Source organism: Enterobacter chuandaensis, from assembly GCF_003594915.1.
In the GTDB taxonomy this organism is placed as follows: Bacteria; Pseudomonadota; Gammaproteobacteria; order Enterobacterales; family Enterobacteriaceae; genus Enterobacter; species Enterobacter chuandaensis.
Genome location: NZ_QZCS01000010.1, coordinates 56,447 through 112,796 on the forward strand (window position 1 = coordinate 56,447; position 56,350 = coordinate 112,796).

General features: G+C 55.4%; 58 protein-coding genes (1 of these 58 only partly in view). 30 read left to right on the forward strand and 28 right to left on the reverse strand.

All coding sequences use genetic code 11. The features are described 5' to 3' along the window. Positions 1-2: 2 nt before the first annotated feature. Positions 3-479: a transcription elongation factor GreA gene (greA, locus tag D5066_RS15770; protein WP_006812122.1), complete on the reverse strand. Its 477-nt coding sequence runs from the start codon at positions 477-479 to the stop codon at positions 3-5. Positions 480-707: 228 nt separating this feature from the next. Between greA and dacB the strand changes: the two genes are divergently transcribed. The 3 genes from dacB to pmrB are packed head-to-tail and all read left to right on the forward strand — an operon-like array spanning position 708 to position 3,846. Further along, a complete protein-coding gene (gene dacB, locus D5066_RS15775; RefSeq protein WP_119916481.1) occupies positions 708-2,141 on the forward strand; it encodes a serine-type D-Ala-D-Ala carboxypeptidase in 1,434 nt (477 codons plus the stop codon). A gap of 2 nt (positions 2,142-2,143) precedes the next feature. Then, positions 2,144-2,806 carry a two-component system response regulator PmrA gene (gene pmrA, locus D5066_RS15780; RefSeq protein ID WP_080328315.1) on the forward strand — a complete coding sequence of 221 codons (663 nt, stop codon included), beginning with the start codon at positions 2,144-2,146 and terminating at the stop codon, positions 2,804-2,806. After that, positions 2,803-3,846, forward strand: a complete 1,044-nt coding sequence (gene pmrB, locus D5066_RS15785) for a two-component system sensor histidine kinase PmrB (RefSeq protein ID WP_080328316.1) — start codon at positions 2,803-2,805, stop codon at positions 3,844-3,846. The genes pmrA and pmrB overlap by 4 nt, the downstream gene beginning before the upstream one ends. Positions 3,847-3,880: 34 nt before the next feature. Here pmrB and cgtA read toward each other — a convergent pair whose 3' ends face one another. The 4 genes from cgtA to rplU all read right to left on the reverse strand — a co-directional run bounded on the left by cgtA (position 3,881) and on the right by rplU (position 6,718). Beyond that, positions 3,881-5,053 carry an Obg family GTPase CgtA gene (gene cgtA, locus D5066_RS15790; protein ID WP_080328317.1) on the reverse strand — a complete coding sequence of 391 codons (1,173 nt, stop codon included), beginning with the start codon at positions 5,051-5,053 and terminating at the stop codon, positions 3,881-3,883. 15 nt (positions 5,054-5,068) lie between these two features. Beyond that, positions 5,069-6,034, reverse strand: coding sequence for a DMT family transporter (locus D5066_RS15795; RefSeq protein ID WP_119916482.1), 966 nt, complete (start codon positions 6,032-6,034; stop codon positions 5,069-5,071). Between the two features lie 95 nt (positions 6,035-6,129). Then, positions 6,130-6,387 (reverse strand): 50S ribosomal protein L27, encoded by a 258-nt coding sequence (rpmA, locus tag D5066_RS15800; RefSeq protein WP_004385076.1) that lies wholly within the window; start codon positions 6,385-6,387, stop codon positions 6,130-6,132. Between the two features lie 19 nt (positions 6,388-6,406). Next, positions 6,407-6,718, reverse strand: a complete 312-nt coding sequence (gene rplU / locus D5066_RS15805) for a 50S ribosomal protein L21 (RefSeq protein WP_003025032.1) — start codon at positions 6,716-6,718, stop codon at positions 6,407-6,409. 261 nt (positions 6,719-6,979) lie between these two features. Here rplU and ispB point away from each other — a divergent pair, with 261 nt between their 5' ends. Both ispB and sfsB read left to right on the forward strand, forming a co-directional pair. Then, positions 6,980-7,951, forward strand: coding sequence for an octaprenyl diphosphate synthase (gene ispB / locus D5066_RS15810; protein WP_080328318.1), 972 nt, complete (start codon positions 6,980-6,982; stop codon positions 7,949-7,951). Between the two features lie 229 nt (positions 7,952-8,180). Further along, on the forward strand, positions 8,181-8,468 hold the full coding sequence (sfsB, locus tag D5066_RS15815) for a DNA-binding transcriptional regulator SfsB (RefSeq protein WP_080328319.1): 288 nt from the start codon (positions 8,181-8,183) through the stop codon (positions 8,466-8,468). A gap of 60 nt (positions 8,469-8,528) precedes the next feature. On the opposite strand, the gene murA is transcribed toward sfsB, so the two are convergent. The 7 genes from murA to mlaF all read right to left on the reverse strand — a co-directional run bounded on the left by murA (position 8,529) and on the right by mlaF (position 13,322). Beyond that, positions 8,529-9,788 carry a UDP-N-acetylglucosamine 1-carboxyvinyltransferase gene (gene murA / locus D5066_RS15820; RefSeq protein ID WP_080328320.1) on the reverse strand — a complete coding sequence of 420 codons (1,260 nt, stop codon included), beginning with the start codon at positions 9,786-9,788 and terminating at the stop codon, positions 8,529-8,531. Positions 9,789-9,838: 50 nt separating this feature from the next. After that, positions 9,839-10,093 carry a BolA family iron metabolism protein IbaG gene (gene ibaG, locus D5066_RS15825; RefSeq protein WP_008501458.1) on the reverse strand — a complete coding sequence of 85 codons (255 nt, stop codon included), beginning with the start codon at positions 10,091-10,093 and terminating at the stop codon, positions 9,839-9,841. A gap of 126 nt (positions 10,094-10,219) precedes the next feature. Beyond that, entirely contained in the window at positions 10,220-10,513 is a 294-nt protein-coding gene (gene mlaB / locus D5066_RS15830) for a lipid asymmetry maintenance protein MlaB (protein WP_119916483.1), read from the reverse strand. After that, the gene (gene mlaC, locus D5066_RS15835; RefSeq protein WP_080328322.1) at positions 10,513-11,148 is read right to left on the reverse strand and encodes a phospholipid-binding protein MlaC; all 636 of its coding nucleotides are present in this window, start codon (positions 11,146-11,148) and stop codon (positions 10,513-10,515) included. The genes mlaB and mlaC overlap by 1 nt, the downstream gene beginning before the upstream one ends. Positions 11,149-11,166: 18 nt before the next feature. Next, positions 11,167-11,715 (reverse strand): outer membrane lipid asymmetry maintenance protein MlaD, encoded by a 549-nt coding sequence (gene mlaD / locus D5066_RS15840; protein WP_080328323.1) that lies wholly within the window; start codon positions 11,713-11,715, stop codon positions 11,167-11,169. 4 nt (positions 11,716-11,719) lie between these two features. Next, positions 11,720-12,502 carry a lipid asymmetry maintenance ABC transporter permease subunit MlaE gene (mlaE, locus tag D5066_RS15845; protein ID WP_010436044.1) on the reverse strand — a complete coding sequence of 261 codons (783 nt, stop codon included), beginning with the start codon at positions 12,500-12,502 and terminating at the stop codon, positions 11,720-11,722. Positions 12,503-12,509: 7 nt separating this feature from the next. Next, complete coding sequence (gene mlaF / locus D5066_RS15850; protein WP_080328324.1) at positions 12,510-13,322, reverse strand: phospholipid ABC transporter ATP-binding protein MlaF; 813 nt, start codon at positions 13,320-13,322, stop codon at positions 12,510-12,512. A gap of 227 nt (positions 13,323-13,549) precedes the next feature. Between mlaF and D5066_RS15855 the strand changes: the two genes are divergently transcribed. The 11 genes from D5066_RS15855 (at position 13,550) to npr (ending at position 21,469) form a co-directional block, all read left to right on the forward strand. Continuing rightward, the gene (locus tag D5066_RS15855; RefSeq protein ID WP_119916484.1) at positions 13,550-14,527 is read left to right on the forward strand and encodes a calcium/sodium antiporter; all 978 of its coding nucleotides are present in this window, start codon (positions 13,550-13,552) and stop codon (positions 14,525-14,527) included. Between the two features lie 13 nt (positions 14,528-14,540). Continuing rightward, positions 14,541-15,527 carry an arabinose-5-phosphate isomerase KdsD gene (gene kdsD / locus D5066_RS15860; protein ID WP_028014567.1) on the forward strand — a complete coding sequence of 329 codons (987 nt, stop codon included), beginning with the start codon at positions 14,541-14,543 and terminating at the stop codon, positions 15,525-15,527. Between the two features lie 14 nt (positions 15,528-15,541). Continuing rightward, positions 15,542-16,108 carry a 3-deoxy-manno-octulosonate-8-phosphatase KdsC gene (gene kdsC, locus D5066_RS15865; protein ID WP_080328326.1) on the forward strand — a complete coding sequence of 189 codons (567 nt, stop codon included), beginning with the start codon at positions 15,542-15,544 and terminating at the stop codon, positions 16,106-16,108. Next, positions 16,105-16,680 carry an LPS export ABC transporter periplasmic protein LptC gene (gene lptC, locus D5066_RS15870; RefSeq protein ID WP_080328327.1) on the forward strand — a complete coding sequence of 192 codons (576 nt, stop codon included), beginning with the start codon at positions 16,105-16,107 and terminating at the stop codon, positions 16,678-16,680. The genes kdsC and lptC overlap by 4 nt, the downstream gene beginning before the upstream one ends. Further along, positions 16,649-17,203 (forward strand): lipopolysaccharide ABC transporter substrate-binding protein LptA, encoded by a 555-nt coding sequence (gene lptA / locus D5066_RS15875; protein ID WP_119916485.1) that lies wholly within the window; start codon positions 16,649-16,651, stop codon positions 17,201-17,203. Before lptC ends, lptA begins: the two co-directional genes overlap by 32 nt. Positions 17,204-17,209: 6 nt before the next feature. Continuing rightward, positions 17,210-17,935, forward strand: a complete 726-nt coding sequence (gene lptB / locus D5066_RS15880) for an LPS export ABC transporter ATP-binding protein (protein WP_080328329.1) — start codon at positions 17,210-17,212, stop codon at positions 17,933-17,935. A gap of 47 nt (positions 17,936-17,982) precedes the next feature. After that, complete coding sequence (rpoN, locus tag D5066_RS15885; protein WP_119916486.1) at positions 17,983-19,416, forward strand: RNA polymerase factor sigma-54; 1,434 nt, start codon at positions 17,983-17,985, stop codon at positions 19,414-19,416. A gap of 22 nt (positions 19,417-19,438) precedes the next feature. Further along, entirely contained in the window at positions 19,439-19,726 is a 288-nt protein-coding gene (hpf, locus tag D5066_RS15890; RefSeq protein ID WP_014171818.1) for a ribosome hibernation promoting factor, read from the forward strand. 82 nt (positions 19,727-19,808) lie between these two features. Next, positions 19,809-20,300: a PTS IIA-like nitrogen regulatory protein PtsN gene (gene ptsN, locus D5066_RS15895; RefSeq protein WP_008501443.1), complete on the forward strand. Its 492-nt coding sequence runs from the start codon at positions 19,809-19,811 to the stop codon at positions 20,298-20,300. 45 nt (positions 20,301-20,345) lie between these two features. Beyond that, on the forward strand, positions 20,346-21,200 hold the full coding sequence (gene rapZ / locus D5066_RS15900; protein WP_119916487.1) for an RNase adapter RapZ: 855 nt from the start codon (positions 20,346-20,348) through the stop codon (positions 21,198-21,200). Next, a complete protein-coding gene (gene npr, locus D5066_RS15905) occupies positions 21,197-21,469 on the forward strand; it encodes a PTS phosphocarrier protein NPr (protein WP_003861872.1) in 273 nt (90 codons plus the stop codon). The genes rapZ and npr overlap by 4 nt, the downstream gene beginning before the upstream one ends. A gap of 38 nt (positions 21,470-21,507) precedes the next feature. Here the strand turns inward: npr and mtgA are convergent, their stop codons facing one another. From mtgA to D5066_RS23130, 6 genes are all read right to left on the reverse strand, one after another. Then, complete coding sequence (gene mtgA / locus D5066_RS15910; protein WP_119916488.1) at positions 21,508-22,233, reverse strand: monofunctional biosynthetic peptidoglycan transglycosylase; 726 nt, start codon at positions 22,231-22,233, stop codon at positions 21,508-21,510. Beyond that, the gene (gene elbB, locus D5066_RS15915; RefSeq protein WP_119916489.1) at positions 22,230-22,883 is read right to left on the reverse strand and encodes an isoprenoid biosynthesis glyoxalase ElbB; all 654 of its coding nucleotides are present in this window, start codon (positions 22,881-22,883) and stop codon (positions 22,230-22,232) included. The genes mtgA and elbB overlap by 4 nt, the downstream gene beginning before the upstream one ends. A 232-nt stretch (positions 22,884-23,115) precedes the next feature. Further along, entirely contained in the window at positions 23,116-25,449 is a 2,334-nt protein-coding gene (gene arcB / locus D5066_RS15920; protein ID WP_080328333.1) for an aerobic respiration two-component sensor histidine kinase ArcB, read from the reverse strand. Between the two features lie 135 nt (positions 25,450-25,584). Continuing rightward, positions 25,585-26,667, reverse strand: a complete 1,083-nt coding sequence (gene lptG, locus D5066_RS15925) for an LPS export ABC transporter permease LptG (protein WP_080328334.1) — start codon at positions 26,665-26,667, stop codon at positions 25,585-25,587. Continuing rightward, a complete protein-coding gene (lptF, locus tag D5066_RS15930; protein ID WP_080328335.1) occupies positions 26,667-27,767 on the reverse strand; it encodes an LPS export ABC transporter permease LptF in 1,101 nt (366 codons plus the stop codon). The genes lptG and lptF overlap by 1 nt, the downstream gene beginning before the upstream one ends. 63 nt (positions 27,768-27,830) lie before the next feature. Beyond that, a complete protein-coding gene (locus D5066_RS23130) occupies positions 27,831-27,875 on the reverse strand; it encodes a hypothetical protein (protein ID WP_217480452.1) in 45 nt (14 codons plus the stop codon). A gap of 158 nt (positions 27,876-28,033) precedes the next feature. Here D5066_RS23130 and pepA point away from each other — a divergent pair, with 158 nt between their 5' ends. From pepA to ahr, 5 genes are all read left to right on the forward strand, one after another. Then, on the forward strand, positions 28,034-29,545 hold the full coding sequence (gene pepA, locus D5066_RS15940; protein WP_119916490.1) for a leucyl aminopeptidase: 1,512 nt from the start codon (positions 28,034-28,036) through the stop codon (positions 29,543-29,545). An 86-nt stretch (positions 29,546-29,631) separates the two neighbouring features. Beyond that, positions 29,632-30,075 (forward strand): DNA polymerase III subunit chi, encoded by a 444-nt coding sequence (gene holC / locus D5066_RS15945; RefSeq protein ID WP_008502815.1) that lies wholly within the window; start codon positions 29,632-29,634, stop codon positions 30,073-30,075. Beyond that, positions 30,075-32,930 (forward strand): valine--tRNA ligase, encoded by a 2,856-nt coding sequence (locus D5066_RS15950; protein ID WP_080328336.1) that lies wholly within the window; start codon positions 30,075-30,077, stop codon positions 32,928-32,930. Before holC ends, D5066_RS15950 begins: the two co-directional genes overlap by 1 nt. Before the next feature lie 123 nt (positions 32,931-33,053). Next, positions 33,054-33,557 (forward strand): GNAT family N-acetyltransferase, encoded by a 504-nt coding sequence (locus D5066_RS15955; protein ID WP_119916491.1) that lies wholly within the window; start codon positions 33,054-33,056, stop codon positions 33,555-33,557. 83 nt (positions 33,558-33,640) lie between these two features. Next, positions 33,641-34,660, forward strand: coding sequence for an NADPH-dependent aldehyde reductase Ahr (ahr, locus tag D5066_RS15960; RefSeq protein ID WP_119916492.1), 1,020 nt, complete (start codon positions 33,641-33,643; stop codon positions 34,658-34,660). Positions 34,661-34,706: 46 nt separating this feature from the next. Here ahr and D5066_RS15965 read toward each other — a convergent pair whose 3' ends face one another. Beyond that, a complete protein-coding gene (locus D5066_RS15965; protein ID WP_119916493.1) occupies positions 34,707-36,344 on the reverse strand; it encodes a dihydroxyacetone kinase subunit DhaK in 1,638 nt (545 codons plus the stop codon). A 137-nt stretch (positions 36,345-36,481) separates the two neighbouring features. Here D5066_RS15965 and D5066_RS15970 point away from each other — a divergent pair, with 137 nt between their 5' ends. After that, positions 36,482-37,984, forward strand: a complete 1,503-nt coding sequence (locus tag D5066_RS15970; RefSeq protein ID WP_119916494.1) for a helicase HerA-like C-terminal domain-containing protein — start codon at positions 36,482-36,484, stop codon at positions 37,982-37,984. Here the strand turns inward: D5066_RS15970 and mnmL are convergent. Beyond that, entirely contained in the window at positions 37,964-38,905 is a 942-nt protein-coding gene (gene mnmL / locus D5066_RS15975) for a tRNA modification radical SAM protein MnmL/YtqA (RefSeq protein WP_119916519.1), read from the reverse strand. The genes D5066_RS15970 and mnmL overlap by 21 nt on opposite strands. 687 nt (positions 38,906-39,592) lie before the next feature. Between mnmL and gltB the strand changes: the two genes are divergently transcribed. Next, positions 39,593-44,053, forward strand: coding sequence for a glutamate synthase large subunit (gene gltB, locus D5066_RS15980; RefSeq protein WP_119916495.1), 4,461 nt, complete (start codon positions 39,593-39,595; stop codon positions 44,051-44,053). Positions 44,054-44,062: 9 nt separating this feature from the next. Then, a complete protein-coding gene (locus tag D5066_RS15985; RefSeq protein WP_119916496.1) occupies positions 44,063-45,481 on the forward strand; it encodes a glutamate synthase small subunit in 1,419 nt (472 codons plus the stop codon). Between the two features lie 27 nt (positions 45,482-45,508). Here D5066_RS15985 and sspB read toward each other — a convergent pair whose 3' ends face one another. From sspB to zapE, 5 genes are all read right to left on the reverse strand, one after another. Continuing rightward, complete coding sequence (gene sspB / locus D5066_RS15990; protein WP_119916520.1) at positions 45,509-46,006, reverse strand: ClpXP protease specificity-enhancing factor; 498 nt, start codon at positions 46,004-46,006, stop codon at positions 45,509-45,511. A 5-nt stretch (positions 46,007-46,011) separates the two neighbouring features. Further along, positions 46,012-46,650: a stringent starvation protein SspA gene (sspA, locus tag D5066_RS15995; protein ID WP_014885418.1), complete on the reverse strand. Its 639-nt coding sequence runs from the start codon at positions 46,648-46,650 to the stop codon at positions 46,012-46,014. Between the two features lie 308 nt (positions 46,651-46,958). After that, the gene (rpsI, locus tag D5066_RS16000) at positions 46,959-47,351 is read right to left on the reverse strand and encodes a 30S ribosomal protein S9 (RefSeq protein ID WP_003860436.1); all 393 of its coding nucleotides are present in this window, start codon (positions 47,349-47,351) and stop codon (positions 46,959-46,961) included. 15 nt (positions 47,352-47,366) lie between these two features. Continuing rightward, entirely contained in the window at positions 47,367-47,795 is a 429-nt protein-coding gene (gene rplM, locus D5066_RS16005) for a 50S ribosomal protein L13 (RefSeq protein WP_003860434.1), read from the reverse strand. 289 nt (positions 47,796-48,084) lie between these two features. Further along, positions 48,085-49,209, reverse strand: coding sequence for a cell division protein ZapE (gene zapE, locus D5066_RS16015; RefSeq protein WP_119916497.1), 1,125 nt, complete (start codon positions 49,207-49,209; stop codon positions 48,085-48,087). A 189-nt stretch (positions 49,210-49,398) separates the two neighbouring features. Here zapE and zapG point away from each other — a divergent pair, with 189 nt between their 5' ends. The 3 genes from zapG (at position 49,399) to degS (ending at position 52,495) form a co-directional block, all read left to right on the forward strand. Continuing rightward, a complete protein-coding gene (gene zapG / locus D5066_RS16020) occupies positions 49,399-49,797 on the forward strand; it encodes a Z-ring associated protein ZapG (RefSeq protein WP_010436126.1) in 399 nt (132 codons plus the stop codon). A gap of 170 nt (positions 49,798-49,967) precedes the next feature. Beyond that, entirely contained in the window at positions 49,968-51,335 is a 1,368-nt protein-coding gene (gene degQ / locus D5066_RS16025; protein WP_080328345.1) for a serine endoprotease DegQ, read from the forward strand. Positions 51,336-51,427: 92 nt separating this feature from the next. After that, complete coding sequence (gene degS / locus D5066_RS16030) at positions 51,428-52,495, forward strand: outer membrane-stress sensor serine endopeptidase DegS (RefSeq protein WP_080328346.1); 1,068 nt, start codon at positions 51,428-51,430, stop codon at positions 52,493-52,495. A gap of 59 nt (positions 52,496-52,554) precedes the next feature. Here degS and mdh read toward each other — a convergent pair whose 3' ends face one another. After that, positions 52,555-53,493, reverse strand: coding sequence for a malate dehydrogenase (gene mdh, locus D5066_RS16035; RefSeq protein WP_014885422.1), 939 nt, complete (start codon positions 53,491-53,493; stop codon positions 52,555-52,557). A gap of 397 nt (positions 53,494-53,890) precedes the next feature. Between mdh and argR the strand changes: the two genes are divergently transcribed. The 3 genes from argR (at position 53,891) to yhcN (D5066_RS16050) (ending at position 55,377) form a co-directional block, all read left to right on the forward strand. Beyond that, on the forward strand, positions 53,891-54,361 hold the full coding sequence (gene argR, locus D5066_RS16040) for a transcriptional regulator ArgR (RefSeq protein ID WP_008502836.1): 471 nt from the start codon (positions 53,891-53,893) through the stop codon (positions 54,359-54,361). 375 nt (positions 54,362-54,736) lie between these two features. After that, on the forward strand, positions 54,737-55,000 hold the full coding sequence (yhcN, locus tag D5066_RS16045; protein WP_014885423.1) for a peroxide/acid stress response protein YhcN: 264 nt from the start codon (positions 54,737-54,739) through the stop codon (positions 54,998-55,000). Positions 55,001-55,110: 110 nt separating this feature from the next. Beyond that, on the forward strand, positions 55,111-55,377 hold the full coding sequence (gene yhcN / locus D5066_RS16050; RefSeq protein ID WP_014885424.1) for a peroxide/acid stress response protein YhcN: 267 nt from the start codon (positions 55,111-55,113) through the stop codon (positions 55,375-55,377). Positions 55,378-55,444: 67 nt separating this feature from the next. Here yhcN (D5066_RS16050) and D5066_RS16055 read toward each other — a convergent pair whose 3' ends face one another. Next, the gene (locus tag D5066_RS16055; protein ID WP_028014596.1) at positions 55,445-55,717 is read right to left on the reverse strand and encodes a barstar family protein; all 273 of its coding nucleotides are present in this window, start codon (positions 55,715-55,717) and stop codon (positions 55,445-55,447) included. A 45-nt stretch (positions 55,718-55,762) separates the two neighbouring features. After that, positions 55,763-56,350, reverse strand: partial view of an NAD-dependent succinate-semialdehyde dehydrogenase gene (locus D5066_RS16060; RefSeq protein WP_119916498.1) — the final stretch only. It continues 867 nt past the right edge of the window; 588 of the gene's 1,455 nt are visible here — the last part of the coding sequence; its start codon lies beyond the right edge, outside the window; its stop codon occupies positions 55,763-55,765.

The window sequence follows — 56,350 nt, forward strand, 5'->3', positions numbered from 1 at the left end:
AATTACAGGTATTCAACCTTAATAATTTCGTATTCCACTTCACCGCCAGGGGTGCGGATGGTGACAACATCGTCCTGCTCTTTGCCAATCAGGCCGCGAGCAATGGGTGAGTTCACTGAAATCAGGTTCTGTTTGAAGTCTGCTTCATCATCACCCACGATGCGATAGGTCTGCTCTTCGTCGTTGTCCAGGTTCAGAACGCTGACGGTAGAACCAAAAATCACGCGGCCATTGTTAGGCATTTTGGTGATATCGATAACCTGCGCGTTAGACAGTTTCGCTTCGATATCTTTAATGCGTCCCTCACAGAACCCCTGCTGTTCACGCGCAGCGTGGTATTCAGCATTCTCTTTCAGGTCGCCATGCTCACGGGCTTCCGCGATAGCGGCGATGATTTCAGGGCGACGCACGGATTTCAGGAAATCCAGTTCTTCGCGCAGTTTTTCGGCACCACGTAAGGTCATCGGAATAGCTTGCATTTGTTATACCTCTTAAACATTCCTGTTGGGAGCAGTGTTCCCTGCTCCTGCCCCCTAAAGCGGGCAAGAAGCAAAAAGAAAACCGACCCGGGAGCAATGCCCCAGGTCAGCAGCAATTTTTCAATTTGATACGCATTTTACCGCGAAGTTCACTATGGGTCATCGTTTACTTTGCAGTGCTATGCACCGTAGTATGACGGTTTGTTTTCGGGTTGTTAGCGCGAGATTATGCGATTTTCCAGTTTTATCATCGGATTGACTACCAGTATAACGTTCACCGCCCAGGCCGCGAATGTTGATGAGTACATTAATCAGCTCCCCGCAGGCGCGAACCTTGCCCTGATGGTGCAGAAGGTTGGCGCACAGGCTCCCGACATTGACTATCACAGTCAACAGATGGCGCTGCCTGCCAGTACCCAGAAGGTGATCACTGCCCTCGCCGCCCTGCTCCAGCTCGGGCCTGACTTCCGTTTTACCACCACGCTTGAAACCAAAGGTAACGTTGCGAATGGCGAACTGAAAGGCGATCTTATTGCCCGTTTCGGCGGCGATCCCACCTTTAAGCGCCAGGATATCCGCAACATGGTGGCAGTACTGAAAAAATCCGGCGTGACAAAAATCGATGGCAACGTACTGATCGATACCTCCATTTTTGCCAGCCATGATAAAGCCCCTGGCTGGCCATGGAACGACATGACGCAGTGCTTTAGCGCGCCGCCAGCAGCTGCGATTGTTGACCGTAACTGCTTCTCCGTGTCGCTCTACAGCGCGCCAAAACCGGATGACTTAGCGTTTATCCGCGTGGCGTCCTACTATCCGGTCACCATGTTTAGTCAGGTGCGTACGCTGGCGAAAGGGTCTCCGGACGCGCAGTATTGCGAGCTGGACGTGGTGCCGGGCGATCTTAATCGCTACACCCTCACCGGCTGCCTGACGCAGCGCGCCGATCCGCTACCGCTGGCCTTTGCCATCCAGGACGGTGCGGGGTATGCCGGTGCGATTCTCAAGGATGAACTGAAACAGGCGGGAATAACCTACTCCGGCACGCTGCTTCGTCAGACGCAGGTCAACCAGCCCGGTACGGTCATTGCCAGTAAACAGTCACCACCGCTGCACGATTTGCTGCGAATTATGCTGAAAAAGTCGGATAACATGATTGCCGACACCGTGTTCCGCATGATTGGTCACGCGCGTTTCGGCGTGCCGGGAACCTGGCGTGCGGGCTCAGACGCTGTTCGTCAGATCCTGCGTCAGCAGGCGGGAATCGATCTGGGTAACACTATCGCCGTCGATGGCTCGGGATTATCGCGTCATAACCTGATAGCCCCGGCCACCATGATGCAGGTGCTTCAGTACATTGCACAACATGACACTGAGCTAAACTTTATTTCTATGCTGCCGCTTGCCGGGCATGACGGTTCGCTGCAGTATCGCGCCGGGCTTCACGCGGCGGGTGTCGATGGCAAAGTATCCGCTAAGACAGGTTCACTGCAGGGCGTTTACAACCTGGCAGGCTTCATCACGACCGCCAGCGGACAGCGCATGGCATTCGTACAGTATCTTTCCGGCTATGCCGTCGAACCGACCGACCAGCGCAACCGCCGCATACCACTGGTTCGCTTCGAAAGCAGGCTTTATAAAGACATCTACCAGAATAACTAGCGATGAAACTACTCATAGTTGAAGACGATCTGTTATTGCAGGAAGGGCTCGCACTCGGGCTCGCCAACGAAGGATATGCCCTGGACTGTGCCGGAACCGCGGCAGAAGCAGATGCCCTGATCCAGAGCGGCGAATACAGCCTGGTGATCCTTGACCTGGGCTTGCCGGATAAAGACGGCGCCACGCTGCTCAGCCAGTGGCGTCGCCGCGGTATTGCCAATCCGGTGTTGATCCTGACGGCACGCGACGCCATTGAAGATCGTATTACCGGCCTTGATGCCGGCGCAGATGATTATCTGGTGAAGCCCTTTGCGCTTGCGGAGCTTCAGGCCCGGGTGCGGGCGTTAATACGCCGCTATCTTGGTCACAGCGATAACTTATTGACCGACGGGGATATTACCCTGAATCTGCAAACCCAGCAGGTATTGCGCCAGTCTCAGCCTGTCGAAGTTACGCCAAAAGAGTTCGCCTTGCTGACGCGCCTGATCATGCGAAGCGGACAAACGGTACACAGAGAAACCCTCCAGCAGGATATCTACTCCTGGCAGGACGATCCGGGATCCAATACCCTGGAAGTCCACATTCACAACCTGCGCCGTAAGCTCGGCAAAGATCGGATTAAAACCGTCCGCGGCGTTGGCTACCGCCTGGAGAGCCAGAAATGAACAGCATGCGTCGGCGATTAATGGTTTTGCTGGCGGTCATTCTGTTATTTTTCCAGCTGATAAGCGTTATTTGGTTGTGGCACGAAAGCCGTGAACAGATTGGCTTTCTGGTGAATGAAACGCTGTCGGCTAAATCACGTAATAACCACGTCGAAAAAGAGATCCGCGAAGCGATTGCCTCGCTGCTGGTCCCTTCTCTGGTGATGGTCGGCTTTACGTTGTTTTTCTCATTCTGGGCAGTTACCTGGATAACCCGACCGCTGAATAAGCTGCGCGTCAGCCTGGCAAACCGTTCGGCGGATAACTTAACCCCGCTGCCTATGTACTCCGACATGGAAGAAATAGGCGCCGTAACCACCTCTCTCAACCAGCTGCTCGCCAGGCTGGATAATACCATTCAGCAGGAGCGTCTCTTCACGGCAGATGCGGCCCACGAACTGCGAACACCGCTTGCCGGGATCAGGCTCCATCTGGAGCTCATGGCCCAGTCAGGCTCTCCGCAGGCCACGACGCTCATCAGCCGTATCGACCAGCTGATGCACACCGTCGAACAGCTGCTGATGCTGGCCCGTGCCGGACAGGCGATGGCGAGTGGACACTATGACACTATTAACTGGACAGACACTATCATCACCCCACTCGGCCTTGAGCATGAAGCTAAAGAACATACGGTGATATGGCCGGCCAGGAGCGCGCTGACGGTGCAGGGTGACGCGGTACTTCTGAGGCTGATGCTGCGCAACCTGCTTGAGAACGCCGGACGGTACAGCCCGTCAGGTACAACGATCACCGTGACGCTGGCAGAGGTCGCAGGGGGAACACAGGTCAGCGTTATCGATCAGGGACCCGGCATTGATGAAGCGCACCGACAGTCAATCACGGAGCCGTTCCGTCGACTCGATCAGCGCTACGGCGGCAGCGGTCTGGGTCTGAGTATCGTACAGCGCATCGTGCAGTTGCACCACGGCAAGCTGACGCTGGAGAATGGTGCTGAAGGCGGCTTAATCGCCAGCTGCTGGTTGCCATCAACGCTGGAATAAAAAAAGCCCCCATAATGGGGGCTCAGGACAGATTTTAGTGCTTGTAGATGAACTCGACGCCTTCTTCGTCGTCCTCATCCCAGTCATCGTCCCAGTCGTCTTCCTCTTCCGCTTCCAGCTCTTCGAGCTGCTGGCGGTGGTAGTCATCCCACATGAATTCGACTTTTTCTGGCTGTTTCGCTTCTTCAGCCTGAACGACCGGGTTCTCGATGATGAAGGTCATCACATCCCAGCAGAGATCTTTTACGCCAACCTGGCTTGCCGCGGAGATCAGGTAGTATTTATCTTCCCAGCCCATTGCTTCCGCAATCGCTTTGGCTTTCGCTTCGGCTTCCGCTTTGTCCATCAGGTCGATCTTGTTGAAGACCAGCCAGCGCGGTTTATTCGCCAGCTTCTCGCTGTATTTTTCCAGCTCGCCGATGATGATTCGGGCGTTCTCAACCGGATCGGAACCGTCGATTGGATCGATATCAATGAGGTGCAGCAGGACGCGGCAACGCTCAAGGTGCTTCAGGAAGCGAATACCCAGACCCGCGCCTTCCGCAGCGCCTTCAATCAGGCCCGGAATATCAGCCACGACGAAGCTCTTTTCGTTATCCATCCGGACAACGCCCAGGCTTGGTACCAGCGTGGTAAACGGATAGTCCGCCACTTTTGGTTTCGCCGCAGAGACCGCGCGAATAAAGGTCGATTTACCGGCGTTTGGCATACCCAGCATGCCCACGTCTGCCAGCAGCATCAGCTCCAGCTGCAGATCGCGCTTATCGCCCGGTGTGCCCATCGTTTTCTGACGAGGGGTACGGTTAACGGAAGATTTGAAACGGCTGTTGCCCAGACCGTGCCAGCCGCCTTTTGCGACCATGAGACGCTGACCGTGTTTGGTCATGTCACCCATGGTTTCACCGGTGCCCTGGTCAATTACGCGCGTACCGACCGGAACCTTAATGGTTACATCTTTACCGCGTTTGCCGGTACAGTCACGGCTCTGGCCGTTCTGTCCACGCTCGGCGCGGAAAGATTTTTCGAAGCGATAGTCAATCAGCGTGTTGAGGTTTTCATCCGCCTCCAGCCACACGTCACCACCGTCTCCACCGTCACCGCCGTCAGGACCGCCACGAGGAATATATTTTTCACGGCGGAAGCTTACACAACCGTTACCGCCATCACCTGCAACGACCAGGATCGTCGCTTCATCAACAAACTTCATTTTACTCTCCGTAACTCATTCGCCTGAGCGGGGGACTACTACAACCGCTTCATTTTTGCGCCAACGTCCCCAAAGACGATGACCAATGGCGGAATACATCGCGCCCGCAACCACGACAAACGCACCGAGATAGCCCAACAGGTTGAGCATCGGTCTGACGAAGACATCGGGCCAGGCCATTGATAACAAATCTGAAAATAACAGCGTAAACAGCGGGGTAAGCGTGATCAATGCGCTTACTTGTGCTGCCTGCCAGCGCGCCATTGCTTCGGCCAGCGCGCCATAACCGACCAGCGTGTTAAGCCCACAAAAAATGAGGCACGCCAGCTGCCAGTCGCTCAGTTGGGTAATTACCCCTGGCTTCGCTAACGGCAGTAATGCCACTGTACACAAAGTGTACAGCAAAAAAAGGATCTGCTGTGAGGCCAGACGCCGCAATAACACCTTTTGCGCGACGCCATAACTCACCCAGACCGTTGCTGCTCCCACGCCGAAGATCACACCCCAGGTGTAATCCGTCAGTCGGGTAAAAATCTCGATCAGGCTGGTGTTAAAGAACATCACCAGACCACACAGCAACATGCTCGCCCCGATAATCTGCGTGCCGCGCATCTTCTCCTTAAGGATGAACACGCTGGCGACCATCATACCCACAGGCGAAAGCTGACCAATCACCTGAGACGCCGTAGGGCTTAAATACTGCAGGGATGAGCTGAACAGGATGAAGTTGCCGAACAAACCGCCCGTCGCAATGGCCAGTAACACCAGCCAGCGAGGTTTGCGGAAGAGTCGCAGCGGTGGAAGCTTGCCTTTGATCGCGAGAATGGCCCCGAGACCTATACTTGCCATCAGAAAGCGATAAAAGACCACCGTAGGCGGTTCCATCACTTCCAGTACCTGCTTCATTGCAATTGGCAGCGCGCCCCAGCACATTGCGGTCGTAAGCGCCAAAAGAATACCAATGCCGGCCTGCTGCTTCATGCCCGTTTTCCCTACAGAAAATTTTCCGGGTTTCCAATGTAAAAAGCCCCGCAACACGTTGCGGGGCTTTAATCCGTTACCGGACCGAGAAAACCTTACTCAGCAACGATGCTGATGTATTTACGGTTGTTCGGGCCTTTAACTTCAAATTTCACTTTACCGTCTGCTTTAGCAAACAGAGTGTGGTCACGACCGCAACCTACGTTGTTGCCAGCGTGGAATTTGGTACCACGTTGACGAACGATGATGCTACCCGCCAGAACGGATTCGCCACCGAAACGCTTAACGCCAAGGCGTTTAGCTTCTGAATCGCGACCGTTACGTGTGGAGCCGCCAGCCTTTTTATGTGCCATTTAAATCTCTCCTCAGGTCTTAGGCGCTGATGCCAGTAATTTTCACATCAGTGAACCACTGACGGTGGCCCTGCTGCTTACGGTAGTGTTTACGACGACGAAACTTAACGATTTTAACTTTCTCGCCACGACCGTGAGCAACAACTTCAGCTTTGATAACGCCGCCATCAACGAAAGGAACGCCGATTTTGACTTCTTCACCGTTTGCGATCATCAGAACTTCTGCGAACTCAACAGATTCGCCAGTTGCGATGTCCAGCTTTTCCAGGCGAACGGTCTGACCTTCGCTTACTCGGTGTTGTTTACCACCACTTTGGAAAACCGCGTACATATAAACTCCGCTTCCGCGCACGTCCTCGCTCGTATGAATCAGGGTGCGCTATAAATATTCACAATAGGGCGCGAATATTACGCAAAACGCGAGCCTTTGACAAGTGCTACCGTCAATACATGAAGAAAAAAAACACAACACGTACGGTAACGTTTATCTGAGCCGTTTTTTCAGTACAATCAGCACTACTATTGATAAACCGAAACCCTTCGTTACCCCATTGAAGATGGGATCAACAGGATAAAAAGCCCGGCTTTTGCGATGAATTTAGAAAAAATCAACGAGTTAACCGCGCAAGATATGGCGGGTGTAAATGCAGCAATCCTGGAGCAACTCAACTCTGACGTTCAGCTGATCAATCAGTTGGGCTATTACATTGTCAGCGGTGGCGGTAAACGCATTCGCCCTATGATTGCGATTCTGGCTGCCAGAGCCGTTGGCTATCAGGGAAATGCCCACGTCACGATCGCCGCGCTGATCGAATTTATTCACACCGCGACGCTTCTGCATGACGATGTTGTGGATGAATCCGATATGCGTCGCGGCAAAGCCACGGCAAATGCCGCCTTCGGGAATGCAGCCAGCGTTCTGGTCGGGGATTTTATCTATACCCGCGCCTTCCAGATGATGACCAGCCTGGGCTCTCTGAAAGTGCTGGAAGTGATGTCCGAAGCCGTGAACGTTATCGCTGAAGGCGAAGTGCTGCAGCTGATGAACGTCAATGATCCGGATATCACCGAAGAAAACTACATGCGCGTCATCTACAGCAAAACAGCGCGCCTGTTTGAAGCAGCCGCCCAGTGCTCCGGCATTCTGGCTGGCTGTTCCGCAGCACAGGAAAAAGGGTTGCAGGACTATGGCCGTTATCTGGGTACTGCCTTCCAGCTGATTGATGATTTGCTGGACTACAGTGCGGACGGCGAAACGCTCGGCAAAAATGTGGGCGATGACCTGAACGAAGGCAAACCGACCCTGCCGCTGCTTCACGCCATGCGCAACGGTTCACCCGATCAGGCGAAAATGATCCGTGAAGCGATCGAACAGGGAAATGGTCGCCATCTTCTGGAACCTGTACTGGAAACCATGGCAATCTGCGGTTCACTGGAATGGACCCGTCAGCGTGCCGAAGAAGAGGCTGATAAGGCCATCGCTGCACTTCAGGTTATTCCAGACAGCCCATGGCGCGATGCGCTGATTGGTCTTGCCCACATTGCCGTCCAGCGCGATCGTTAATCCTGTCGCTCCTCCCCGTACCCATCGCGGGGAGGTTCAAATACACACCAATAAACTCCGTATTCCTGTAAATGCATCGGGTTAAATCCCGCATGAATAAAGCCATGGCTTATTCTGAATATCCCTTCAAGTAACGCGAACTTTTTAGAACAAGCAGTCGAAATGGGTATAGTAAGCCAGTCGTTTCAGAAGAAACGGCGTAGGTGAATCCGAACTTAAGGACAGCGTTATGGATACGAAATTTATCGACTGGCATACGGCAGATATCATTGCGGCACTGCGCAAAAGAGGCACTTCGCTTGCAGCAGAGTCCCGCCGCCATGGACTGAGTTCTTCCACCCTTGCAAACGCCCTGACCCGCCCCTGGCCAAAAGGAGAATTAATTATCGCGACGGCGCTGGAAACGCACCCGTGGGTAATCTGGCCTTCACGTTATCACGATCCTGTTACTCATGAATTTATCGACAGAACGCGCATGATGCGCCAGAGAAAAGTAAAAACAGAACCGCAGGGATAACGGTTTTTTGACAGGAATAGCAACCCCCCGGTCATTTCTGGCAGGGGGCTGCCGGAACGATTACTCGCCCTTCACACGCTCGATATTAGCACCCAGCGCGCGCAGTTTGTCTTCGATACGCTCATAGCCACGATCGATGTGATAAATACGATCCACCACCGTAGTGCCTTCCGCAATACAACCCGCCAGCACCAGGCTTGCAGACGCACGCAAATCGGTCGCCATAACCTGCGCACCGGACAGTTTTTCAACGCCGTGACAAATAACCGTGTTGCTTTCGATTTCAGCATGCGCACCCATACGGATCAGTTCAGGTACGTGCATAAAGCGGTTTTCGAAGATGGTTTCCGTGATGAAGCCCGTGCCTTCTGCAACCAGGTTTAACAGGGTGAACTGGGCCTGCATGTCCGTCGGGAAGGCCGGGTGCGGTGCAGTACGCACATTAACGGCTTTTGGACGCTGGCCATGCATATCCAGGCTGATCCAGTCTTCACCGATCTCGATATCCGCACCCGCATCGCGCAGTTTCGCCAGCACCGCATCCAGGGTATCTGGCTGCGCGTTGCGACAAACAATCTTACCGCCAGAGATCGCCGCAGCGACCAGGAAGGTCCCGGTTTCGATACGGTCCGGCAGCACGCGATACACGCCGCCACCCAGACGCTCAACGCCTTCGATGGTGATACGGTCAGTGCCCTGGCCGGAAATCTTCGCACCCAGCGCAACGAGGAAGTTGGCAGTGTCTACGATCTCCGGTTCACGCGCGGCGTTTTCAATGATGGTCGTACCTTCTGCCAGCGTCGCCGCAGACATGATGGTGACGGTAGCGCCCACGCTCACTTTGTCCATGACAATGTGCGCGCCTTTCAGACGACCATTGACGGAAGCCTTAACGTAACCTTCTTCCAGTTTGATCTCTGCGCCCAGCTTCTCCAGGCCAAAGATATGCAGGTCAACCGGACGCGCGCCGATGGCGCAACCGCCCGGCAGCGAAACCTGACCCTGACCGAAACGCGCCACCAGCGGGCCAAGCGCCCAGATGGAAGCACGCATGGTTTTCACCAGTTCGTAAGGCGCTGAGAAGTTATTGACATTGCTGGCGTCGATCCAGACGGAACCGTTACGCTCGACTTTCGTGCCCAACTGGGTGAGCAACTTCATGGTGGTGTCGATATCTTTCAGCTTCGGTACGTTCTGAATTTCTACCGGCTCTTCCGCGAGCAGCGCAGCAAAGAGAATTGGCAGCGCGGCGTTTTTCGCGCCAGAAATTGTGACTTCGCCCTGGAGACGCGTTGGCCCCTGTACACGAAATTTATCCATTGTGTGCTCTCTTATAAATTCAACCGTGCTGCGGGCCTGTCGCCCTCAGCTCAAAAACCGTTTAGTTTGCGATCGCGTGCCCACTCTTGCGGGGTGAACGCTTTAATCGACAGGGCGTGGATGCGGTTATCCGCAATATATTCCATCAGCGGCGCGTACACAGCCTGCTGCTTCTTCACACGGCTCATACCGTCGAACATCTCACCCACAGCAATAACCTGGAAGTGACTGCCATCGCCAGTGACGTGGGCTTCCTGAAGGGAGAGTGCATTCATCAGCACTGTCTGGATTTCATGATTTTCCATGGGCTCTTAATCATCTGATAGAGAAAACAAGCCCAACATCTTAGAGCAAAGTGGCGTCGTCTTAAACAAGCAAAAAGCCCCGACGATGAAACTGTCAGGGCTTTCGGAAGTAACGCACTGAAAATATTAACGAGGCAGTACGTCCTGAGGCAGATTGTAGAGTTGCGCAAGGGTCATGACATTATCGCTCGCGCCATGAAGCATGACGCTTGTTCCCTGCTTTTTCCCCACGGCAACCAGATGGGCGAGCATCGCAACACCTGCCGTATCCACCCGCGTAACGTCGGTTAAGTCGATGAGCGTTACGCCCTGCATCGCCTCATGGCGTTTATCCCACAGCGGGTTCAGCAGATCCTGATCCAGCTCACCGGATAGCCTTAACGTCTCATCTTCACGCGACCAGCGGAGTTGCTGCGACATTACTTCTTCTCGTCCAGAGTGATTTTCTGACGAGAAATGGACTGCAGCTGTGCGGTCAGGCCGTCAATACCTTTGGTACGCAGCAGGTCGCTCCACTCGTTCTGTTTGGTGGTGATCATGCTCACCCCTTCAGCGATCATGTCATACGCCTGCCAGTTGCCTGTCTGGCTGTTTTTACGCCACTGGAAGTCCAGACGAACCGGTGGACGACCATTAGGATCGTTGATGGTTACGCGGATAGGAATAATGGTGGCGTCGCCCAGCGGCTGCTCTGGGGCAATCTGATAAGTCTGACCGTGGTACATCGCCAGAGCCTGGCCGTAAGCCTGTTTCAGGTATTCACGGAACGCGGCAAAGTAAGCTTCGCGCTGCGCAGGCGTCGCGTCTTTGTAATAACGCCCCAGCACCAGCGCACCCGCGTATTTGATCTGCACATACGGCAGCAGCTCCTGGTCTACGACGTCACGCAGATAATCAGGATTCGCGCGAATTTTTGGCTGTTCGTTTTTAAGACGATCGAAGGTCTTCTTCGCCGCTTCGTCCATCAGTTTGTACGGGTTGCTCTGATCCGCAGCGTGTGCCGCAGTGAGAGGGGCAATGACCAGCATGGCAACCATTAACAGTCGTTTAAACATGAATGACTTCTCCTGAAATTAATTCGCAGCACCAGGGGTCGGCGCAGCATTGGTATGGTCTTCACTTTGCGCAGGGGCATCGTCAGACTTTTTATCATCCCCTTTACTGTTGTAAAGGAACTGACCAATCATGTCCTCCAGCACCATCGCGGACTTCGTATCCTGAATTACGCTACCGTCTTTAAGGATAGTCGTTCCAAGCTCGGGGTCTTCAAAACCGACGTTAAGGGCCAGATACTGTTCGCCCAGCAGGCCGGAAGTACGGATAGAAAGGGAGCTGGTGTCCGGAATATGGTTGTAGCGCTCTTCGATATCCATCGCGACGCGCGGCAGATAGGTTTTCTCATCAAGCGTAATGTCTGACACGCGCCCAATCACCACGCCGCCGATACGGACCGGTGAGCGCGCCTTCAGCCCACCGATGTTATCGAAGGTGGCATAGACGCGATACGTCGGCTCGGTGCGCACAGACGTGATATCCGCCGCTCTCAGGCAGATGAACAGTGCGGCCAGCAACGCCAGCAGCAGGAACACGCCAACCCAAATTTCATTTTTTCTCGTTTGCATGAACTCAATTCCCAAACATCAGTGCGGTGAGCACAAAATCCAGACCCAGTACGGCCAGCGACGAATGTACGACTGTACGTGTAGTTGCACGGCTAATGCCCGCCGACGTCGGGATGGCATCGTAACCGTTGAACAATGCGATCCAGGTGACCGTAATGGCAAATACCACGCTTTTAATCAGACAGTTAACCAGATCCATTCGCAGGTCAATGGCGTCCTGCATGGCGGACCAGAAGAAACCGGCATCAATACCTTTCCAGTGGACGCCAACCAGCGAACCGCCCCAGATCCCCACAGCAACAAACAAAATAGTCAGTAACGGTAATGAGATCACACCCGCCCAGAAACGCGGCGAGATCACACGACGCAGCGGATCGACCGCCATCATCTCCATACTGGAAAGCTGCTCGGTCGCACGCATCAGGCCAATTTCAGCCGTTAATGCTGATCCTGCACGCCCGGCAAACAGCAGCGCCGCTACAACCGGACCCAGTTCGCGCAGCAGCGAAAGCGCCACCAGCATCCCGAGGCTGGTTTCTGCACTGTAGGTTGTCAGGACGAGGTAGCCCTGCAGCCCAAGCACCATACCGATAAACAGACCGGAGACAATGATGATGAGCATCGACAGCACGCCGACATTATAAAGCTGCCGCACCAGCAGCGGTGCGTGCTTGCGGAATTCCGGCTTGCCGACCAGCGCGTTGAATAACATCAATCCGGCACGCCCGAACGTCCTGATGGTTTTTATGCCACGGTGTCCGAGAGCGGCCAACGCATTTAACAGCATGAGTGGCTTAACTCCCTATTCCCAGTAAATCGTCACGATAGTCGCCCGCCGGGTAGCGGAACGGCACGGGTCCGTCAGCAATACCGTCAAGGAACTGCCGCACGCGCGGATCGCAATTTTCCTGCAGCGCCTGGGCGCTACCGTGTGCGACGATCTTTTTGTCCGCCACGATATAGGCGTAATCGGCAATGCTCAACACTTCCGGTACATCGTGAGACACCACAATGCAGGTGACGCCGAGCGCGCTGTTCAGCTCAGAGATGAGCTTCACCAGTACGCCCATCGTGATAGGATCCTGTCCAACAAACGGTTCGTCGAACATGATTAAATCGGGTTCTAATGCAATGGCTCGCGCCAGCGCAGCGCGGCGCGCCATCCCGCCGGACAGCTCCGAAGGCATCAGCTTCGCGGCCCCCCGCAGGCCAACAGCTTCCAGCTTCATCATCACCGTGCTTTTCAGCAGCTCAGGCGGCAGGCTGGTATGCTCGCGCAGCGGATAGGCCACGTTATCAAAGACATTCATGTCGGTGAATAACGCGCCCGACTGAAAGAGCATACTCATGCGTTTGCGGACAGTATACAGGCGCGAGCGCGACATCTCCGGGACGTTTTCGCCATCGAAGAGGATCTCACCGCTATCCGGTGGGATCTGCCCACCAATAAGGCGCAACAGGGTCGTTTTACCGATCCCGGACGGCCCCATGATGGCAGTGATCTTGCCACGCGGTACGGTCAACGAAATATCATCAAATATCAATCTGTTGGCACGAGAAAAACTCACACCACGGACATCGACTAAATTCGCCATCGTTTGGCTCATTTAAGGTTCCTTTCTTACCCTGCTCACGTTAAGGCGTGCCGCCTGAATCAGCCCTAAACACAGCATTTTTACAGAATATTAGCCGTCGAGGTTAGCGAAAGCTGGCATTTGTTTTACTTTTCCGGCGCATAAAGTCAAAATTAGGAATTCGTTACGCCTCAGACCGTATGCAGTCCAGCCATTCCCGCGCGATGGACCGACAAGTATACCTGAAGAAAGGACTTTTGATGCTTTTAGCAACAGCACTGTTAATAATTGGTTTACTTCTGGTGGTCTACAGTGCTGACCGTTTAGTGTTTGCTGCATCTATCCTGTGTCGCCTGACGGGCGTCCCCCCTGTTGTCATTGGGATGACCGTTGTTAGCGTTGGCACCTCACTTCCTGAAATCATCGTCTCTGTCTCGGCGTCGCTGCATGGTCAGTTAGACCTGGCGATAGGCACTGCGATTGGCTCTAACATCGTCAATATCTTACTGATTTTAGGTCTGGCGGCACTGCTCCATCCATTTCGCGTGCATTCTGATGTTCTGCGCCGTGAATTGCCGCTAATGTTAATCGTAAGCCTGCTGGCAGGCTGCGTATTTTATGATGGCGTACTGAGCTACAGCGACGGCATTTTCCTGCTGGCGCTGGCCGTCATCTGGCTGCTGTATAGTGTTAAAATCGCCCGCCTGGCCGAAAAGCAGGGTCAGGATAGCCTGACGCGTGAGCAGGTCGCCGAACTTCCGCACGAAGGCACGCTGCCTGTCGCTCTGCTTTGGCTTGGCGTTGCGCTGATCATTATGCCGATGGCCACGCGCATGGTTGTGGATAACGCGACGGTGCTGGCAAACTATTTCGCCATCAGTGAACTGACCATTGGCCTGACAGTGATTGCTATCGGCACCAGCCTGCCGGAGCTGGCCACCGCGATTGCCGGGGCACGTAAAGGGGAAGATGACATCGCCATTGGCAATATCATCGGGTCCAACATATTTAATATCGCCATTGTAATGGGCCTCCCAGCTCTGATAACGCCAGGACCTTTCAATCCCCTGGCGTTCTCGCGCGATTACGGGGTGATGTTGCTGGTCAGCGTGATATTTGCCCTGCTCTGCTGGCGGCGGCAACGCCAGATCGGCAAAGGCGCAGGCGCGCTGCTGACGGGTGGATTTATCGTATGGATGGCGATGCTGTACTGGCTCTCGCCTCTTCTCTCTGGGTAAACGGAAACGCATTATGTCGCAAATAGAATTGCAGCCGGGTTTTGACTTTCAGAAAGCAGGCAAAGAGGTTCTGGAGATTGAACGTGAAGGTCTGGCGCAGTTAGATCAGTACATTAATCAGGATTTTAGTCTGGCATGTGAGAAGATATTCTACTGTGCCGGTAAAGTCGTGGTGATGGGAATGGGCAAGTCCGGCCACATTGGGCGCAAAATGGCGGCAACGTTTGCCAGCACCGGAACCTCTTCCTTCTTTGTTCATCCGGGGGAAGCCGCGCACGGCGATCTGGGTATGGTCACGCCGCAGGATGTCGTCATCGCCCTGTCAAATTCTGGTGAGTCCAATGAGATCCTGGCGCTGATCCCAGTACTGAAGCGGCTGCAGGTACCGCTGATTTGCATGACCAGCCGTCCGGAAAGCAGCATGGCGCGTGCGGCCGATATTCACCTGTGCGTTAAAGTACCGAAAGAAGCCTGTCCGCTGGGTCTGGCCCCTACCTCCAGCACCACCGCCGCGCTGGTCATGGGTGATGCGCTTGCCGTCGCGCTGCTCGAAGCCCGCGGTTTTACGCCGGAAGATTTTGCGCTCTCCCACCCGGGCGGCGCGCTGGGGCGCAAGCTGCTGCTGCGGGTAAACGATATTATGCACACCGGGGATGAGATCCCTCACGTCAGTAAAGAAGCCTCTCTGCGTGATGCGCTGCTGGAAATCACCCGCAAGAATCTGGGTATGACAGTCGTGTGCGACGATCTGATGAAAATTCAGGGGATCTTCACCGATGGCGACCTGCGTCGCGTGTTCGACATGGGTGTAGATGTCCGCACGCTCGGCATTGCCGATGTGATGACGCCGGGCGGTATCCGCGTGCGTCCGGGCACGTTAGCCGTGGATGTGCTGAACCTGATGCAGTCCCGCCATATCACCTCCGTTATGGTTGCCGATGGCGACCAGTTGCTGGGTGTGGTACATATGCATGATCTGCTGCGCGCAGGCGTAGTGTAATGAAGGATAAGACAATGAGTAATGCGGGTGCATCCCTTGCAACCTGTTATGGTCCGGTCAGTACCCAGATGATGGCTAAGGCGGAAACAATTCGTCTGTTGATTCTGGATGTGGATGGGGTACTTTCCGATGGCCTGATTTACATGGGCAATAATGGCGAAGAGCTGAAAGCGTTTAACGTTCGCGACGGCTACGGTATCCGCTGTGCGCTCACCTCGGGTATTGAGGTTGCTATCATCACCGGACGGAAAGCTAAACTGGTAGAAGACCGCTGTGAAACCTTAGGCATTACCCACCTGTATCAGGGTCAATCCGATAAGATGGCGGCGTTCAACGATTTACTGGGTAAACTGGCTATCGCCCCGGAAAACGTGGCCTACGTTGGGGACGATCTGATCGACTGGCCGGTGATGGCAGAAGTGGGTCTCAGCATCGCGGTTGCCGATGCGCACCCGCTGCTGATCCCACGCGCAGACTACGTTACCCACATCAACGGTGGCCGGGGTGCTGTACGTGAAGTCTGCGATCTGCTTCTGCTGGCGCAGGGCAAGCTTGATGAGGCCAAAGGGCAATCAATATGAGTAAAACCAGACGTTGGGTTATCATTCTGCTTTCGCTTGTCGCACTGGTATTGATTGGCATGAATCTTGCCGATCGCGACGATACGCAAACGGAAGTGGTCAATAATAACGATCCAACCTATAAAAGCGATCACAGCGACACCGTGGTCTACAGCCCGGAAGGTGCGCTTAACTATCGCCTGATCGCTCAGCACGTGGAATATTTTTCTGATGATGGCGTGTCGTGGTTTACCCAACCTGTGATGACCACGTTCGATAAAGACAAAGTCCCGACGTGGTCGATTAAGTCAGATCGGGCAAAACTCACAAATGACCGTATGCTTTATCTGTATGGCCACGTTGAAGTCAACGCCCTGACCGCTGACTCGCAACTGCGGAAAATTACGACGGATAATGCCCAGATTAACCTGGTAACCCAGGACGTGACCTCGCAGGATCTGGTCACACTGTATGGCACAACATTTAATTCCAGCGGTTTAAGAATGCGCGGGAACTTACGCAGCAAGAACGCCGAGCTGATTGAAAAGGTTAGAACCTCCTATGAAATTCAAAACAAACAAACTCAGCCTTAAAGTAATTATCGCCAGCGCGATGCTGGCGGCCAGTCTCCCCGCGCTTGCTGTAACGGGCGATACCGACCAGCCGATCCATATCGAGTCCGACACCCAGTCTCTCGACATGCAGGGTAACGTCGTCACCTTCACGGGTAACGTTGTCGTGACGCAGGGCACCATCAAAATCAACGCCGATAAAGTGGTCGTGACCCGTCCGGGCGGCGAGCAGGGCAAAGAGATCATTGATGGTTATGGCAATCCGGCAACCTTCTACCAGATGCAGGACAATGGCAAGCCAGTGAAAGGCCGCGCCTCGCATATGCACTATGAGCTGGCGAAGGACCTGGTCATCCTGACCGGGAAAGCGTATCTGGAACAGCTGGACAGCAATATCACCGGTGACCAGATTACCTATCTGGTGAAAGAGCAGAAAATGCAGGCCTCCAGCGAGAAAGGCAAACGCGTAACCACCGTACTGGTTCCGTCGCAGCTGCAGGACAAAGGCAAGGGCCAGGCCCCGGCACAGAAGAAGAGTAACTAATCCGTTATGGCAACATTAACTGCAAAAAATCTCGCGAAGGCCTATAAGGGCCGCCGTGTCGTAGAAGATGTCAGTCTGACCGTCAACTCCGGCGAAATTGTTGGCCTGCTTGGCCCGAACGGTGCGGGTAAAACCACCACCTTCTACATGGTCGTAGGCATTGTGCCGCGCGATGCCGGCAACATTGTCATCGACGATGAAGACATTAGCCTGCTGCCGCTGCACGCGCGCGCGCGTCGTGGCATCGGCTATCTGCCGCAGGAAGCCTCTATTTTCCGTCGTCTGAGCGTTTTTGATAACCTGATGGCGGTCCTGCAAATTCGCGACGACCTGACCAGCGAACAGCGTCAGGATCGCGCCAACGAGCTGCTGGAAGAGTTCCACATTGAGCATCTGCGCGACAGCCTCGGTCAGGCATTGTCCGGGGGTGAACGCCGTCGTGTTGAGATTGCGCGCGCGCTGGCCGCAAACCCGAAATTTATCCTTCTGGATGAACCGTTTGCGGGCGTCGACCCGATCTCCGTTATCGATATTAAACGTATTATTGAGCATCTGCGTGACAGCGGGCTTGGCGTGTTAATCACCGACCACAACGTGCGTGAAACGCTGGCCGTATGTGAACGCGCGTATATTGTGAGCCAGGGCAATCTGATCGCCCACGGTACGCCGCAGCAGATCCTCGAAGACGATCATGTTAAGCGCGTCTATCTTGGGGAAGACTTCAGACTCTGATAGGGTAGAGGTAACGTAACGCCGAACCGGAGAAAAATGCTCTGAACATGAAGCAAGGTTTGCAATTAAGGCTCAGCCAACAACTGGCGATGACGCCGCAGCTACAGCAGGCCATTCGTCTGCTGCAACTGTCCACCTTAGAACTCCAGCAGGAGCTCCAGCAGGCGCTGGACAGCAATCCCCTGCTGGAGCAAGCCGATCTTCATGATGAGGTAGATACTCAGCAGTCACAGGATACAGAAGCGCTCGACACCGCAGATGCTCTCGAACAAAAAGAGATGCCGGACGAGCTACCGCTGGATGCCAGCTGGGATGAAATCTATACCGCTGGCACCCCTTCCGGTACGCGTGCAGACTACCAGGACGATGAGCTACCGGTCTATCAGGGCGAAACCACCCAGTCGCTGCAGGATTACCTGATGTGGCAGGTAGAGCTTACCCCCTTCTCCGATACCGACCGCGCGATCGCCACGTCGATTGTCGACGCCGTTGACGACACCGGCTATTTGACCGTCACGCTGGACGACATTCTGGAAAGCATGGGCGACGAAGAGATTGAGCTTGAAGAGATTGAAGCCGTTCTTAAGCGTATCCAGCGTTTTGATCCAGTCGGCGTGGCCGCGAAAGATCTGCGCGACTGCCTGCTGATCCAGCTTTCTCAGTTCAGCAAAGAGACGCCATGGCTTGAGGAGGCGCGCTTAATCATCAGCGATCATCTGGATCTTCTCGCCAACCACGATTTCCGCTCTCTGATGCGCGTTACGCGTTTGAAAGAAGAGGTGCTGAAAGAGGCAGTGAATCTGATCCAGTCACTCGATCCGCGCCCCGGTCAGTCGATCCAGACCAGCGAACCCGAGTACGTGATCCCGGACGTGCTGGTCAGAAAACACAATGACCGCTGGATCGTTGAACTGAACTCTGACAGCATCCCTCGCCTGCAAATCAACCAGCAGTATGCCTCCATGTGCACCAGCGTGCGCAACGATTCCGACAATCAATATATTCGTAGCAATCTTCAGGAAGCGCGATGGTTGATCAAGAGTCTGGAGAGCCGAAATGATACCCTGCTCCGCGTGAGCCGCTGCATCGTCGAACAGCAGCAGGCGTTCTTTGAGCAGGGTGAAGAGTATATGAAACCGATGGTGCTGGCGGATATCGCCCAGGCCGTCGAAATGCATGAATCCACGATTTCCCGCGTCACGACGCAGAAGTATCTGCACAGTCCGCGCGGTATTTTTGAGCTTAAGTATTTCTTCTCCAGCCACGTGAATACCGAGGGTGGCGGCGAAGCCTCCTCAACGGCGATTCGTGCCCTGGTGAAGAAGTTAATCGCCGCGGAGAACCCCGCGAAGCCACTAAGTGACAGTAAGTTAACCACCATACTGTCCGATCAGGGTATTATGGTGGCACGTCGTACTGTTGCGAAGTATCGAGAGTCTTTATCCATTCCGCCGTCTAACCAGCGTAAACAACTGGTCTGACACAACCGATAAGGAAGACACTATGCAGCTCAATATCACAGGACACAACGTCGAGATTACTGAGGCCTTACGTGACTTCGTGAACGCTAAGTTCGCGAAACTCGAGCAGTATTTCGAAAGGATCAACCAGGTCTACGTTGTGTTGAAAGTGGAGAAAGTGACTCATATCTCGGATGCAACCCTGCATGTAAACGGGGGTGAACTCCATGCCAGTGCGGAAGGGCAAGACATGTACGCGGCTATCGACGGCTTGATTGATAAGCTTGCGCGACAGCTCAATAAACATAAAGATAAACTGAAACAACACTAATTGTCCGGGCAGTTAACGGGTGCAGGACGGCCTGTTGTGAAACACAACAGGCCATTTGTACAGTTAGCGCTTAGGTGAAATTATGATGAACAACGATTCCGCTCTTCAACTGAGCAATGTCCTTAACCAGGAATGTACCCGCAGTGCCGTTCACTGCCAGAGCAAAAAACGTGCGCTGGAGATCATCAGTGAACTGGCCGCAAAACAGCTGGGCCTGCCGCCGCAGGTGGTGTTCGAAGCAATTCTGACCCGTGAAAAGATGGGCAGTACCGGTATCGGCAACGGCATCGCGATCCCGCACGGCAAGCTGGAAGAGGACACCCTGCGTGCCGTCGGTGTGTTTGTGCAGCTGGAAACGCCAATTGCCTTTGATGCCATCGATAACCAGCCCGTCGATCTCCTCTTCGCGCTGCTGGTACCTGCCGACCAGACCAAGACCCATCTGCATACGCTTTCGCTGGTTGCTAAACGTCTGGCGGATAAAACCATCTGCCGTCGACTGCGCTCAGCCCAAAGTGATGAAGAGCTTTATCAAATTATCACTGAAGCAGAAGGCAATCAGGATGACGCATAACCAGGTGATGGCCTTCACATCTGTTGTCCTGAGGAGAAACGGAACATGGTGCTGATGATTGTCAGCGGACGTTCAGGGTCGGGGAAATCCGTTGCCCTGCGCGCGCTGGAAGACATGGGTTTTTACTGCGTCGATAACCTGCCGGTCGTGTTATTACCCGATCTGGCACGCACGTTAGCGGAGAGACAAACCTCTGCCGCCGTCAGTATTGACGTTCGTAACATGCCTGAATCGCCAGAGATCTTCGAACAGGCTATGAGCAACCTGCCTGACACGTTCTCGCCTCAGCTGCTGTTCCTTGATGCCGATCGCAATACGCTGATCCGCCGCTACAGCGACACCCGTCGTTTGCACCCGCTTTCCAGCAAGAATCTCTCGCTGGAGAGCGCCATCGATGAAGAGAGCGATCTGCTGGAGCCGCTGCGCTCCCGTGCTGACCTGATTGTCGACACCTCTGAGATGTCCGTTCACGAGCTGGCGGAAATGCTGCGCACCCGGCTGCTGGGCAAACGCGAGCGCGAACTGACCATGGTGTTCGAATCCTTCGGCTTTAAGCACGGTATTCCGATTGATGCGGACTATGTTTTCGACGTGCGCTTCCTGCCGAACCCGCACTGGGATCCAAAACTGCGCCCAATGACCGGTCTGGATAAGCCCGTCGCAGCGTTCCTCGACAGGCACACAGAAGTTCACAATTTTATCTACCAGACGCGAAGCTACCTTGAGCTATGGTTACCTATGCTGGAGACAAACAATCGAAGCTACCTGACGGTGGCGATTGGCTGTACCGGCGGTAAACATCGTTCGGTCTACATCGCCGAACAGCTGGCCGATTATTTCGGCTCGCGCGGGAAGAACGTTCAGTCCCGTCATCGCACGCTGGAAAAACGTAAAACATGACCGTAAAACAAACCGTTGAGATCACCAATAAACTGGGCATGCATGCGCGCCCGGCGATGAAGCTGTTTGAGCTGATGCAGGGTTTCGATGCAGAAGTGCTGCTGCGTAATGACGAAGGCACCGAAGCGGAAGCCAACAGCGTGATTGCGCTGCTGATGCTGGACTCCGCTAAAGGGCGTCAGATTGAGGTAGAAGCCACCGGTCCTCAGGAAGAGGAAGCCCTGGCGGCGGTGATTGCCCTGTTTAACGCCGGATTCGACGAAGATTAGGCCTGCTGTTCTGGCGGGTGGCGCTGCGCTTACCCGCCCTACATTAACGCATTTCTCTCCATAAACCCTTCCCCACCCAGCTGGCGCATCTGGCGCATGATCCACGCCTGACGGCTCCGCACGTACCCTGATGGGGCGCTGGCTTTAAAACGGATGGGATTCGGTAAAACAGCGGCCAATAGCGCTGCTTCTGACATGCTCAGACGGCTGGCTGGCTTATTGAAATAACGCTGCGCGGCCGCTTCCACGCCAAAAACACCGTCGCCAAACTCAGCAACGTTGAGATAAACGGTCAGAATACGCTTTTTGCTCCAGACCGTTTCCATTCCCAGGGTCAGGCCCGCTTCCAGCCCTTTTCGCACCCAGCTTCGTCCATCCCACAGGAACAGGTTCTTAGCCGTCTGCTGCGACAGCGTTGACGCACCGCGAACGCGGTTTTCGTGACGTTCGTTATGGGCCAGCGCCTTTTCAATGGCGGCCACATCAAACCCCCAGTGCTCCGGGAATTTCTGATCCTCCGCCGCGATAACCGCCAGTCCCATGAAAGGAGAAATGTCATCCATGCTCACCCAGTCAGAATGGGCGACATAGCCGAAATCACCGGAGAACCATGCGCTGAGCTGACGCTCAACCATAACGGCTGAAAACGGTACCGGCAAAATGCTGAACACGGCAAGCCCGCCTCCCCAGAACACCGCCAGGACGAGCACGATGCGCAAGAGAAGGCGTTTCACCCATGCGCCTGCTGAAAACTGACGCCTCATTCCGTCAGCACCAGCACCCGGGCGACCAGCTTTTCAATGCCCACGGCTGCCTCTGCGATATTCTTCGCCAGCATATACGCGGGCGTGGTGACAATCTTGTTATCTTCATCCACCACAATGTCATCGACCGGACACGGTACGTGTTCACCGCCCATATCTTCGATAACCTCTGCGGTATCAATATCGGTCCCGATAGTCAGGCGCAGCGGGAAATCAAAAATCCTGGGCAGCATTGCCGGCGAGATGCAAATAAAGCCCAGCGGTTTTCCTGCCGCATGCATGGCCTGCGACAGCGATTTTAGATGAGGATCGATTTGACACTCCGCGCCCTGCGTAGCAAAGGTGCTGAGATTTTTGGCCGCGCCAAATCCCCCTGGCACAATGAGCGCATCAAGCTCTGAAGGGTCTGCCTGAATAAGTGGATGGATATCACCTCGCGCAATACGCGCGGCCTCAATCAGCACATTGCGCGTTTCGGCCATCGGCTCGCCGGTCAGATGGTTAATCACATCAGCCTGATTTTTGTCGGGCGCAAAACAGATAACCTCTGCTCCCTGTTTTGCCAGGGCCAGCAGCGTGATTACGGCTTCATGTATTTCTGAACCATCAAAAACACCGCATCCGCTCAGGACGACACCAATCTTTTTCATCATGACAATCCTTTTCTACAACTCGCTGAAGCACATTAATAATTTTGATTAAAACGCTATGCTTCACACATTTCACTGATTCATGTAACAAACTATTTAAGATTTGCTATCTTATCTGCGTGCGGCCTAAATTTTTCAGGCGGCGCCCATTAGAAAATTACTTTAAAAAACAGGCGCAGCCACGATTTCCCTGGTGTTGGCGCAGTATTCGCGCACCCCGGTCAAGCCGGGGTCATTTTTTTCTGCCGTCCACCCAGGCTTTCAGCACCGCAACATCGTTCTGCCACTCTTGTTTCATCTCTTCAACCCAATCACCCACGTTATCTTCCCATGCTGGTAAATCAGGTGACTGAATCTGTTGACCCAGCTGCTGCAGGTGGCGTAGCCCGACCGAACCAGCTGCACCTTTGATTTTATGCCCTTCTTCCACGATGCCCTTCTGGTCCCGCGCCGTCAGGTTTGACTCCAGCACGCTCAGATAGCCCGGCATCATTTTTTCGAACACCGCCAGACCGTCGGTAATCAGTTTCGGGCCGACCAGATCGATGTACTGCTCCAGCATCGCGGTATCGAGTATCGTTTGGGCTTTTGCGCTATCAACAGACGTCATGGTGCTCTCCTCTTCATCCTGGGTATCCCAGAATTTCTTGATCATGGCGGTCAGAGCAGGCACCGCCAGCGGCTTACTGAGTACGTCGTCCATACCGGCATCGAGATACTCTTTTTTATCTTTCAGCACGTTTGCCGTCAGCGCCACCAGCGGCGGCAGCTCGTCGGCTGCGTACTGACGCGTCAGTTCACGCGAAATATCCAGCCCGGTCATATCCGGTAGCTGAATATCCAGCAGAACGAGGTCATATTCGCCCGGTTTAAACATCTCGAGCGCGGCCTTGCCGGTCATCGCAACATCCACGCTGTTGCCCAGTTTTTCCAGCACCGAGCGCGCGACAATCACGTTCAGCTCAATATCTTCCACCAGCAGGACGTGCAGTGCAGGCAGCGGCATATCGTCGTTTTCAAAGGTATCCTCTACCTCTTCCGCCACCGCCGGCGCATGCACCGTCAGCGTGAAGGTTGATCCTTTGCCCGGCTGGCTGGCAACGGTGATATCTCCCCCCATGCTCTTCGCCAGCCGTTTCGACACCGCCAGGCCGATACCCGTGCCGGTAGCCGGTTTCCCGCCGTTGCTGTCCTTAACCTGGTAGTACATTGCGAAAATCTTGTCCTGCTCTTCCTGCGGAATACCAATCCCGGAGTCTTCCACCTCGAAGTGCAGCATATCGCCTTCGTCATAGCGAATACGCACCGCGACCTGTCCCTTCTGGGTAAATTTCACCGCGTTGCTGATGAGGTTCCACAAGATCTGGCGCAGGCGCGTGCCGTCAGTCACCACCTTATGCGGCAGCGGCAGGGTAGGCTCCATAACAAAACTCAGCCCCTTCTGCTGCGCCTGAAGGCCAGACAGGTTTTCCAGATCGGCAAGGAAGCTGGTGAAATCAACCGGCTGGTTATCAAGCTGAACCTTACGGCGCTCCATCTTATCCATATCAATAATATCGTTGAAGATATTACCCAACGTCACCGCCGAGACATGGATCGTTTTGAGGTATTTTTCCTGCTCTGCGGTCAGGTCGGTGTCCAGCAGAATGCGGCTCAGCCCCACAATGCCATTGAGCGGCGTACGCAGCTCGTGGCTAATGGTGGAGATAAAGGTGGTCTTGTCACGGCTGGCGCGCTCCAGCGCATCCTGATAGCGCTTACGCTCGGTGATATCGCGGCCAAAGCCCATCAGGCCGTGGCGCTTCCCGACACGGTCATAGTACGGCACCTTGCGGATCTCAAAGCAGGCTTTGCGCCCGTCCGGGTAATCCAGCCACTGTTCGTAGGTCAGCGAGACGTTATGGCGGAACACTTTTTCGTCCGTTTCCATAACCTTGGCGGCCGCCTCTTCGGAGTAAACGTCCTGCGGCTTCAGGTGAATCAACTGTTTCTCGCTTTTCCCGGTCAGCAGTTCCATCGCCCGGTTACAGCCGGAAAACTCTTTATCTTCGTTGCGGTAGAACACCAGATCCGGTGACGCATCCAGAAACGAGCGCAGGAAGGAGGATTGCTGCTCAAGCTGGATCTGCGTGACCTCGCGCTCTTTCATTTCGATTTTCAGCTGCTCCAGCGTGGCCTGACGCTCGGCTTCCGCCTTCTCACGGTCTGAAATTTCCTGGTTCAGCTGCGCAATGTTGTCTTTAAGCTGAACGTTGAGCTTCAGGTCGCGCTCGCGCATCTCCTCCAGCTTATCAACCAGTTTAGACAGACGCTGCCGGGACTCCTCCAGCTGTTCGACCACCACGGAAAGGAAATAGACCGCCCAGGGAGTAATGAGCAGGCCGAAGAAGATGGAGCGGATGACGTCGATACTCTCGACCTGACCATGCAGAACCATGGTGACGGCCATCTGCACGACAATGGCCAGCACGACCAGCGCCAGCGCAAGCAGCATGGAGAAACGCACCAGCCCAAGCTTCATCATCAGGTCGACGTAGTACTGGGCCAGCATTCGAATTTGCTTCATAGAGGATCCCTTCACGACTTTATCGCTCAATAATACTCAAATTCGAGGCGGGACGTTGAAGGTTGTGAGAAAAAGTGCGGGGTGAAACAGGAGATTAGCCTCGCTTCCGGCTAGCCGGAAGCGAGGAGAGGTCAATCAGGAGCGTTTCAGCAGCAGCCAGAGGCTGATCAGGAAGAAGCTGGCGCTCGGCAGCAGCGCACCGATAATCGGCGGGATGCCATAAACCAGCGTCAGCGGACCGAAGATCTGATCGAGCACATAGAACACAAAGCCGAAGCTAATACCGGTCACGACGCGCACACCCATCGGCACGCTACGCAGCGGGCCGAAGATAAACGACAGCGCCATCAGCATCATTACCGCCACGGACATCGGCTGGAAGATTTTGCTCCACATGTTGAGCTGATAGCGCCCGGCATCCTGCCCGCTCGACTTCAGGTACTTCACATAGTTGTGCAAGCCGCTGATGGAGAGCGCGTCAGGATCCAGCGCGACAACCCCGAGCTTATCCGGCGTGAGGTTGGTCTTCCAGGTGCCGGTCACCGTCTGTGACCCGGCGATCTGTTTTGGATCGGTCAGGTCAGATTCATCCACCTGCGACAAACGCCACTGTTTATGTTCCGCGTCAAATTTCGCAGAAGAGGCGTGTCGGACTGACTCCAGACGGCGCTGGTCGTTGAAGGCATAGATGCTCACCCCGCCCAGTTCATCATTGCCCTTTACCCGTTCGATGTAGACGAAGTTTTTACCGTCTTTCGCCCATAAACCTTGTTGAGTCGAGAGCAGTGAACCGCCGTACATTGCCTGAGCACGATAGTTACGCGCCATCTGCTCGCCCTGCGGGGCCACCCACTCGCCAATCGCCATGGTTAACAGCACCAGCGGGATCGCGGTTTTCATTACCGACAGCGCAACCTGCATGCGGGTAAAGCCCGATGCCTGCATCACCACCAGCTCGCTGCGCTGCGCTAGCATCCCCAGCCCCAGCAGCGCACCCAGCAGGGCCGCCATCGGGAAGAAGATCTGCACATCTTTCGGCACGCTGAGCAGGGTATACATCCCCGCGCCCAACGCGTCATAGCTGCCCTGCCCGGCTTTTTTCAGCTGATCGACAAATTTGATAATGCCGGATAGCGACACCAGCATGAACAACGTCATCATGATGGTGGTAAAAATGGTTTTACCGATATAGCGATCAAGAACGCCAAACGCCTGCATTAGATGGCTCCTTTACGCGAGAATCGGGCACGTATGCGGCGCACAGGCACCGTATCCCACAGGTTTAATCCCAGCGCCAGTAAGATGTACAGGCTGTTGACGAACCACGTCCAGACCATAGGATCCAGCTTACCCTTCGCGCCGTTGGAGCGAATCGAGGTTTGCAGCAGGAAGTAGACCAGGTAAAGCAGCATCGCCGGCAGCATGGAGAGCACGCGACCCTGACGCGGGTTCACCACGCTCAGCGGCACGACAATCAATGCCATCATAAACACAGTGAATACGAGCGTAATACGCCAGTGGAACTCAGCACGCGCTCTGTCGGTATCGGTGTTCCACAGCGTGCGCATATCCATTTGCTCGGTATCCGTAGGATCGAGCGCCACCGCCTGATGACCAATAATAGCCTGATAGTTCTGGAAATCCGTAATACGGAAATCGCGCAGCATCGCGGTGCCTTCAAAGCGGGTGCCTTTATTCAGCGTGACAATCTGCGACCCGTCTTTGCGCTGAGAAAGTTGGCCAGAGTCGGCAACCACCACGGACGGACGCGCGTTACCTTTAGGACGCAGCTGCGCCAAGAATACGTCGTTGAATTTACTGCCGTCAACGCTTTCAATAAACAGCACGGAGTTCCCGTCGGTCGCCTGCTGGAACTGGCCCTGCGCGAGCGCCGCCATGCCGGGGTTCGCTTTCGCTTCGGCCAGCACCTCGTCCTGGTGACGAGACGACATCGGGCCCGCCCACATCACATTCACCGCCGCAACGATGCCCGTGAAGAGCGCCAGTATCATCGCCGCCTTCACCAGTACCGCTTTGCTCAGGCCACAGGCGTGCATCACCGTGATTTCACTTTCGGTGTATAGCTTACCAAGCGTCATGAGCAGGCCGAGGAATAGACTCAGCGGCAGAATAAGCTGCGCCATTTCCGGGATCCCCAAACCAAGCAGGGAAAGCACCAGATTCGTTGGAATTTCGCCGTCAACGGCCGCACCGAGGATCTTCACCAGCTTCTGACAGAAAAAAATCAGCAGCAGGATGAAGAGGATCGCCAGTTGGCTTTTGAGCGTCTCCCGCACCAGATATCTTATGATTATCACTTTAAATACGCCCGTAAAAACCCGTCTCTTTGCTGGAAAATCGCTTGTTTCATGGCTTAAACGTCATTTATTCTCTTGAGTCGTCGAAATCATCGCTAAGATTAAAATATCCGGCGGATTCACGCTTCAGGACTTTTTCTGACGTGTCGAAACCGTAGTAACGTAAGATTAACACGAAGTCACCACAACAGCGGACATGAGTTACGAAAGGTTTCAATTCTATCTGTAGCAGCCGCCGTTGTCTTTAAGATTCAGGAGCGTAGTGCATGGAGTTCAGTGTAAAAAGCGGTAGCCCGGAGAAACAGCGGAGTGCCTGCATCGTTGTGGGCGTCTTTGAACCGCGCCGACTCTCCCCGATCGCCGAGCAACTCGATAAAATCAGTGACGGCTATATCAGCGCCCTGCTGCGCCGTGGCGAACTGGAAGGCAAACCTGGGCAGACGCTGTTACTGCACCATGTTCCAAACGTCCTGTCAGAGCGAATTTTGCTGATTGGCTGCGGTAAAGAGCGCGAGCTGGACGAGCGTCAGTATAAGCAGGTCATTCAGAAAACCATTAATACGCTGAATGATACCGGTTCAATGGAAGCCGTCTGCTTCCTGACCGAGCTGCACGTCAAAGGCCGTAACACCTACTGGAAAGTGCGTCAGGCCGTCGAAACGGCAAAAGAGAGCCTGTACAGCTTCGATCAGCTGAAGACCAACAAAAGCGAGCCGCGTCGCCCGCTGCGTAAAATGGTTTTCAACGTGCCAACCCGTCGCGAACTGACCAGCGGTGAACGTGCCATTCAGCATGGTCTGGCGATTGCCGCCGGTATTAAAGCGGCAAAAGATCTCGGCAATATGCCGCCTAACATCTGTAACGCGGCCTACCTCGCCTCTCAGGCGCGCCAGCTGGCAGATTCCTACAGCAAAAACGTCATCACCCGCGTCATCGGCGAACAGCAGATGAAAGAGCTGGGCATGCACTCGTATCTGGCTGTGGGTAACGGCTCGCAGAACGAATCCCTGATGTCGGTTATCGAGTACAAAGGCAACCCGTCCGAAGATGCGCGTCCGATTGTGCTGGTGGGTAAAGGCCTGACCTTCGATTCCGGCGGTATCTCCATCAAGCCTGCCGAAGGCATGGACGAGATGAAATACGACATGTGCGGCGCAGCGGCGGTTTACGGCGTAATGCGCATGGTCGCGGAGCTTCAGTTGCCCATCAACGTGATCGCCGTCCTGGCGGGCTGCGAAAACATGCCTGGCGGTCGCGCGTATCGTCCGGGCGACGTCCTGACCACCATGTCCGGGCAGACCGTTGAGGTGCTGAACACCGACGCCGAAGGCCGTCTGGTGCTGTGCGACGTGCTGACCTACGTTGAGCGCTTCGAGCCTGAAGCGGTGATTGACGTGGCAACGCTGACCGGTGCCTGTGTGATTGCGCTGGGCCACCACATCACCGGCCTGATGTCGAACCACAACCCGCTGGCGCACGAGCTGATCGGCGCGTCCGAACAGGCCGGTGACCGCGCGTGGCGTCTGCCGCTGGGCGATGAGTTCCAGGAACAGCTGGAGTCTAACTTTGCGGATATGGCGAACATCGGCGGTCGTCCTGGCGGGGCTATCACCGCAGGCTGCTTCCTGGCGCGCTTCACCCGCAAGTACAACTGGGCGCACCTGGACATCGCCGGCACCGCATGGCGTTCCGGTAAAGCGAAAGGCGCAACCGGTCGTCCGGTGGCGCTGCTGTCGCAGTTCCTGCTCAATCGTGCGGGTTTTAACGGCGACGAGTAAGCCAAAACGGCAGTAAACCGTAGGCCGGGTAAGGCGAAGCCGCCACCCGGCTTAAGCATTTAAAGTGAGCACAAGAAGCCCCATATATGAAGAATGCAACGTTCTACCTTCTGGACAACGACACCCATCAGGATGGCCTCAGCGCCGTTGAACAGCTGGTGTGTGAAATTGCCGCAGAACGTTGGCGCGCTGGCAAACGCGTGTTGATAGCCTGTGAAGATGAGCAGCAGGCGATTCGCCTTGATGAAGCGCTGTGGGCCCGCCCGCCGGAGAGTTTTGTGCCGCATAACCTGTCGGGCGAAGGTCCGCGCGGCGGTGCACCGGTCGAAATTGCCTGGCCGCAAAAGCGCAACAGCAGCGCGCGCGATATTCTGATTAGCCTGCGGATAGATTTTGCAGATTTTGCCACCGCTTTCACAGAAGTGGTAGACTTTGTCCCTTACGAAGAATCCTTGAAACAACTGGCGCGCGAACGCTATAAAGCGTACCGCCTGGCTGGTTTTAACCTGAATACGGCAACCTGGAAATAATGGAAAAGACATATAACCCACGCGATATCGAACAGCCGCTTTACGAGCACTGGGAACAGCAGGGCTATTTCAAGCCTAACGGCGACGAAAGCAAAGAGTCCTTCTGCATCATGATCCCGCCGCCGAACGTCACCGGCAGTTTGCATATGGGGCATGCTTTCCAGCAGACCATCATGGACACCATGATCCGCTACCAGCGCATGCAGGGCAAAAACACCCTGTGGCAGGCGGGGACTGACCACGCGGGTATCGCGACCCAGATGGTGGTTGAGCGTAAAATTGCCGCTGAAGAGGGTAAAACCCGTCACGACTACGGTCGCGATGCGTTCATCGACAAAATCTGGCAGTGGAAGGCAGAATCCGGCGGCACCATTACCCGTCAGATGCGCCGTCTCGGCAACTCCGTGGACTGGGAGCGCGAGCGCTTCACCATGGACGAAGGCCTGTCCAACGCCGTGAAAGAAGTCTTCGTGCGCCTGTACAAAGAAGACCTGATTTACCGCGGCAAACGCCTGGTAAACTGGGACCCGAAACTGCGCACCGCCATCTCTGACCTGGAAGTGGAAAACCGCGAGTCCAAAGGCTCTATGTGGCACATCCGCTACCCGCTGGCCGACGGCGCAAAAACCGCAGACGGTAAAGATTACCTCGTGGTCGCGACTACCCGTCCGGAAACCCTGTTGGGCGATACCGGCGTGGCCGTGAACCCGGAAGATCCGCGCTATAAAGATCTGATCGGCAAATTTGTGGTACTGCCGCTGGTGAACCGCCGTATTCCCATTGTAGGCGACGAACACGCCGACATGGAAAAAGGCACCGGCTGCGTGAAAATCACCCCTGCGCACGACTTCAACGACTATGAAGTCGGTCGTCGTCACGCCCTGCCGATGATCAACATTCTGACCTTCGACGGCGATATCCGCGAAAGCGCAGAAGTGTACGACACCAAAGGTAACGAATCCGACGTCTATTCCAGCGAGATCCCGGCGGAGTTCCAGAAGCTGGAGCGCTTTGCCGCGCGTAAAGCCATCGTAGCTGCCGTTGACGCTCTCGGCCTGCTGGAAGAGATTAAGCCTCACGATCTGACCGTGCCGTACGGCGACCGTGGCGGCGTGGTTATTGAGCCAATGCTGACCGACCAGTGGTACGTGCGTGCCGACGTGCTGGCCAAACCGGCTGTTGAAGCGGTTGAAAACGGCAGTATTCAGTTTGTGCCGAAGCAGTACGAAAACATGTACTTCTCCTGGATGCGCGACATTCAGGACTGGTGTATCTCCCGTCAGCTGTGGTGGGGTCACCGCATCCCGGCATGGTACGACAACGAAGGCAACGTCTACGTTGGCCGTAGCGAAGACGAAGTGCGTCAGGAAAACAACCTGAGCGCTGAGGTTGCCCTGCGTCAGGACGAAGATGTACTGGACACCTGGTTCTCCTCCGCGCTGTGGACCTTCTCCACCCTTGGCTGGCCAGAAAACACCGACGCGCTGCGTCAGTTCCACCCTACCAGCGTGATGGTGTCCGGCTTCGATATCATCTTCTTCTGGATTGCCCGCATGATCATGATGACCATGCACTTCATCAAAGACGAAGACGGCAAGCCGCAGGTTCCGTTCCATACCGTTTACATGACGGGTCTGATCCGCGACGACGAAGGTCAGAAGATGTCCAAGTCCAAGGGTAACGTTATCGACCCGCTGGACATGGTTGACGGTATCTCTCTGGAAGACCTGCTGGAAAAACGTACCGGCAACATGATGCAGCCGCAGCTGGCTGAGAAAATCCGCAAGCGTACCGAGAAGCAGTTCCCGAACGGGATCGAATCTCACGGTACCGATGCCCTGCGCTTCACCCTGGCGGCGCTGGCCTCTACCGGCCGCGACATCAACTGGGACATGAAGCGTCTGGAAGGTTACCGTAACTTCTGTAACAAGCTGTGGAACGCCAGCCGCTTCGTACTGATGAATACCGAAGATCAGGACTGCGGCTTCAACGGCGGCGAGATGACCCTGTCTCTGGCGGACCGCTGGATCCTGGCGGAATTCAACCAGACGGTGAAAGCCTTCCGCGACGCGCTGGACAGCTACCGCTTCGATATTGCAGCGGGCATCCTGTACGAATTCACCTGGAACCAGTTCTGCGACTGGTACCTGGAGCTGGCGAAGCCGGTGATGAACGGCGGTTCTGAAGCGGAACTGCGCGGCACGCGCAACACACTGATTACCGTTCTGGAAGGCCTGCTGCGCCTGGCGCATCCGGTCATTCCATTCATTACCGAAACCATCTGGCAGCGCGTGAAGGTCATTGCGGGCATCAATGCCGATACCATCATGCTGCAGCCGTTCCCGGAATTCGATGCGGCTAAGGTTGATGAAGCGGCGTCCGCGGATACCGAGTGGCTGAAACAGGCGATCGTTGCGGTCCGTAACATCCGTGCTGAAATGAACATCGCCCCAGGTAAACCGCTTGAGCTGCTGCTGCGCGGCTGCAGCGATGCAGCGGTTCGTCGCGTCACCGAGAACAACACGTTCCTGAAAACCATGGCGCGTCTGGAGAGCATCACCGTGCTGCCTGCGGATGACAAAGGTCCGGTTTCCGTGACCAAAATCATCGACGGCGCCGAGCTGCTGATCCCGATGGCGGGCCTGATCGACAAAGACGCCGAGCTGGCGCGTCTGGCGAAAGAAGTGGCGAAAGTCGACGTGGAAATTGGCAAAATCGAAAGCAAGCTGGCGAACGAAGGCTTTGTTGCCCGCGCGCCGGAAGCGGTCATCGCCAAAGAGCGTGAGCGCCTGGTTGCCTTTGCCGATGCCAGGACCAAGCTAATTGAGCAGCAGGCGGTTATTGCAGCCCTGTAATGCTTTTACCCCTTACGCTTCAGGGCGTAAGGGGTAACCTTCCTGAAAACTCCTCGCTTGCACTCCCCTTTCTGCGGTGCTATTAACAGCAACAATGTGTCAATTTTTGTAATGAGTAATGCTATGAGCGTGATTACCCCGGTCGCGACGACGATGCGTCGGATCGTTGAACAGGACAACCCGGCTATCGCCGCCGTTATCCGCACCGTCTCTGCGGAGTATGGCCTGACCGCCGATAAAGGCTATACGGTTGCCGACCCAAACCTGGACGAACTTTTTCAGCTCTACAGCCAGCCGGGCCATGCCTACTGGGTCATCGAACAGGACGGTAATGTCGTGGGCGGCGGCGGCATAGCGCCACTGAGCTGCAGCGAGCCGGATATCTGCGAACTGCAGAAAATGTATTTCCTGCCGTCAGTACGCGGGCAAGGTCTGGCGAAGAAGCTGGCGCTGGTTGCCCTGGAGCACGCGCGCGATCAGGGTTTTAAACGCTGTTACCTCGAAACAACCGCCTTCCTCAAAGAGGCCATTGGCCTTTATGAACATCTGGGTTTTGAGCATATTGATGCGCCGCTGGGCTGTACCGGCCACGTTGATTGCGAAGTCAGAATGCTGAAAAGTCTGTAAGTTTTGTTCCTGCCCTCTTCTGTTAAGCGGCTGTAAACTGAATGCTCTACACTCTCAGTTCACACCACAACGGGGGAAACACGATGTCGAAGATAAAAAGCTACGCCGCACCGCAGGCGGGTGCAGAACTTGAGCTGTACGAGTACGATGCGGGCGAACTAAAAGCAGAAGACGTCGAAGTACAGGTTGATTACTGCGGGATCTGCCACTCAGATCTCTCGATGATCGACAACGAATGGGGCTTTTCCAGCTATCCGCTGGTTGCCGGGCACGAAGTGATTGGCCGTGTCGTGGCGCTCGGCAGCGCCGCGCAGGACAAAGGGCTGAAGGTTGGCCAGCGCGTGGGCATTGGCTGGACGGCACGCAGCTGCGGCCACTGTGACGTGTGTATCAGCGGCAACCAGATCAACTGCCTTGAAGGCGCGGTGCCCACCATCCTGAACAAGGGCGGTTTCGCCGACAAGCTGCGCGCCGACTGGCAATGGGTCATTCCGCTGCCGGACAGCATTGATATCGAATCCGCCGGTCCGCTGCTGTGCGGCGGCATCACCGTCTTTAAACCGCTGTTGATGCACCACGTCACCGCCACCAGCCGCGTGGGCGTGATTGGTATTGGCGGTCTGGGCCATATCGCCATCAAGCTGCTGCACGCAATGGGCTGTGAAGTCACGGCGTTCAGCTCGAACCCGGCGAAAGAGAAAGAAGTGCTGGCGATGGGCGCGGACAAAGTGGTGAACAGCCGCGATCCGGACGCACTGAACGCACTGGCTGGGCAGTTTGATCTGATTATCAACACCGTGAACGTCGATCTCGACTGGCAGCCGTACTTTGAAGCACTGGCCTACGGCGGTAACTTCCACACCGTAGGTGCCGTGATGAAGCCGCTGCCTGTTCCGGCGTTTACGCTGATCGGCGGGGATCGCAGCGTGTCAGGCTCCGCGACCGGTACACCGTACGAGCTGCGCAAGCTGATGAAGTTTGCCGGACGCACCAAAGTGGCGCCAACCACCGAGCTGTATCCGATGTCGAAAATCAACGAAGCGATCCAGCACGTGCGCGACGGCAAAGCCCGTTACCGCGTGGTGTTGAAAGCGGATTTCTGATGTGACATTGCCGGGTGGCGGCTTCGCCTTACCCGGCCTACTTTTGCTACTGCGCCAATATGTTAAACACTTCCGCTACCGCGACCGCCCCCGGGTCCATTACCCCATCCAGATTCTCTTTATTAACATACGATGAGCGCCCTGCTCCTGCTTTCGCCATTTTCGCCGTTGCTTCAGCCCCTTGCTGCGCAGCCTGTGCCGCTGACTGAAGATCGCCTTTCTGTAACGCCTCAAGCGCCGGTTGCAGCGCATCGATCAGCGTACGATCGCCGAGATCTGCACCGCCATACTGCTTCATCTGCGCAAGTCCGCTCAGTAACGCCTCCGGCAGAGGCTGCCCGTCGTGCAATTTTTGTCCCGCCGCCGTGAAGAAGATCGACATCAACACCCCACTCGATCCGCCCATCACCGTCGCCAGGCGCTCGCCCACCAGCAACAGCAGCTTAGACACGTCATTCAGCGGGAGAGTGTTCTCTTCCAGGCGCTGCGCAATATCCCGTGCACCTTGCGCAAACGTGGAGCCAGTATCCCCATCGCCCACTTTGGCATCCAGCGCATTCAGGCGGTTTTCAAGCTGTATGAGCGTCTTCGTCACCCGGGAAACAGACTCCTTGACCTGCGGATTGTCGGACGCGGTATATTCCACGCTATCGTGAATAGCGCTTTGCGGAACGGTACGCAGAGGGGCAAACGCCACGGGCTTCTGCCAGCCCAGCGTTTCCACCTCTTCATGCAGCGCTTTCTCGAACAGATCGTTGAGCTTTAGCAGCGTCAGAGAAAAGCCCTTCATATCCAGCGCGCTCACCAGCGGCGCAGGGCCAATCAGGTACGCAATATTCTCTTTCAGCGCCGAGTGCGCCAGCTCTTTGGTCAACAGCGCCATTTCCAGTGCCGAGACGCCGCCGAGGTTGTTAATCAGCACCGCGAAACGCCCCTCGCCCGCCTGTGCTTTGAGCGGCGTCACCAGCGTGTCGATAATGGCTTTGCTGTTTTGCGTATCAACCACCGAGGCACCCGGCTCCCCGTGGATCCCCAGCCCCAGCTCGACATGGCCCTGCTTAATGCGCCCCTCTTCATCGTCGCTGCCCGGCAGGTTACAGGTTTGCATCGCAACGCCCAGGCTCCAGAGGTTATCGCAGGCCTGTTGCGCAATATCACGCACTTCGCTCAGCGATTTACCGTACTCTGCGGCATAACCCGCGATCTTATGCACCAGCGCCGTACCGGCAATGCCGCGCGGCTGCTTGTTGTCTGGCAGCGCAATATCATCCGCGACTATCACCATCTCTACCTTCAGGCCGTAGCGTTTGGCCTTTTCTGCCGCCAGACCAAAGTTCAGGCGATCCCCGGTGTAGTTTTTCACAATCAGCAGGCAGCCGCGGTCGCCCGTCACCGCAACGATAGCGTTCAGTACCGCATCCACGCTCGGCGAGGCGAACAGATCGCCACTCACTGCCGCCGTCAGCATGCCTTTGCCGACAAACCCCGCGTGCGCCGGCTCATGGCCTGAGCCACCACCGGAGATCACCGCCACGCGGCTTTTATCCCAGTCACCGCGGGCGACGACCCTGATGGCGGGATCGATATCAAGTTTGACGAGATTCGCATGTGGCGCAGAAAGCAGTATGCCTTCAATGGCGTCGTTGACCAGCTGTTTGCGATCGTTAAAGAAGAATCTGGACATTGTTTTCCACTTTTTTATTAACCGTATGCAAAAGCATAGTCCGCGCTGGACAATGCGCCGCAAAGTCAGCAATTTACTCAACCATTTTGCCGTCAGGTTGCCTATACTCCACCCAGGACTAAGAGAGGAAGCGCATCATGAGTACACCATTGTTAATTGCCCGGACGCTGGAAAAAGAGCTGTATTTACTGCCCGCGATGGCGAACCGCCACGGTCTGATTACCGGTGCCACCGGCACAGGGAAAACAGTCACTCTGCAGAAGCTGGCGGAGTCGCTTTCAGATATTGGCGTGCCGGTCTTTATGGCTGACGTAAAAGGCGATTTAACCGGTGTGGCTCAGGAGGGTACCGCTTCTGAAAAACTGCTCGAACGCCTGAAGAATATTGGCATTACGGACTGGACGCCGCACGGCAACCCGGTAGTCGTCTGGGATATCTTTGGCGAGAAAGGCCACCCGGTGCGCGCCACCGTCTCCGATCTCGGCCCGCTGCTGCTGGCTCGCCTGCTTAACCTCAACGACGTGCAGTCCGGCGTGCTGAATATTATCTTCCGTATCGCCGACGATCAGGGGCTACTGCTGCTTGATTTCAAAGATCTGCGCGCCATTACCCAGTACATCGGCGATAACGCCAAATCTTTCCAGAACCAGTACGGCAATATCAGCAGCGCTTCTGTCGGGGCCATTCAACGCGGGTTACTGACGCTGGAGCAGCAGGGCGCCGAACACTTCTTCGGTGAGCCGATGCTGGATATCAATGACTGGATGCGCACCGACAGCAGCGGCAAAGGCATCATCAACATTCTGAGTTCAGAAAAGCTCTACCAGATGCCGAAACTCTACGCCGCCAGCCTGCTGTGGATGCTCTCCGAGCTGTACGAGCAGTTACCGGAAGCGGGCGATCTGGAAAAACCGAAGCTGGTCTTCTTCTTTGACGAAGCACATCTGCTGTTTAACGACGCGCCGCAGGTGCTACTGGATAAAATTGAACAGGTCATTCGTCTGATCCGCTCCAAAGGGGTTGGCGTCTGGTTTGTGTCGCAAAACCCGTCGGATATTCCGGACAACGTGCTGGGCCAGCTCGGTAACCGCGTGCAGCACGCCCTGCGCGCCTTTACGCCGAAAGATCAGAAAGCGGTAAAAGCCGCTGCGCAAACCATGCGCGCCAATCCTGCCTTTGATACCGAAGCGGCGATTCAGGCGTTAGGCACCGGTGAAGCGCTGATCTCGTTCCTGGATGCGAAAGGCAGCCCCTCCATCGTGGAGCGCGCCATGGTGATCGCACCCTGCTCGCGCATGGGGCCCGTTACCGACGATGAGCGCAACGGCCTGATTAACCACTCTCCGGTGTACGGCAAGTATGAAGACGAGGTGGATCGGGAGTCTGCGTTCGAGATGCTGCAAAAAGGGGTACAGGCGACCACCGAATCGCAGGATGCGCCACCCGCGAAGGGGCAGTCAGTCGCGGTGGATGACGGCATTCTGGGCGGGCTAAAAGACATTTTATTTGGCACCACCGGGCCACGCGGCGGGAAACGCGACGGCGTAGTGCAGACCATGGCGAAAAGCGCCGCACGGCAGGTCACCAATCAGATTGTGCGCGGCATGCTGGGGAGTTTGCTAGGCGGCCGCCGTCGGTAGACGGGGAACCCACGGACGGCCCAGCGCCGAACCCTGTACGCCGTTTTCCTGAAGATAGCGGTCGATTTCCACCATCCCCGTCCAGCGGTTCTCGCACCAGAGCGGTGCCAGAAGCGTTGGGCGGCGGGCGCTGGCGGAGATGCGGTGGTAGACAATTTCCGGCGGCGTGTGGCGAATCATCTCCCCTGCCGTCACCGTATAGTCCTCAAGCTCAATACCGCTTAACCGCCCGGCTTCCCAGGCTTTCGCCATAATGCTTCCCGTAACGATATGAAGGGGATGCAGCTTAATACCGTCCACGCCGGTTTCAACGACTTTTTCCAGCGTCTCCAGGCCGTGCTGCTGCCCTTCGCCAGGCAATCCGACAATCAGATGCGAGCAGACTTTTAACCCACGCTCGCGGGCCAGCCGCGTGGTGCGCTGGTAGCAGGCGAAATCATGGCCGCGGTTGATGCGGTGCAGGGTTTTGTCATGTGCGGTCTGCAGGCCCAGCTCCAGCCAAATCTCGTAGCCCTGCTCTTTGTACTCGCTGAGCAGGTCCAGCACCGCCTCCGGCACGCAGTCCGGGCGCGTGCCGACGCACAGCCCGACAATATTGGCCTGGGTGACCGCCTGCTGATACATGGAACGCAGCACCTGCACCTCCGCCCACGTGCTGGTGTAGGCCTGGAAATAGGCCAGATACTGCTTCGCGCGGTTCACCAGGCTGGCCTGATGGGCGAGCTGTTCCGCGATGGATTTATGCTGCTGGGCTTCGTCAGCAAACGACGCAACGTTACAGAAGGTGCAGCCGCCGCGCCCGATAGTGCCGTCGCGATTCGGGCAGCTAAAGCCACCGTGCAGCGTCAGCTTATGAACCTTTTGCCCGTACCGCTGCAAAAGATCCCCACCAAACATATTGACTAATTTCTGTAACTGCATAATCTGATAGACCGTCCCGAAGAAAGGGGACAAGCCTGCCATTTTTAGCCTCTGTCGGCGATGACCTGGATCAATCGCCCTGGACGGCCTTTATCTATATGAATAAATACTCAGGATTACTGCAATTTCATTCACACCACCGGTGATTACTTTTCCTTATGTTCTGATTGTTTTTTTCATTTATAGCGGCAACACTGAAAAACAGTGATTTTATGCGGGCTTGAATACATAACCAGATTATTGTTCTGCTATAAATCAGCATTTCAGCATGCTGCATCGATAATACCGCTTTCAGATAGTGAGTCAGATCACACTCCTTCACGGCTCCCCTGGCCTTTCGATGGTTATAAAAATAGTTAAATATCTTTTAAAAACAAATAGATACCATCTCTTTAGCACATATTTGTATAAATAAGATTGCCATTTGACCTGTGTACCAATTCCCGATAAGTTGGAAATCCGCTGGAAGCTTTCTGGATGAGCGGCCTGCTCATCATATTTATGCAGTAATTGAGATTCCCTCTGAAGCAAGTCCTCAAACTTGTTTACCTGCGCGAAAGGATGAAAAAGAGGGCGAATGCGAGGTCCGCGTATGAAACGCAAACCCCGTCGCCATGCTCTTTCTGTGCCTGTGCGCCACGGTAAAGTTCAGTGGGAAGCCCGACGAGCCTGGGGAGGTTCACTGATATGTTGTACGATAAATCCCTTGAGAAGGATAACTGTGGTTTCGGCCTGATCGCCCACATAGAAGGCGAACCTAGCCACAAGGTAGTGCGTACTGCTATTCACGCACTGGCCCGTATGCAGCACCGTGGCGCTATTCTTGCCGATGGTAAAACCGGCGACGGTTGCGGCCTGCTGCTGCAAAAACCGGATCGTTTCTTCCGCATCGTGGCGGAAGAGCGCGGCTGGCGTTTAGCCAAAAACTACGCTGTCGGCATGCTGTTCCTGAATCAGGATCCTGAAAAAGCTGCCGCCTCACGCCGCATCGTTGAAGAAGAACTTCAGCGCGAAACCCTGTCGATTGTCGGCTGGCGCGATGTGCCAACTAACGAAGGGGTGCTCGGTGAAATCGCCCTCTCCTCGCTGCCTCGTATTGAACAGATTTTTGTTAACGCGCCTGCGGGCTGGCGTCCGCGCGATATGGAACGCCGTCTGTTTATTGCCCGTCGCCGCATTGAAAAACGCCTTCAGGACGATAAAGAGTTCTACGTCTGTAGCCTCTCTAACCTGGTGAACATCTATAAAGGTCTGTGTATGCCGGCTGACCTGCCGCGCTTCTACCTGGACCTGGCTGACCTGCGTCTGGAATCGGCCATTTGCCTGTTCCACCAGCGCTTTTCCACCAACACCGTGCCACGCTGGCCGCTGGCGCAGCCGTTCCGCTACCTGGCGCACAACGGCGAGATCAACACCATCACCGGTAACCGCCAGTGGGCACGCGCCCGTACCTATAAGTTCCAGACTCCGCTGATCCCTGACCTGCACGATGCCGCGCCGTTCGTGAACGAAACCGGCTCTGACTCCAGCTCCATGGATAACATGCTGGAACTGCTGCTGGCGGGCGGTATGGACATCGTGCGCGCCATGCGTCTGCTCGTGCCACCAGCATGGCAGAACAACCCGGACATGGACCCTGAACTGCGCGCGTTCTTCGACTTTAACTCCATGCACATGGAACCGTGGGACGGCCCGGCGGGTATCGTCATGTCCGACGGTCGTTTCGCTGCCTGTAACCTGGACCGTAACGGCCTGCGTCCGGCGCGCTACGTCATCACCAAAGACAAGCTCATCACCTGCGCCTCTGAAGTTGGGATCTGGGATTACCAGCCTGACGAAGTGGTTGAGAAAGGCCGCGTTGGCCCGGGCGAGCTGATGGTTATCGACACCCGCGGCGGCCGTATTCTGCATTCCGCTGAAACCGACAACGATCTGAAGAGCCGCCACCCGTACAAAGAGTGGATGGCGAAAAACGTGCGTCGTCTGGTGCCGTTTGAGGATCTGCCGGACGAAGAAGTGGGCAGCCGCGAGATGGACGACGATACGCTTGCAAGCTTCCAGAAACAGTTTAACTACAGCGCGGAAGAGCTGGACTCGGTTATTCGCGTACTGGGTGAAAACGGCCAGGAAGCGGTCGGCTCGATGGGTGACGATACCCCGTTTGCCGTGCTCTCCAGCCAGCCGCGCATTATTTACGACTACTTCCGCCAGCAGTTCGCGCAGGTCACTAACCCGCCAATCGATCCGCTGCGTGAAGCCCACGTAATGTCGCTGGCAACCAGCATCGGCCGCGAGATGAACGTCTTCTGCGAAGCCGAAGGCCAGGCGCACCGTTTGACCTTTAAATCGCCGATCCTGCTGTATTCTGATTTCAAACAGCTCACCACCATGACCGAGGAGCACTACCGCGCCGACACGCTCGACATTACGTTCGACGTGACCGAAGCGAGCCTGGAAGAGACGGTGAATGCGCTGTGCGACAAAGCCGAGCAGATGGTGCGTAACGGTACCGTGCTGCTGGTGCTGTCCGACCGTAATATCGCGAAAAACCGTCTGCCGGTGCCTGCCCCCATGGCGGTTGGCGCTATCCAGACGCGTCTGGTCGATAAAAGCCTGCGCTGCGACGCCAACATCATTGTGGAAACCGCCAGCGCCCGCGACCCGCACCACTTCGCCGTGCTGTTAGGCTTTGGTGCGACGGCGATCTACCCGTACCTGGCCTACGAAACGCTGGCCCGTCTGGTGGACACCCGCGCCATCGACAAAGACTACCGTGCCGTGATGCTGAACTACCGTAACGGCATCAACAAAGGCCTGTACAAGATCATGTCCAAAATGGGCATCTCGACCATTGCCTCCTACCGCTGCTCGAAGCTGTTTGAAGCGGTCGGCCTGCACGACGACGTGGCGAACCTCTGCTTCCAGGGCGTAGTCAGCCGCATAGGCGGGGCCGGTTTTGCTGACTTCCAGCAGGACCTGGTGAACCTGTCAAAACGCGCCTGGCTGGCACGTAAGCCGCTGGATCAGGGCGGTCTGCTGAAATACGTTCATGGTGGCGAGTATCACGCCTACAACCCGGACGTGGTGCGCACGCTGCAGCAGGCGGTGCAGAGCGGCGAATACAGTGATTACCAGCAGTACGCAGAGTTGGTGAACAACCGTCCGGCGGCGACGCTGCGCGACCTTATTGCCCTCAATCCGGGCGATGAAGCGGTCAGCATTGACGACGTTGAGCCTGCGTCCGAGCTGTTCAAACGCTTCGATACCGCGGCGATGTCAATCGGCGCCCTGAGCCCGGAAGCCCACGAGGCGCTGGCGGAAGCCATGAACAGCATCGGCGGCAATTCCAACTCCGGCGAAGGCGGCGAAGATCCGGCACGTTACGGCACCAACAAAGTGTCGCGTATCAAGCAGGTGGCATCCGGTCGCTTTGGCGTAACGCCTGCGTACCTGGTTAACGCCGACGTGATTCAGATTAAAGTCGCTCAGGGTGCTAAACCGGGCGAAGGCGGCCAGCTGCCGGGTGATAAAGTTACCCCATACATCGCCAAACTGCGCTACTCCGTACCGGGCGTGACGCTGATCTCCCCGCCGCCGCACCACGATATCTACTCTATCGAGGACTTAGCGCAGCTGATTTTCGACCTGAAGCAGGTCAACCCGAAAGCGATGATCTCCGTGAAGCTGGTTTCCGAGCCGGGCGTCGGCACCATTGCGACCGGCGTAGCGAAAGCCTATGCGGATCTCATCACCATCGCCGGCTACGACGGTGGTACCGGCGCAAGCCCGCTCTCCTCCGTGAAATACGCGGGCTGCCCGTGGGAGCTTGGCCTGGTGGAAACTCAGCAGGCGCTGGTCGCTAACGGTCTGCGCCACAAGATCCGTCTGCAGGTGGACGGCGGCCTGAAAACCGGCCTCGACATCATCAAGGCAGCGATCCTCGGCGCGGAAAGCTTCGGCTTCGGTACCGGCCCGATGGTTGCGCTCGGCTGTAAATACCTGCGTATTTGCCACCTGAACAACTGCGCAACCGGCGTTGCAACCCAGGACGAGAAGCTGCGTAAGAACCACTATCATGGCCTGCCGTTCAAGGTGACCAACTACTTTGACTTCATCGCCCGTGAAACCCGCGAGCTGATGGCGCAGCTGGGCGTGAAGCGTCTGGTAGACCTGATTGGCCGCACCGACCTGCTGAAAGAGCTGGAAGGCTTCACGGCGAAGCAGCAGAAGCTGGAGCTGAGCAAGCTGCTGGAAACCGCGCAGCCGCATCCTGGCAAAGCGGTCTACTGCACCGAAAACAACCCGCCGTTCGATAACGGTGTGCTGAACGCGCAGCTGCTGCAGCAGGCGAAGCCGTATGTGGACGACAAGCAGAGCAAAACGTTCTGGTTTGATATCCGCAACACCGACCGCTCCGTGGGCGCGTCGCTCTCTGGCTACATCGCGCAGACGCACGGTGACCAGGGGCTGGCAGCGGATCCGATTACCGCGCACTTCAGCGGTACCGCGGGTCAGAGCTTCGGCGTATGGAACGCAGGTGGCGTTGAGCTGTATCTGACCGGCGATGCCAACGACTACGTCGGCAAAGGCATGGCGGGCGGTTTGCTGGCGGTGCGTCCTCCGGTCGGCTCAGCCTTCCGCAGCCATGAAGCGAGCATTATCGGTAACACCTGTCTCTACGGCGCGACCGGTGGTCGTCTGTTCGCCGCAGGCCGTGCGGGCGAGCGTTTTGCGGTGCGTAACTCCGGTGCGATCACCGTGGTGGAAGGCATTGGCGATAACGGCTGTGAATACATGACGGGCGGGATTGTTTGCGTTCTGGGTAAAACCGGCGTGAACTTTGGCGCAGGCATGACGGGCGGTTTTGCGTACGTCCTGGATGAAGACGGTGAGTTCCGCAAACGCGTGAACCCGGAGTTGGTGGAAGTGCTGGACGTTGATACGCTGGCCATCCACGAAGAACACCTGCGCGGTTTGATTACCGAACACGTGCAGCATACCGGTTCTTCGCGCGGCGAAGAGATCCTGGCGAACTGGCCGGCGTTCTCTGCGAAATTCGCGCTGGTTAAGCCGAAGTCCAGCGATGTTAAAGCCCTGTTGGGTCACCGTAGTCGTAGCGCAGCAGAGCTGCGCGTGCAGGCGCAGTAAGGAATTCAGATGAGCCAGAACGTATACCAGTTTATCGACCTGCAGCGTGTTGATCCGCCAAAGAAACCGCTGAAGATCCGCAAAATTGAATTTGTTGAAATCTACGAGCCGTTTTCAGAAGGCCAGGCCAAGGCACAGGCAGACCGCTGCCTGTCCTGCGGTAACCCTTACTGCGAATGGAAATGTCCGGTACATAACTACATCCCGAACTGGCTGAAGCTCGCCAACGAGGGGCGTATTTTTGAAGCCGCCGAGCTGTCTCACCAGACCAACACCCTGCCGGAAGTGTGTGGCCGCGTGTGCCCTCAGGACCGTCTGTGCGAAGGTTCCTGTACGCTGAACGACGAGTTCGGCGCGGTGACCATCGGCAACATCGAGCGCTATATCAATGATAAAGCGTTCGAGATGGGCTGGCGTCCGGATATGACCGGCGTGCGTCAAACCGACAAACGCGTGGCCATCATCGGTGCGGGCCCGGCGGGCCTGGCCTGTGCTGACGTGCTGACCCGCAACGGCGTGAAGGCGGTGGTTTTTGACCGTCATCCGGAAATCGGCGGTCTGCTGACCTTCGGCATCCCGGCGTTCAAGCTGGAAAAAGAGGTCATGACCCGTCGCCGTGAAATCTTCACCGGCATGGGCATTGAGTTCAAACTGAACGTGGAAGTGGGCCGCGACGTGCAGCTCGACGACCTGCTGAAGGATTACGACGCCGTGTTCCTGGGCGTTGGCACCTATCAGTCCATGCGCGGCGGTCTGGAGAACGAAGACGCGCCGGGCGTTTATGATGCCCTGCCGTTCCTGATTGCCAACACCAAACAGATCATGGGGTATGGCGAAACGGCCGATGAGCCATACGTCAGCATGGAAGGCAAACGCGTGGTGGTGCTGGGCGGCGGTGATACCGCGATGGACTGCGTGCGTACGTCCATTCGTCAGAATGCGGCGCACGTCATCTGCGCCTACCGTCGTGACGAAGAGAACATGCCGGGCTCTAAGCGCGAAGTGAAAAACGCGCGCGAAGAGGGCGTGGAGTTCCAGTTCAACATCCAGCCTCTGGGTATTGAAGTGAATGCCAACGGTAAAGTGAGCGGCGTGAAGATGGCGCGCACGGAGATGGGCGCGCCGGATGCAAAAGGCCGTCGTCGCGCGGAGATCGTCGCAGGCTCTGAGCATGTGATCCCGGCCGATGCCGTGGTGATGGCGTTTGGTTTCCGCCCTCACAGCATGGAGTGGCTGGCGAAGCACAGCGTGGAGCTGGATTCACAGGGCCGCGTAATCGCGCCAGAGGGCAGCGATAACGCATTCCAGACCAGCAACCCGAAAATCTTTGCCGGTGGCGATATCGTTCGCGGTTCTGACCTGGTGGTGACGGCGATTGCCGAAGGGCGCAAAGCCGCAGATGGTATACTGAACTACCTGGAAGTATAAAAAAACAGGCCCGATTGGGCCTGTTTTTTATTTCACGACGCGAAGAGCCGGACGGCCACCGCGCGGTGGCGGATCGTCATCAGGATCGTTGTCGTCCTCACGATCGGGCTTGTCGCCATCAATTACAGACATTACCGTTTCGCTTTCGCTGGCGGTGATGCCTTCATCATCATTCAGGCTGGCAACATCTTCATCGTATGCCGCTTCCGGCTCGAACATGGTACCCGCACCGTTTTCACGCGCGTAGATTGCCAGCACCGCAGCCAGTGGTACGGAAACCTGACGCGGCACGCCGCCGAAACGCGCGTTAAAGCGCACTTCGTCGTTTGCCAGTTCCAGGTTGCCCACCGCACGCGGTGCAATGTTCAGTACGATCTGTCCGTCACGCGCGTATTCCATCGGCACCAGCACGCCCGGCAACGTCACATCCACAACCAGGTGCGGCGTGAGCTGGTTATCCAGCAGCCATTCATAGAAGGCGCGCAGCAGATACGGACGGCGTGGGGTAAGTTGTGACATTTCCACAGTCATTAGCCTCGGCCGAGACGCATTTCACGTTCCGGTTCAGTTAAAGATGCCAGGAAAGAGTCGCGCTCAAATACGCGAGTCATGTAGCCTTTCAGCTCTTTCGCGCCTGGGCCGCTGAACTCTACGCCCAGGGTTGGCAGACGCCACAGCAGCGGAGCCAGGTAGCAATCAACCAGGCTGAACTCATCGCTCAGGAAGAACGGTTTCTGACCAAACACAGGGGCAATTGCCAGCAGCTCTTCACGCAGTTGCTTACGCGCAGCGTCGGCTTCGGAAGCGGAGCCGCTGGTGATGACGTTCATCAGCGAGTACCAGTCTTTTTCGATACGCTGCATGTACAGGCGGCTTTCACCACGTGCAACAGGATAAACAGGCATCAGTGGCGGATGCGGGAAACGCTCATCCAGGTATTCCATAATGATACGGGATTCCCACAGGGTCAGCTCGCGATCCACCAGCGTCGGTACGCTTTGGCTCGGGTTGAGATCGATCAGATCCTGAGGCGGGTTATCCTTTTCCACATGCTCGATCTCAAAACTGACACCCTTCTCGGCCAGCACGATACGAACCTGATGGCTATAAATGTCAGTAGGACCAGAAAACAGCGTCATTACCGAACGTTTGTTGGCAGCGACAGCCATGAAAACCTCCAGGTATATTCAGAATTTTTACTGCTACCAGCCCAACAGGGGCCAGCCAGATGTTGTATCGCCCATCCCAGAGAAGACACATTGTTCAAGAATCGAACAAAAAGCGAGTATTCACCGATATTTGGGCAGAAAATTGGATGATAGTTTACCAGATTTTGATGGCTTTGTGGTGAGGGGATTCTGGAAATGTGGAAAAATAGAAGATATATGAAATGTTACTGTGGATAACCTGCGCATTATCCATAAAAAAACCCGCCGAAGCGGGTTTTTCGCCAATCGTTCTGCGTAAGCAGAATGGATTAACGTTTGGAGAACTGTGGACGACGACGTGCTTTACGCAGACCCACTTTCTTACGTTCAACCTGACGAGCGTCACGAGTAACGAAGCCAGCTTTACGCAGTTCAGAACGCAGGGATTCGTCGTACTCCATCAGAGCGCGGGTGATACCGTGACGGATCGCACCTGCCTGACCGGAGATACCACCACCTTTAACGGTGATGTACAGATCCAGTTTTTCTACCATATCAACCAGTTCCAGCGGCTGGCGAACTACCATGCGGGCAGTTTCGCGACCGAAGTATTGTTCCAGAGAACGCTGGTTGATTACGATTTTACCACTGCCCGGTTTGATGAAAACGCGAGCTGCGGAACTTTTGCGGCGACCAGTGCCGTAGTATTGATTTTCAGCCATTGCCTATAATCCCGATTAGATGTCAAGAACTTGCGGTTGCTGTGCCGCGTGGTTGTGCTCGTTGCCTGCGTAAACTTTCAGTTTACGGAACATAGCACGACCCAGCGGGCCTTTTGGCAGCATGCCTTTAACCGCGATTTCAATCACACGCTCAGGACGGCGGGCAATCATCTCTTCAAAGGTCGCTTCTTTGATACCACCGATGTGGCCGGTGTGGTGGTAGTACATTTTGTCAGTACGCTTGTTGCCGGTAACAGCAACTTTGTCAGCGTTCAGAACGATGATGTAATCACCGGTATCAACGTGCGGAGTGTATTCCGCTTTATGCTTACCGCGCAGGCGACGAGCCAGTTCAGTAGCCAGACGGCCCAGAGTTTTACCGGTCGCGTCAACAACATACCAGTCGCGCTGTACGGTTTCTGGTTTAGCTGTAAAAGTTTTCATTAAAAGCTTACCCAAATAATAAGTTACACGTTGGTGAACACCCAAACGTTTAGTCAGTTGAGGTTCACACGACAAAGTCCGGCAAACCTACCCCTTCGAATAGCACATGCCGACACATAGAAAGTTTCGGGAAAAAAACCTTCTCGTAACGTGGGGTCGCAAGATTATAGAGAAGTTGAGGTCAAAGATCGACCCTTAAATGTGATTTGGAATGGGTTTTTCGGGGGACGAGTTTGTGCGGTCTGATGCCCTCCCCCCCCAGCCCCTCTCCCACAGGGAGAGGGGGAATTTATGGCATATGTTCCAGCTTCAGGTATTCCTCGCTCTGCATCTCCTGCAGGCGCGAGAGGCAGCGCTGGAACTCAAACTTCAGCCGCTCGCCCTGGTAAATCTCATATAAAGGCACCTCGGCGCTGACCACCAGCTTGACGTGGCGCTCGTAAAACTCATCCACCAGCGCAATGAAGCGCCGCGCTTCACTTTCCATCAGCCGCGTCATCACCGGCACATCCAGCATCATCACGGTGTGAAACAGGCGCGAAAGCGCAATGTAGTCATGCTGGCTGCGGGCATCCACGCAGAGCGTCGCAAAAGAGACCGCCAGCGTTTGGTTTTCTACACCAAGGGTGGGCAACGGACGATGGTTAATCTCCAGCGTCGGTGCGTTTTCGCGTTTTGCACCCGCCAGCGCCAGCCAGAGTTTATCCATCTCGCGGGTGGTGTCGGCGTTTAACGGCGAAAGCCACAGGTGCGCCTGCGTTAACGTGCGCAGACGGTAATCAACACCCGCGTCGACATTCATGATGTCGCAGTGCTGCTTGATGGCATCGATGGCGGGCAGGAAGCGCGCCCGCTGCAGGCCGTTGCGATAGAGTTCATCTGGCGGGATATTCGACGTGGCAACGAGCGTGATCCCGCGGGCAAACAACGCCTTCATCAGGCCGCCTAACAGCATGGCGTCGGTGATATCAGAAACAAAAAACTCATCGAAGCAGAGCACGTCCGTTTCCGCCTTGAACCTGTCGGCCACAATCTCCAGCGGATCGCTTTTGCCCTGCAGCGCGGTTAGCTCCTCATGCACCCGCAGCATAAACCGATGGAAGTGCAGGCGCTGTTTACGCGCGCCCGGCAGGCTGAGATAAAAGAGATCCATCAGCCAGGTTTTTCCGCGCCCGACGCCGCCCCACATATATAAACCGTGCACCGGCGCGTGGGCCTGCGGTGCTTTTTTGCCGAGCAAGCGTCCAAATGCGGCCTTGAGCCCACCACTTTGTTCTATTTCATCGGGTTTTGCCGTGAGTTCCTGATAAATCGTCTCCAGACGGTTTACCGCCTCACGTTGAACGTCATCCGGTTGGTGCGTACCCTCGCTAAGGGCCAGTTGATATCGCGATGCAGGGGACAGGTTTTGCATAATCTTATTGTTATTCCTTCAATTAACGCTCACCGGCAGGCGTGACTGGTGAAAAAAAGGCCGTTCTACACTACGCGATGATACGTCAGGATTCCACTTCTGCGGAAATAGCGGTTATAGTGGCATTATCAGGCACAGGCAGGAGCCGAGCCAACACCCTACGGAACAACAAGACAACGGGAGAAGTTCATGACCTGGGAATATGCGCTAATCGGTTTAGTCGTCGGCATCGTGATCGGTGCTGTGGCCATGCGTTTCGGTAACCGCAAATTGCGTCAGCAGCAGTCACTGCAGTACGAACTGGAAAAGAATAAAGCAGAGCTGGAAGAGTATCGCGAAGAGCTGGTCAGCCACTTTGCCCGTAGCGCCGAGCTGCTGGACAACATGGCGACCGACTACCGTCAGCTGTATCAGCATATGGCGAAAAGCTCCAGCAGCCTGCTGCCGGAAATGACAGCGGAAACTAACCCGTTCCGTAACCGTCTGGCAGACTCAGAGGCCGGTAACGATCAGGCGCCGGTCCAGATGCCACGCGACTACTCTGACGGCGCGTCCGGCCTGCTGCGCGGTGGCGCAAAACGCGATTAATCGCACAACGTGAATATATTTTACGGGCGCATCTCTTGCGCCCGTCCTTTCTTCCCGTCCCCAGCTATTATTTAGTCACACACCTCATTGTTCAGCGTTATAAAATTCAATAACATCATCATGATTGTGGGTCGTTCTTCTTTCATTCCAGGATACGAGAGTCAGCATCAATGAAGAAAAAAAACCAGCTGTTGAGCGCTTTAGCGTTAAGTGTCGGGTTATCTCTCTCGGCATCCTACCCTGCCGGTGCGGCGCTGCCTTCGCAGGTGCCGGGACAGGCAGCCATTCCAAGCCTCGCGCCAATGCTGGAAAAAGTGTTGCCCGCGGTCGTGAGCGTTCAGGTAGAAGGCACGGCGGTGCAAAGCCAGCGCGTACCGGAAGAACTGAAAAAATATTTTGGCGATGAGTCCCCCAACCAGCAGGCTCAGCCTTTTGAAGGCCTGGGTTCTGGCGTCATCATTGATGCGGCTAAAGGCTATATTCTGACCAACAATCATGTCATCAGCCAGGCCGATAAAATCAGCGTTCAGCTGAACGATGGCCGCGAATTTGACGCTAAACTGATTGGCGGCGATGACCAGAGCGACATTGCGCTGTTGCAGGTGCAGAACCCAAGCAACCTGACCCAGATTGCCATTGCGGATTCCGACAAACTGCGCGTCGGTGATTTTGCCGTTGCCGTGGGCAACCCCTTTGGTTTAGGGCAAACCGCCACCTCCGGCATTATCTCGGCGCTGGGGCGTAGCGGCCTGAATCTGGAAGGGCTGGAAAACTTCATCCAGACCGATGCCTCAATCAACCGCGGGAACTCCGGCGGAGCGTTACTCAACCTTAACGGCGAGCTGATCGGCATTAACACTGCGATTCTGGCGCCGGGCGGCGGCAGTGTTGGGATCGGCTTTGCTATCCCGAGCAATATGGCACAAACGCTGGCGCAGCAGCTTATCCAGTTCGGCGAAGTCAAGCGTGGGTTGTTGGGTATTAAAGGCATGGAGATGAGCGCGGATATCGCGAAAGCGTTCAATATCAACGTGCAACGCGGTGCGTTTGTCAGTGAAGTGCTGCCAAACTCCGGCTCGGCTAAAGCAGGCATCAAATCGGGCGATGTGATCGTCAGCCTTAACGACAAGCCGCTGAGCAGCTTTGCTGAGCTGCGTTCGCGTATCGCCACCACCGAACCGGGGGCCAAAGTGAAGCTGGGCCTGATCCGTGACGGTAAGCCGTTGAACGTCGAAGTAACGCTCGACAAGAGCACCTCGTCCTCAGCCAGTGCGGAGCTTATCGCCCCGGCGCTGCAGGGAGCAACGCTAAGCGACGGGCAGTTGAAAGACGGTACGAAAGGCATTCGCATCGACACCGTCGAGAAGAGCAGCCCTGCCGCTCAGGCCGGATTGCATCAGGAAGATGTGATCATTGGCGTGAACCGCAATCGCGTGCAGTCCATTGCCGAACTGCGCAAGGTGCTGGAGAGTAAACCGGCGGTCATTGCCCTGCAGGTCATGCGTGGCAATGAGTCTATCTACATTCTGTTGCGCTAAGCATTTGCGATCCCGGACATCACCGCTGCGTGTGATGTCCGGATAACTCATGTTATGCTGCAAATCGTTCCTTTTATCACGACACGCGCATCATGCTTTTAAAGCTCTTACGTTCCATTGTCATTGGTTTGATTGTCGCTGGCCTGCTGCTGCTGGCGATGCCGTCTTTGCGTCAGTTTAATAAGCTGTCAGCACCCCAGTTCGACAGCACGGATGAAACGCCAGCGACCTATAACCAGGCCGTTCGCCGCGCCGCCCCTGCCGTGGTTAACGTGTATAACCGCGGCCTCAATAGCTCAGCGCATAACCAGCTGGAGATCCGCACCCTCGGTTCCGGGGTGATTATGGACGAGCGCGGCTACATTATTACGAACAAACACGTGATCAACGATGCCGACCAGATCATCGTCGCCCTGCAGGATGGCCGCGTGTTTGAGGCGTTGCTTGTAGGTTCAGACAGCCTGACCGACCTGGCCGTCCTGAAGATTAACGCCACAGGCGGCTTGCCGGTCATTCCGATCAACCGTAAACGCACGCCTCATATTGGTGATGTCGTCCTGGCTATCGGTAACCCTTATAACCTCGGCCAGACGATTACCCAGGGGATTATCAGCGCAACCGGCCGCATTGGCCTCAACCCGTCAGGGCGGCAGAACTTCCTGCAGACGGATGCGTCAATCAACCACGGTAACTCCGGTGGCGCGCTGGTCAACTCGTTGGGCGAACTGATGGGCATTAATACCCTCTCGTTCGATAAAAGTAACGACGGCGAGACGCCAGAAGGGATCGGTTTTGCTATTCCGTTCCAGCTGGCGACCAAGATTATGGATAAGCTGATCCGCGACGGACGCGTGATCCGCGGCTATATCGGTATCGGCGGGCGCGAAATTGCACCGATGCATACTCAGGGCGGCGGTATCGATCAGATTCAGGGTATCGTGGTCAACGAGGTGGCACCGGGCGGTCCGGCGGCTAACGCGGGGATTCAGGTCAACGATGTCATTGTGTCGGTCAACGGCACGCCAGCGGTCTCTGCGCTGGAGACGATGGACCAGGTGGCCGAAATTCGCCCTGGCTCTATCATCCCTGTTGAGGTCATGCGCAACGATAAGAAAATGACGCTGCATGTGACGATTCAGGAATACCCGGCAACAAACTAACAGCCATAAAAAAACCGAAGCCAGTAAGTGCTTCGGTTTTTTTTGCCCGGCGTTTCGTTTTACTTGTTAACGAACTCTTCGCCCAGGGTGATATCTTTCTTCAGCGTGTCCAGCATGCCTTCCATCGCGTTTTGTTCAAACGCGCTCAGCGTACCAATAGACTTACGCTCTTCGATACCGTTTTTGCCCAGCAGCAGCGGCTGAGAGAAGAAGCGGGCATGTTCGCCGTCGCCTTCAACGTAAGCGCATTCAACAACGCCTTTCTCGCCCTGCAGGGCGCGAACCAGTGACAGACCGAAACGTGCAGCCGCCTGGCCCATAGACAGGGTTGCAGAACCGCCACCCGCCTTCGCTTCCACCACTTCGGTGCCCGCGTTCTGGATACGTTTGGTCAGGTCAGCCACTTCCTGCTCGGTGAAGCTCACGCCCGGGATCTGCGACAGCAGAGGCAGAATGGTCACACCAGAGTGGCCACCGATAACCGGCACTTCCACTTCTGTTGGCTGTTTGCCTTTCAGCTCAGCAACGAAGGTGTTGGAACGGATGATATCCAGCGTGGTCACGCCGAACAGTTTGTTTTTGTCGTACACACCCGCTTTCTTCAGCACTTCTGCTGCGATAGCAACGGTGGTGTTCACCGGGTTAGTGATGATACCGATGCATGCTTTCGGGCACACTTCAGCGATCTGCTGCACCAGGTTTTTCACGATGCCCGCGTTGACGTTGAACAGGTCTGAACGATCCATGCCTGGCTTACGCGCCACGCCTGCAGAAATCAGCACCACATCAGCGCCCTGCAGCGCAGGACGTGCATCTTCACCGGAGAAGCCTTTGATTTTTACAGCGGTCGGGATGTGGCTCAGGTCAACCGCCACACCTGGGGTTACCGGAGCAATATCGTACAGGGAGAGTTCTGAGCCTGAAGGCAGTTGGGTTTTCAGTAGTAGGGCAAGCGCCTGGCCGATACCACCAGCAGCGCCGAGGACTGCGACTTTCATCCTAAACTCCTTATTATGGTTAACTTAAGTATCTGTAAATCCGTTGCCGCGACCTTAAATCAGCATGTCTTTAATTACAATTTTCGAAGCTAAAGAATTTGAGGTCACACGACTTTATCTCTCACCAGAAAGCTATCTGATGACAGATGGCAACGAATTAAGAGGTGGTTACAATACACCCTGCCACGCCACCAAAACAACATCATTTTGATAACATTTAATTTACTTTTAAGCTTATTTGCATCGCGTGACCCAGGCATGTTTTCTGATAACGAAATCTGATAAAATCACTCCCTTTCATAACATTATTTCAGCCTGGCGCTGAGTAGATAATTTGCATAAAAATTCATCCACATGCATAATAATGTTGTTTCTATCGTCCTTTTCCGGGTGACTTATGCGAAGCTCGTCTAAGCAAGAAGAATTAGTAAAAGCCTTTAAGGCGCTACTTAAAGAAGAGAAATTCAGTTCTCAGGGAGAAATTGTTCAGGCGCTGCAGGAACAAGGCTTCGATAACATCAACCAGTCGAAAGTCTCCCGCATGTTAACCAAGTTTGGCGCGGTGCGTACCCGCAACGCCAAGATGGAGATGGTCTATTGCCTGCCGGCAGAACTTGGCGTGCCGACCACCTCCAGCCCGCTCAAGAATCTGGTTCTGGATATCGACTATAACGACGCCGTTGTGGTCATCCACACAAGCCCGGGTGCCGCGCAGCTGATTGCCCGCATGCTGGACTCGTTGGGTAAAACGGAGGGGATCCTCGGCACCATCGCCGGTGATGACACCATCTTTACCACACCGGCCAGCGGCTTCTCCGTGAAAGATCTCCACGAAGCGATTCTGGTTCTGTTCGAACAGGAACTGTAATCCCCTCTCCCCGCGGTTCCGCTGCGGGGATCGTTCTGCTCTTACCCTGTTTTCCCTTCTATTCGTCTGCCTCTTGCTTTGACAAATAGTGCTTTTTACTGCCCATTAACATTCACACAGTGAATGCCAAATCAAAAAATCGCACAAAAAATCAAAATAGCATATCCATATGATTTTCTTAGACATAGCACCTCTGCGTGAACAAATAACAGCCAATTTTATGCAATTTGGTTATAAAAAAGAGCGTAGTTAACACGTAATAACAAAGGAAACCATTAGTCTGGTATTAATTTTTACCGTTATTAGTGTATACTTGATTTTGTGATGAGGGTCACGAAACAAGACCCCACTAAAAAATTCGACGAGGTAAGAATCATGAAAATCAAAACTACTGTAGCGGCGCTGAGCGTCCTGTCTGTCCTGTCCTTCGGTGCTTTCGCGGCTGATGCTATTAATGCTGATCAGGCACAATCCCGTGAGGCAATCGGTACGGTTTCTGTCGGCGCTGTTGGCACGTCTCCAATGGACATGCATGAGATGCTGAACAAAAAAGCGGAAGAAAAAGGTGCGTCATCCTATCGCATCATCGAAGCGCGTTCCGGTGACCACTGGCACGCTACCGCTGAGCTGTACAAATAAGTTTTAGTAATTACTGAAGACCTACATCTCCACTCAACGGCACCAGGCATAAAAATAGCGGTTCAACCCTTCTCGCCGTTGAGCAAAAAACCTGTTCAGGAGTAAAGACTATGAAAACCAAATTGATCATCGCAACCCTCGGTCTGGCATCTGTTCTCTCTTTCGGCGCAAGCGCAGCCGTACAGCAAGTAAATGCCGATCAGGCACAAAATCTGCAGCGTATGGGCAGCGTCTCCGTCACGTCTGTCACCGGCTCCCCGATGGACATTCGTCAGGAACTGGCCGCCAAAGCTGAGAAAGCGGGCGCCAGCAGCTATCGCGTCACCGAACTGAATCAGGGTGACCACTGGCATGCCACGGCTGAACTGTATAAATAAACCCTCGTCGTATCTCATCATACGACTTGCCCCTGGCCTTCTGGTCAGGGGCTTTTTTTGTGCTTAATCAGTGGCGCGCATTGAAACGCAGCTGTCCTTCCAGCTCTTCTTCCGCTTCATCGAACAGTAATATCAGCGCGCCGAAACGTCTGCGCAACTTATCGGGCAGATGGATAAACTCAATCTCCAGCGGTAGCGGCAGCATGCTGCCGGTGACCACATCCCACAGCGTATCCAGATTCGTCACGCTTTCCCGTTCAAGATCAAACGCCCGGATAAATTCCCGATAGAAGTCTTCCTGACTGTCGATCTCGTCAAAATCAAAGGTATAGGTTTTCATTGCCAGCCACCCAGTCCAGGCGGGCGGCAGATGCCGCCCTGTCTATTATAATCCCCCGATATGCAGGGTTTTAACTTCCAGATACTCTTCCAGCCCCAGCACGGATCCCTCACGTCCAAGACCAGACTCTTTTACGCCGCCGAAAGGCCCCAGTTCGGTGGAAACGGCGCACTCGTTAATACCAATCATCCCGCTCTCAATGGCCTGTGAAACGCGGAAAACCCGGGAAAGGTTCTGGGTGTAGAAGTAAGCCGCCAGCCCGTAAGGCGTGTTATTCGCGCGCTGGATGACTTCATCTTCCGAGGTGAAGCGGAAACACGCCGCAACCGGGCCAAACGTCTCTTCTTCTGCCAGCTTCATGCCTTCGTGACAGTCGCCCAGCACGGTTGGCATCCAGAAATTGCCGCCCAGCGGATGGGGTTTGCCGCCCGCCAGCACGGTCGCCCCTCGTGTGACCGCATCTTCAACATGCTCACGGACCTTGTCGACCGCGGCGGATTCAATCAGCGGCCCGACGACGACGCCGTCCTCAAGGCCATTCCCCACCTTAAGGGCATTAACCGCATCAGCGAGCTTATTCACAAACTTGTCGTAGACGGTTTCCTGAATGTAGAAGCGGTTCACGCTGACGCA

What these genes read in the sequence shown, in the direction of transcription:
- ptsN (WP_008501443.1), top strand. Translation starts at nt 19,809, where the DNA reads ATGATGAACAACGATTCCGCTCTTCAACTGAGCAATGTCCTTAACCAG.
- D5066_RS15855 (WP_119916484.1), top strand. Translation starts at nt 13,550, where the DNA reads ATGCTTTTAGCAACAGCACTGTTAATAATTGGTTTACTTCTGGTGGTC.
- kdsD (WP_028014567.1), top strand. Translation starts at nt 14,541, where the DNA reads ATGTCGCAAATAGAATTGCAGCCGGGTTTTGACTTTCAGAAAGCAGGC.
- mnmL (WP_119916519.1), bottom strand. Translation starts at nt 38,905, where the DNA reads ATGCAGTTACAGAAATTAGTCAATATGTTTGGTGGGGATCTTTTGCAG.
- mlaF (WP_080328324.1), bottom strand. Translation starts at nt 13,322, where the DNA reads ATGAGCCAAACGATGGCGAATTTAGTCGATGTCCGTGGTGTGAGTTTT.
- mlaD (WP_080328323.1), bottom strand. Translation starts at nt 11,715, where the DNA reads ATGCAAACGAGAAAAAATGAAATTTGGGTTGGCGTGTTCCTGCTGCTG.
- cgtA (WP_080328317.1), bottom strand. Translation starts at nt 5,053, where the DNA reads ATGAAGTTTGTTGATGAAGCGACGATCCTGGTCGTTGCAGGTGATGGC.
- lptA (WP_119916485.1), top strand. Translation starts at nt 16,649, where the DNA reads ATGAAATTCAAAACAAACAAACTCAGCCTTAAAGTAATTATCGCCAGC.
- D5066_RS15950 (WP_080328336.1), top strand. Translation starts at nt 30,075, where the DNA reads ATGGAAAAGACATATAACCCACGCGATATCGAACAGCCGCTTTACGAG.
- D5066_RS15795 (WP_119916482.1), bottom strand. Translation starts at nt 6,034, where the DNA reads ATGAAGCAGCAGGCCGGCATTGGTATTCTTTTGGCGCTTACGACCGCA.
- yhcN (WP_014885423.1), top strand. Translation starts at nt 54,737, where the DNA reads ATGAAAATCAAAACTACTGTAGCGGCGCTGAGCGTCCTGTCTGTCCTG.
- rplU (WP_003025032.1), bottom strand. Translation starts at nt 6,718, where the DNA reads ATGTACGCGGTTTTCCAAAGTGGTGGTAAACAACACCGAGTAAGCGAA.
- mtgA (WP_119916488.1), bottom strand. Translation starts at nt 22,233, where the DNA reads ATGAGGCGTCAGTTTTCAGCAGGCGCATGGGTGAAACGCCTTCTCTTG.
- mlaC (WP_080328322.1), bottom strand. Translation starts at nt 11,148, where the DNA reads ATGTTTAAACGACTGTTAATGGTTGCCATGCTGGTCATTGCCCCTCTC.
- D5066_RS15985 (WP_119916496.1), top strand. Translation starts at nt 44,063, where the DNA reads ATGAGCCAGAACGTATACCAGTTTATCGACCTGCAGCGTGTTGATCCG.
- pepA (WP_119916490.1), top strand. Translation starts at nt 28,034, where the DNA reads ATGGAGTTCAGTGTAAAAAGCGGTAGCCCGGAGAAACAGCGGAGTGCC.
- murA (WP_080328320.1), bottom strand. Translation starts at nt 9,788, where the DNA reads ATGGATAAATTTCGTGTACAGGGGCCAACGCGTCTCCAGGGCGAAGTC.
- zapE (WP_119916497.1), bottom strand. Translation starts at nt 49,209, where the DNA reads ATGCAAAACCTGTCCCCTGCATCGCGATATCAACTGGCCCTTAGCGAG.
- zapG (WP_010436126.1), top strand. Translation starts at nt 49,399, where the DNA reads ATGACCTGGGAATATGCGCTAATCGGTTTAGTCGTCGGCATCGTGATC.
- ahr (WP_119916492.1), top strand. Translation starts at nt 33,641, where the DNA reads ATGTCGAAGATAAAAAGCTACGCCGCACCGCAGGCGGGTGCAGAACTT.
- rapZ (WP_119916487.1), top strand. Translation starts at nt 20,346, where the DNA reads ATGGTGCTGATGATTGTCAGCGGACGTTCAGGGTCGGGGAAATCCGTT.
- lptB (WP_080328329.1), top strand. Translation starts at nt 17,210, where the DNA reads ATGGCAACATTAACTGCAAAAAATCTCGCGAAGGCCTATAAGGGCCGC.
- D5066_RS16055 (WP_028014596.1), bottom strand. Translation starts at nt 55,717, where the DNA reads ATGAAAACCTATACCTTTGATTTTGACGAGATCGACAGTCAGGAAGAC.
- mdh (WP_014885422.1), bottom strand. Translation starts at nt 53,493, where the DNA reads ATGAAAGTCGCAGTCCTCGGCGCTGCTGGTGGTATCGGCCAGGCGCTT.
- pmrB (WP_080328316.1), top strand. Translation starts at nt 2,803, where the DNA reads ATGAACAGCATGCGTCGGCGATTAATGGTTTTGCTGGCGGTCATTCTG.
- npr (WP_003861872.1), top strand. Translation starts at nt 21,197, where the DNA reads ATGACCGTAAAACAAACCGTTGAGATCACCAATAAACTGGGCATGCAT.
- holC (WP_008502815.1), top strand. Translation starts at nt 29,632, where the DNA reads ATGAAGAATGCAACGTTCTACCTTCTGGACAACGACACCCATCAGGAT.
- mlaB (WP_119916483.1), bottom strand. Translation starts at nt 10,513, where the DNA reads ATGTCGCAGCAACTCCGCTGGTCGCGTGAAGATGAGACGTTAAGGCTA.
- rplM (WP_003860434.1), bottom strand. Translation starts at nt 47,795, where the DNA reads ATGAAAACTTTTACAGCTAAACCAGAAACCGTACAGCGCGACTGGTAT.
- kdsC (WP_080328326.1), top strand. Translation starts at nt 15,542, where the DNA reads ATGAGTAATGCGGGTGCATCCCTTGCAACCTGTTATGGTCCGGTCAGT.
- greA (WP_006812122.1), bottom strand. Translation starts at nt 479, where the DNA reads ATGCAAGCTATTCCGATGACCTTACGTGGTGCCGAAAAACTGCGCGAA.
- mlaE (WP_010436044.1), bottom strand. Translation starts at nt 12,502, where the DNA reads ATGCTGTTAAATGCGTTGGCCGCTCTCGGACACCGTGGCATAAAAACC.
- dacB (WP_119916481.1), top strand. Translation starts at nt 708, where the DNA reads ATGCGATTTTCCAGTTTTATCATCGGATTGACTACCAGTATAACGTTC.
- degS (WP_080328346.1), top strand. Translation starts at nt 51,428, where the DNA reads ATGCTTTTAAAGCTCTTACGTTCCATTGTCATTGGTTTGATTGTCGCT.
- degQ (WP_080328345.1), top strand. Translation starts at nt 49,968, where the DNA reads ATGAAGAAAAAAAACCAGCTGTTGAGCGCTTTAGCGTTAAGTGTCGGG.
- rpsI (WP_003860436.1), bottom strand. Translation starts at nt 47,351, where the DNA reads ATGGCTGAAAATCAATACTACGGCACTGGTCGCCGCAAAAGTTCCGCA.
- ibaG (WP_008501458.1), bottom strand. Translation starts at nt 10,093, where the DNA reads ATGGAAAATCATGAAATCCAGACAGTGCTGATGAATGCACTCTCCCTT.
- hpf (WP_014171818.1), top strand. Translation starts at nt 19,439, where the DNA reads ATGCAGCTCAATATCACAGGACACAACGTCGAGATTACTGAGGCCTTA.
- ispB (WP_080328318.1), top strand. Translation starts at nt 6,980, where the DNA reads ATGAATTTAGAAAAAATCAACGAGTTAACCGCGCAAGATATGGCGGGT.
- elbB (WP_119916489.1), bottom strand. Translation starts at nt 22,883, where the DNA reads ATGAAAAAGATTGGTGTCGTCCTGAGCGGATGCGGTGTTTTTGATGGT.
- rpmA (WP_004385076.1), bottom strand. Translation starts at nt 6,387, where the DNA reads ATGGCACATAAAAAGGCTGGCGGCTCCACACGTAACGGTCGCGATTCA.
- yhcN (WP_014885424.1), top strand. Translation starts at nt 55,111, where the DNA reads ATGAAAACCAAATTGATCATCGCAACCCTCGGTCTGGCATCTGTTCTC.
- gltB (WP_119916495.1), top strand. Translation starts at nt 39,593, where the DNA reads ATGTTGTACGATAAATCCCTTGAGAAGGATAACTGTGGTTTCGGCCTG.
- sfsB (WP_080328319.1), top strand. Translation starts at nt 8,181, where the DNA reads ATGGATACGAAATTTATCGACTGGCATACGGCAGATATCATTGCGGCA.
- D5066_RS15965 (WP_119916493.1), bottom strand. Translation starts at nt 36,344, where the DNA reads ATGTCCAGATTCTTCTTTAACGATCGCAAACAGCTGGTCAACGACGCC.
- pmrA (WP_080328315.1), top strand. Translation starts at nt 2,144, where the DNA reads ATGAAACTACTCATAGTTGAAGACGATCTGTTATTGCAGGAAGGGCTC.
- arcB (WP_080328333.1), bottom strand. Translation starts at nt 25,449, where the DNA reads ATGAAGCAAATTCGAATGCTGGCCCAGTACTACGTCGACCTGATGATG.
- lptC (WP_080328327.1), top strand. Translation starts at nt 16,105, where the DNA reads ATGAGTAAAACCAGACGTTGGGTTATCATTCTGCTTTCGCTTGTCGCA.
- D5066_RS15970 (WP_119916494.1), top strand. Translation starts at nt 36,482, where the DNA reads ATGAGTACACCATTGTTAATTGCCCGGACGCTGGAAAAAGAGCTGTAT.
- D5066_RS15955 (WP_119916491.1), top strand. Translation starts at nt 33,054, where the DNA reads ATGAGCGTGATTACCCCGGTCGCGACGACGATGCGTCGGATCGTTGAA.
- sspA (WP_014885418.1), bottom strand. Translation starts at nt 46,650, where the DNA reads ATGGCTGTCGCTGCCAACAAACGTTCGGTAATGACGCTGTTTTCTGGT.
- lptG (WP_080328334.1), bottom strand. Translation starts at nt 26,667, where the DNA reads ATGCAGGCGTTTGGCGTTCTTGATCGCTATATCGGTAAAACCATTTTT.
- rpoN (WP_119916486.1), top strand. Translation starts at nt 17,983, where the DNA reads ATGAAGCAAGGTTTGCAATTAAGGCTCAGCCAACAACTGGCGATGACG.
- argR (WP_008502836.1), top strand. Translation starts at nt 53,891, where the DNA reads ATGCGAAGCTCGTCTAAGCAAGAAGAATTAGTAAAAGCCTTTAAGGCG.